The organism is Pseudomonas sp. PvP025 (genome assembly GCF_017832155.1).
Classification (GTDB): domain Bacteria; phylum Pseudomonadota; class Gammaproteobacteria; order Pseudomonadales; family Pseudomonadaceae; genus Aquipseudomonas.
Genome location: NZ_JAFIBJ010000001.1, coordinates 3568130 through 3624149, shown reverse-complemented (window position 1 = coordinate 3624149; position 56020 = coordinate 3568130). Strand labels below are relative to the sequence as shown.

The window sequence follows — 56020 nt, the reverse complement described above, 5'->3', positions numbered from 1 at the left end:
CGGCGGGCCAGGTGGCCGGTGCCGTGCAAGAGACCCAGGCCACCGCCATGCACCTGGCGCAGGCCTCGGAGCATCAGGCCCAGCAGATCGCCGAAGCCTCCACCGCCATCAGCCAGATGGCCCAGTCCATCGACCACGTCTCGGCCAACGCCGCCGAATCCTCGGCGGTGGCCGAGCGCTCGGTGGAGATCGCCAACAAGGGTAACGAGGTGGTGCACAACACCATCCACGGCATGGACAACATTCGCGAACAGATCCAGGACACCGCCAAACGCATCAAGCGCCTGGGCGAGTCGTCCCAGGAAATCGGCGATATCGTCAGCCTGATCGACGACATCGCCGACCAGACCAACATCCTCGCCCTGAACGCCGCGATCCAGGCGAGCATGGCCGGTGACGCCGGGCGCGGGTTCGCCGTGGTGGCCGATGAAGTGCAGCGCCTGGCCGAGCGCTCATCGGCGGCCACCCGGCAGATTGAAACCCTGGTGCGGGCGATCCAGGCCGACACCAACGAAGCCGTGATTTCCATGGAGCAGACCACCACCGAAGTGGTGCGTGGTGCGCGATTGGCCCAGGACGCCGGCGTGGCGCTGGAGGAGATCGAAGGGGTGTCCAAGACCCTGGCGGCGCTGATCCAGAGTATTTCCAATGCGGCGCAGCAACAGACGTCGTCGGCGGGGCAGATCTCCCTGACCATGAACGTGATTCAGCAGATCACCACCCAGACCTCCTCGGGCTCGACGGCGACCGCCGAGAGCATCGGCAACCTGGCAAAAATGGCCAGCCAGTTGCGGCGTTCGGTGTCGGGATTCACTCTTCCGCCGCCCAAACCGGTCGACGATTGAAATGCGATTCAAAGGTGAGAGGGGGCTTGCTCCCGATAGCGGTACATCAGTCAATGAATCAGGTGCCTGACCCTCCGCCATCGGGAGCAAGCCCCCTGCCACCTGGGATCTCCTTTACTGTCGAGATCTTGGCAACACCAGCAACCCACGAATTCTAAGCGGAGCAGTTATGGTTGATCGGCACGACTACGTGGCCCTCGAATGGGTCAAGGGCGACATTGCCGAAACCCTGAAGCAGGCCCGTTCGGCGCTGGACGCGTTTGTCGAAACCCGCGACGCCGACGCCCTGGGCGAGTGCCTGGCGTGCATCCATCAAGTGCATGGCGCGCTGCAAATGGTCGAGTTCTACGGCGCGGCGCTGCTCGCCGAAGAGATCGAGGAACTGGCCCTGGCGCTGCAGGCCGAGCGCGTCAGCCAGCGCGACGAAAGCCTCCGCCTGCTGCAACAGGCCCTCGGCCAGCTGCCGCTGTACCTGGACCGCGTGCACAGCGCCCGCCGCGATTTGCCGCTGGTGGTGCTGCCGTTGCTCAACGACCTGCGCAGCGCCCGTGGCGAAAGCCTGCTGTCGGAAACCAGCCTGTTCAGCCCGCAGTTGCTGTCGATTGCGCCGCTGCCCGACGACGCCCTGGCCCAGCGCGATCAGCCCGAGCTTCACGAGCAATTGCGCCAGTGGCAGCAATGGTTGCAGCAGGCGCTGGCCGGGTTGCTGCGCGAGGATCACGGCCCGAGCAACCTGGAAGACATGGCGCGGGTGTTCGCGCGCCTCGAAGCGCTGTGCCAGGGCGCGCCGCTGTTGCCCTTGTGGCAAGTCACCTCGGCGCTGGTCGAGGGCATGCTCACCGGCGTGATCGCCAACAGCCCGGCGTTGCGCAGCCTGCTCAAGGCCAGTGGCAAACAACTCAAGCGCCTGCTCGCCCAGGGCATTGGCGGCATCAACCAGCCCGCACCGGATGGCTTGCTCAAGAGCCTGTTGTTTTATGTGGCCAAGGTCACCCGGCCAACCCCGCGCATGCAGAGTTTGAAGGAACGCTACGGCCTGGATGACGCCTTGCCCGACAGCGCGCTGGTGGATGCCGAGCGTGCGCGCCTGGCCGGACCGGACCGCAATGCCATGGGCTCGGTGCTCGGTGCGTTGTGTGAAGAGCTGGTGCGGGTCAAGGAGCGGCTGGACCTGTTCGTGCGCAGCGACCGCCAGCACATCGGCGATCTCGACGCGCTGCTGGCGCCGCTGCGCCAGATCGCCGACACCCTTGCGGTACTGGGCTTCGGTCAGCCGCGCAAAGTGATCATCGATCAGTTGGCCGTGGTGCAGAGCCTGGCCCAGGGTCAGCGCGAGCCCAATGATCCGGTGCTGATGGACGTGGCGGGCGCGTTGCTCTACGTCGAAGCCACGCTGGCGGGCATGGTCGGCACCGTGGAGGCGCAGGGCCGCGAGGAGAGCCGCCTGCCCACCACCGACCTGACCCAGATTCACCAGTTGGTGATCCGCGAATCCTGCCAGTGCCTCAAGCAGGCCAGAGAGCTGGTGATCGATTGCCTCGAAGCCGATTGGGACCGCCAGCACCTGGAGTCGCTGCCGGAGCTGCTGAGCCAGGTGCGTGGCGCGCTGGCCATGATCCCTTTGCCCCGCGCGGCGAGCCTGATGCGCGGCTGCGCCGACTACGTGAATGAACAGCTGATGGTCAACGATGGCGCACCGTCCGAGGTGCAGCTGGAGCATTTCGCCGAGGTGATCAGCGGCCTGGAGTACTACCTCGAACGCATGCTCCAGGACCCCGACGCCGACGGCGAACGGGTGCTGGAGATGGCCACCCAGGGCCTGACCGCGCTGGGTTACCTGCCTGCGGCCAAACCCTGGCGCCAGGCGCTGGTGGCGCCGGAGGGTGCGCTTTCGAGCGATGAGGCGCCGAGCCAGTCGCAGTTCGACGCCCTGGCCAGCCCCACCTCACGCCTGAACCCGCCGGCCCGACAACGCCCCGGCAGCCTGTTGCCGCCGCCGGCCGACGAAGCCCCCATCGACGACGAACTGCGCGAAGTCTTCCTCGAAGAAACCGACGAAGTCCTCGAGGTGCTGCACCGTGACCTGCCCAACAGTGCCGACAAAACCGCCCAGGCCGAAATGCGCCGCGCCTTTCACACCCTCAAGGGCAGCGGCCGCATGGTGCGCGCGCTGGTACTGGCCGAGCTGGCCTGGGCGGTGGAAAACCTGCTCAACCGCGTGCTGGAGCGCAGCGTGGTCCTCGGCGCCGACGTGCAAGAGGTGCTGGATGAAACCGTGGCCCTGCTGCCGGAACTGATCGCCGATTTTGCCAGCGGCGACCAGCGCCAGCGCGATGAAGTCGACGCCCTGGCTGCGCGTGCCCACGCCTTGGCCAGCGGCACGCCGACCCACGCGGTCGAACCCCACGACCCGATGCTGCTGGAGATTTTCCGCAACGAAGCCCAGAGCCACCTCGAGAGCCTCAATCACTTTCTGCACCAGGCCGCCGAGCACGTTCCGCTGCACGTCAGCGACGCTCTGCAACGCGCGCTGCACACCCTCAAGGGCAGCGCCTACATGGCCGGTGTGTTGCCCATCGCCGAACTGGCGCGTCCGCTCGATCACCTGACCCGTGAATACAAGGCCCACCGCCTGCCGCTGGACCTGGACGAAGTGGAATTGCTGCTGGAAGCCGAAGGCCTGTTCCAGCAAGGCCTGCGCCAGTTGCACCGCGACCCGCTGGCGCCGATCAAAGGCGCGACAGCGCTGATCAACCGCACCCAGGCGCTGCTCGACCAGCAGCTTCAAGCCTTGCTCGACGCCCCCGGCACGGGCCTGCGCATCAAGCGCGACCCGCAGTTGATCAGCAACTTCCTGGCCCAGGGCATGGACATTTTGCTGGATGCCGAAAGCCTGCTGCGCCGCTGGCAGCAGCACCCCGGCGAGCGCCAGGAGCTGAGCGCGCTGCTGGACGAATTGACCACCCTGGGGGAGGGCGCGCACCTCGCTGACCTGCACCCCATCGATGCCCTGTGTGAAGCCTTGCTCGACCTGTATGGCGCGGTGGAAGAAAGCAGCCTGGCGGTCAGCGCGCGGTTTTTTCATGAGGCCGAACAGGCCCACGAAGCATTGATCAACATGCTCGACCAGTTGGCCGCCGGCCAGGAAATCAGCCCGGCACCGGCCCGTTTGCAGGCCCTGCGCGAGCTGCTTGACGATGCACTCGACCCGTCCGCCACCGGGCTGATCACCCGCGACGGCCACAACGCTCCGAACATCGCCGAACTGGGCGCTGCCACGGCGCAGTTGGAGCAGGCAACGGCGATGGACGACGAGATCGTCGAGATCTTCCTCGAAGAGGCGGTGGACATTCTCGACAGCGCCGGCCAGTCGCTTAAACGCTGGCTGCTGGACCCGGAAAACGCCGCGCCGCTGTCCTCCCTGCAACGCGACCTGCACACCCTCAAGGGTGGCGCGCGCATGGCCGAAATCGAGCCGGTGGGCGACCTCGCCCAGGAACTTGAGTGCTTGTACGAAGGCCTGGTGGACCGCCGCTACAGCTACTCGGCCGAACTGTCGCGCCTGCTGATGGCCAGTCACGAGCAGTTGGCCTTGCAACTGGAGGAGCTGCACGACCATCAGCCGTTGAGCGACAGCCGCGAACTGATCGACACGCTGCGTGCGTTTCGCCAGGGCAGTACGCCGGCTGCACCGGTTGCCGCACCGCAGGCCGCCAGTGCCGACCCCGAGCTGCTGGATATCTTCCTCGAAGAAGCGGCCGATATCCTCGACAGTTCCGGCGCCGCGCTGCTGCGCTGGCAGGCCGAGCCGGGCGGTCGCCAGGAAGTGGAAACCCTGCTGCGCGACCTGCACACCCTCAAGGGCGGCGCGCGCATGGTCGAGATCGCGCCGATTGGCGACCTGGCCCATGAGCTGGAATTTCTCTACGAAGGGCTGTCCGCCGGGTTGCTTGCGCCGTCGGCCGAGCTGTTCGCTTTGCTGCAAGGCTGCCACGACCGCCTGGCGCAGATGATCGACGCGGTCGCCGATGGCCTGCCGGTGGGCTCGGTGGACAAACTGATCACGCGCATCAGAAGCCTGGTGCAGCCCAGCGCGGAACCGCTGGGGCCGGTGGCGTTGCCGGCGGGCAAGACCGAAACGGCCGTCGACCCCAACGCCGACATGGTGAAGATCTCCGCCGACCTGCTCGACGATCTGGTCAATTTGGCCGGTGAAACCTCGATCTTCCGGGGCCGCATCGAACAGCAGGTCAACGACGCGCGCGCCGCGTTGAGCGAGGTGGAAACCACCATCGAGCGCATGCGCGACCAACTGCGCCGGCTCGACAGCGAAACCCAGGGCCGCCTGCTCAGCCGCCAGCAGGCCGAGGCCGAGCGCCTGGGCTATGAAGAATTCGATCCGCTGGAAATGGACCGCCATTCACAGTTGCAGCAGTTGTCCCGCGCGCTGTCCGAGTCTGCCAGCGACCTGCTGGATCTCAAGGAAACCCTTGAGCGCCGCAACCAGGATGCCCATGACCTGTTGCAGCAACAGGCGCGCATCAACACCGCCTTGCAGGAAGGCCTGATGCGCACCCGCATGGTGCCGTTCGAACGCATGCTGCCACGCCTCAAGCGCATCGTGCGCCAGGTGGCGCAAGAGTTGGGCAAGGACGTGGAGTTCGTGGTCGGCAATGCCGAGGGCGAGATGGACCGCAACGTGCTGGAGCGCATGGTTGCGCCGCTCGAGCATATGCTGCGCAACGCCGTCGACCACGGCCTGGAATCGCGCGAGGCGCGCCTGTTGGCGGGCAAGCCCGAGACGGGCCGCATCACCCTGGACCTGACCCACGAAGGCGGCGACATCGTGTTCGACATGCGCGACGACGGCGCCGGCGTGCCCCTCGACGCGGTGCGGCGCAAGGCGATCAAGCGCGGGCTGCTCAAGCCCGATCAGGAGATGAGCGACCGCGACGTGTTGCAGTTCATCCTGCAGCCGGGGTTTTCTACCGCCGAGAAAATCACGCAGATTTCCGGGCGTGGCGTGGGCATGGACGTGGTGCATGAAGAGGTGCGCCAGCTGGGCGGCTCGATGGTGATCGATTCGACCTCGGGAGCGGGCGTGCACTTTCGCATTCGCCTGCCGTTCACCGTGTCGGTCAACCGGGCGTTGATGGTGCAGTGCGCGGACGATCAATACGCGATCCCGCTCAACACCATTGAAGGCCTGGTGCGCGTGCCCCCCCATGAACTGGCCGGGCATTATCAGCAGGACCCGCCGTGTTACGAATACGCCGGCCAGCGCTATGAGCTGTTCTACCTGGGCGACCTGTTGCACACCGTCGGCCGCCCGAAACTGCTGGGCGAGTACCAACCGGTACCGGTGTTGCTGGTGCACTGCAATGAGCGCCGCGTGGCGGTGCATGTGGATGCCATGGCGGGCACACGCGAGATTGTGGTCAAGGGCTTGGGGCCGCAGTTTGCCGGGGTGCAGGGGCTGTCCGGCGCAACGATCCTGGGCGATGGTCGCGTGGTGTTGATCATCGACCTGCTGGCGCATATCCGCGTGCGGCAACCGGCCTTGCCGGCGCAGGCGCTGGACGTGCCGCTGGTGCTCAACGACCCGCTGAAAAAGCGTCCGCTGCTGGTGCTGGTGGTGGACGATTCGGTCACCGTGCGCAAAGTCACCAGCCGCCTGCTGGAGCGCAACGGCATGAACGTGCTCACCGCCAAGGACGGCATCGACGCCCTGGCCGTGCTTGAGGAGCACACCCCGGACCTGATGCTGCTCGACATCGAAATGCCGCGCATGGACGGTTTCGAAGTGGCGATCCAGGTGCGCAACGACCCACGGCTGATGCGCCTGCCGATCATCATGATCACCTCGCGCACCGGCCAGAAACACCGCGACCGCGCCATGGCCATCGGCGTCAACGACTACCTGGGCAAGCCGTACCAGGAGTCGGTGCTGCTGGAAAGCATCGCCTATTGGAGCAAGTCCCATGCTTGACCACCGCGCCAGCCAACTTACCGGCCTGCTGCTGCCCCTGGCTGATCGGCACCTGGTGTTGCCTAACGTCGCCATTGCCGAGTTGATCGACTTTCAGCGTGGAGAGCCGGCCAGTGATGCGCCGCCGTGGTATCTGCGGCAAGTGACCTGGCGTGATCGGCAGATTCCGTTGATCAGCTTTGAAGCGGTGTGCGGCGAAGCCAGCCTGACCGGCGAGCGTTCGCGCATCGTGGTGCTGAACGCCCTCGGCGGGCGGCCAACGCTGAAGTTCATTGCGCTGGTGATCCAGGGCATTCCCCGCTCGTACAAACTCGACAGCGAATTGAGCTACGTCGACGTGCCGCTGTGCCCCCTGGAGCTGGCGGCGGTGCAGGTGGGCGAGCATGTGGCGAGAGTGCCGGATTTGATGGGGCTTGAAGCGCTGCTGGTCGAGTCCGGCCTCGCCTGATGACCCACCTGTTCATATTCCTGTGAAGACCCAAATGTGGGAGCTGGCTTGCCTGTGAAGGCGCCGGGTCAGTCACTGAAACATGGCTGATATACCGCATTCGCGAGCAAACCCGCTCTTATCAAACATAAGATAACTTTTTGATTTAAAGCCTGAAATTTCAGGCAGCCACTTTCCTGTGGCGAGCGGGCTTGCCCTAATGCCGTTCAGTTAAGCGCAGCTCCCCTGTGGCGAGCAGGCTTGTCCTGCGTTGGGCTGCGCAGCAGCCCCAAAGCCAGGCGCTGAGCCGTATCAGGTACACCGCGTTTTTGCTCGATTGGGGGCGCTTCGCACCCCAACGCGGGGCAAGCCCGCTCGCCACAGAAGCTCCAGTTTGCTGCGCGAAAGGGGCCTGCGACACTCAATCGCGCTCGAATACGGCTCTCGGAATTTTCCTGCAGGATTTTGGGCTGTGCATGAACTTGTTGAGCACGGCCCGCGCGCCTAGTCTTCGTCCCGTCATCGCGAAAAACGGTGACACGGACGTGCAAGTCCGACGAAACTGTTTAGGCGTATAAACGCCCAGCCTCGGGCGTTTTTTGTGCTCGCTGCTTTATGGCGGCCGCGCGCAGGAGGTCCTCGGACCTGCTGGGTGTCCTAAACAGGCCCGGTCTTGCACACCTGCGCACGGTCGCCACCCTCATTCGCGTGCAAGCGAACGGTGGCGCTCCTTACTAACTGTTTAGGAGTTTCATCATGGTCAAACCCACCCCGAGTTCACCCCTCTTCACCGTAACCCCCCAGCAAACCACCGAAACCCTGCTGATCAACGCCAGCGAAACCCTGTCCTCCCTCAACGCACTCACTTGCACGCTGGCCTTCGACCTGGACGCTTCCCAGCGCGCGATCATGCTCGGCATTCAACAGCTGGTCGACAGAGCACTGGAGCAAGTCAGTCCTTCGCCTATCTAAACCACGCCACCGAGCAAATGAGGGAGGTGGCTTGCTCCCGATAGCGATGGGTCAGTTGCCTGTTCATCAACTGACCGCCTGCTATCGGGAGCAAGCCCCCTCCCACAGTGAATCGCGCTCGGCTTCAGGCCTCAATCGATCCGCGCAAACCGCTCAATCACTGGTTGCTCACGGTGCTCTGCCTGCCACAGGTCGTAGGCGCTTTGCATCGACAACCATAGCTGTGCGGTACTCACACCGGCGCGCTCCAACCTGACGGCAAGGTCCGGGCTGATTGGGGCATGGCCATGCAAGATCCTGGAAAACGTCTCACGGGCGAAGCCCAGGCGCCTTGCCATTTCAGTGATGGTGATGCCTACGGCAGGGATCACATCCTCAAGCAAGATTTCGCCTGGGTGAGGTGGGTTGTGCATGCCCATATAGATACCTCTACTCAGTGGTAATCAAGATAATCAATCAGTTCGACCTGATCATCGAGCATCCGAAAAATAATGCGCCAGTTACCACTGATACTGACGGACCAGTAGTCGATCAGATCGCCCTTCAATCGATGAAAGCGCCATCCGGGCAGATTCAAAGCTTCTGGGTGTTCGGCCTTATCCAGAATGAACAGAACGCGGCGCAGGCGCTTTGCATGATTGGCGTTGATACCTTTGGTTGAACCGTTCTCATAAAAGGCTCTGAGCCCCTTATGTTTCCAGCTGACGATCATGGTGTGATTGTGATGTGATGCATCACGCTCTGCAAGGGCCTTGTACCGGGGTTTTTGGTCGGGTTCATGGTGTCTGCCCGTGGCACGATTCGAGCTGAAAGGCTAAAGAGGCGGGTTCCGACCAACAACCTGAAAAGCCTGTCGGAGCATTCCTTACCGTCTGTCGGGAGAACGCGCTCGAATACGGCTCTCGGAATTTTCCTGCAGGATTTTGGGCTGAGCATGAACTTGTTGAACACGGCCCGCGCGCCTAGTCTTCGTCCCGTCATCGCAAAAAACGGTGACACGGACGTGCAAGTCCGGTTACATGTCGGCGCATAAACGCCCATAGCCATTCAGCGGGCGTTTTTTATGCCTGCTGTACTTGTTATGGCAGCTGCGCGCGGGAGATCTTTCGAGGTCTGCCGGGGTCCGATATGCCCGGTCTTGCACACCTGCGCACAGCTGCCACCCTTATTCGCGTGCAAGCGGAAAGGGCGCAGCCTCCATCACATATCGGAGCTGTAAATCATGGTAAAACCCACCCCGAGTCCACTCCTCTTTACCGTAACCCCCCAGCTAACCACCGAAACCCTGCTGGTCAATGCCAGCGAAACCCTGTCCTCCCTCAACGCACTCACTTGCACGCTGGCCTTCGACCTGGACGCTTCCCAGCGCGCGATCATGCTCGGCATTCAACAGCTGGCCGAGCTCGGCCAATTGCTGGTCGACAGAGCACTGGAGCAAGTCAGTCCTTCGCCTATCTAAACCACGCCACCGAGCAAATGTGGGAGGCTTGCTCCCGATAGCAGTGGGTCAGTTGCCTGTTCATCAACTGACCGCCTGCTATCGGGAGCAGACTCCCTCGCACATTTTGTGCTTGATCGTTCCCATAAAGGGACCTATCGTTCCCTTATTGGGACTCTCCGGCCTTCACCATGCAAACCTTATCGCTCAGTTCCGCGCTTTTCACCGTCACCCAGCAGAAAGTGCTTGGCCTGCTGTTCGGCAAGCCCGAGAAAAGTTTCTTCACCAATGAAATCGCGCGCTGGGCCCAGGTGGGTAAGGGTAGTCTCACCCGCGAGCTGACGCGTTTGCAGCTGGCCGGCATCCTGAGCGTAACGCGCCAGGGCAACCAGACCCATTACCAGGCCAACCCTCTGTGCCCGATCTACTCGGAGATGCTGGCTATCGTGCGCAAGACGCTTGGCCTGGATGAGCCATTGCGCAACGCACTGGCACCGTTCGCCGCGCAGATCACCTGGGCGTTTGTTTACGGCTCCATCGCCAAGGGCGAGGCGCACTCATCCAGTGACATAGATCTCATGCTGATCGGCAAAAGCCTCAACTACAGTGAAGTCATGGAACAGCTCATACCGCTGGAAGAGCAACTGGGCCGCACCATCAACCCGACGCTTTACACCCCTCAAGACTGGATCGGCAAATGGAATGCCGGCAACAGCTTTGTGCAACGGGTCGTACAGCAGGACAAGATCAATCTGATTGGGGGAAATCCCCTGGAATCCATGGATGGACAGCAAGGCAAACCTGGAGAATCTGCAACGTAGGGGTGGCTTGAAAGCCGAGCCGCCGGATCGCAAGGAATGTGATGGGCTGATGCGCTCGGCCCGTGACCGGTTGAAAGACGCCGCAACCGCGCCGCTATCGTTCGCCAGTCGTTTCGACCTGGCCTACAACGCCGCTCATGCCATGGCGCTTACAGCCTTGCGTCTGCAAGGGTATCGCTCCGACAAACGCTATCTGGTCTTTCAATGTCTGGTACACACCACCGAAGCGAACAAAGTGGAGGTGAGGTTATTGGTGCTGTGCCATGAGCGCCGAAATCTGGCGGAATATGAGGGCTACATGGATGAAGACGAGGCGCTGCTAAGTCAATTGATGAGCGCCGCAATGGCGCTGTTGAAGAAAGTGGAAGAGCTTCTTGCTGGTCATAAATGGGGATAACGCGCCTTTCCTGCGACCGCTATCCACTGAACACCACCGAGCAAATGTGGGAGGGGGCTTGCTCCCGATAGCGGTGGGTCAGTTGCCTGTTTATCAACTGAGGCACCGCTATCGGGAGCAAGCCCCCTCTCACATGTTTCTCCTTTACTCAGCCCAACTCAGCATTTGCTCATACTCCATTACTCCAGCCGTAACGATCCGCCGCCCAGCTTGATTGATAGCCCTCCCATTCACTCCTAAGGTAAGCCCACGACAGCAAACCCGTGGAGCAACCATGACAATAACAAGCACCCCGAACGCGCGCTGGACGCGGCGTCGCGACGAGAAACAGCGGCGGCTCGGGCTGGTTTCGCACTACGCAGACGGGGCTGTGTTGCCCGGCGACAGGATCGTCGAAGCACTCGAAGCACTGATCCTGCCCGGCGACCGCGTGGTGCTGGAGGGCAATAACCAGAAGCAAGCCGATTTCCTCTCCCGCTCGCTGGCCAAGGCCGACCCCGCCAAGCTCCACGATTTGCACATGATCATGCCCAGTGTCGGCCGTTCCGAGCACCTGGACCTCTTCGAAAAAGGCATCGCCCGCACGTTGGACTTCTCCTTCGCCGGCACCCAGTCCCTGCGCATCAGCCAGTTGCTCGAAGACGGTCTGCTGGAAATCGGCGCGATCCACACCTACATCGAACTCTACGCGCGCCTGGTGGTGGACCTGATCCCCAACGTGGTGCTCTCGGCCGGGTTCATGGCCGACCGCGCCGGCAACATCTACACCGGCGCCAGCACCGAAGACACCCCGGCGCTGATCGAGCCCGCCGCGTTCAGCGATGGCATCGTCATCGTGCAGGTCAATCAGTTGGTAGATGACGTCACCGATCTGCCCCGTGTCGACATCCCCGCCAGTTGGGTGGATTTCGTGGTGGTGGCCGACAAACCGTTCTACATCGAACCGCTGTTCACCCGCGACCCGCGCCACATCAAGCCGGTGCATGTGCTGATGGCGATGATGGCGATCCGTGGCATTTACGAAAAACACAACGTGCAGTCGCTCAACCACGGCATCGGTTTCAACACCGCCGCTATTGAGTTGATCCTGCCCACCTACGGTGAATCCCTGGGCCTGAAGGGCAAAATCTGCCGCAACTGGACCCTCAACCCGCACCCCACGCTGATCCCCGCCATCGAAAGCGGCTGGGTGGAAAGTGTGCACTGCTTCGGCACCGAGCTGGGCATGGAAAACTACATCGCCGCCCGCCCGGATGTGTTCTTCACCGGCCGCGACGGCTCGATGCGCTCCAACCGGATGTTCAGCCAGCTTGCCGGCCAATACGCGGTGGACCTGTTCATCGGCGCCACCCTGCAAGTGGACGGCGACGGCCATTCCAGCACCGTCACCCGTGGCCGCCTCGCCGGTTTCGGTGGTGCGCCGAACATGGGCCACGACCCGCGCGGTCGTCGCCACGGCACTCCGGCGTGGCTGGACATGCGCCACGGCGACGCGCCCGAAGCGTTGCTGGAACGCGGCAAAAAACTCGTGGTGCAAATGGTCGAGACCTTTCAGGAAGGCGGCAAACCCACCTTCGTCGACACCCTCGATGCGGTGGACGTGGCGCGCAAAAGCGGCATGCCCCTGGCGCCGATCATGATCTACGGCGATGACGTCACCCACTTGCTCACCGAAGAAGGCATCGCCTACCTGTACAAGGCGCGCTCCCTCGAAGAGCGCCAGGCGATGATCGCTGCCGTTGCCGGGGTCACCGCCATCGGCCTGCGCCATAACCCCAAAGACACCGCGCGCATGCGCCGCGAAGGCTTGATCGCGTTGCCCGAAGACCTCGGTATCCGCCGCACCGACGCCACCCGCGAGCTGTTGGCCGCCAAGAGCGTGGCCGACCTGGTGGACTGGTCCGGTGGCCTGTACAACCCGCCCGCCAAATTCAGGAGCTGGTAAATGCGCGCCCTCAAACTGCATGAACTGAGCCTGGCCGATCGTCTGGCCGATCTGGCCGTCGATGCGCTGATCGATGAAGCCGACCTGTCGCCCAAACCCGCACTGGTGGACCGTCGTGGCAACGGTGCTCACAGCGATCTGCACCTGGGCCTGATGCATGCTTCGGCGTTGTCGCTGTGGCCGATGTTCAAGGCCATGGCTGAAGCGGCGCTGGAATGCGGCGAGGTCGGCGTGCCCCTGCGCGAAGCCCTCGGCCGTATCGGCCGCGAAGGCGAGCAGGCGATGCTCGTCACCACCGACGGCGTGAACACCCATCGCGGGGCGATCTGGGCGCTCGGCCTGCTCACCGCTGCCGCCGCGCTGGAGCCACGCGCCCTCACGCTGAACGCCGCCCGACTGGCCCTGCTCAACGACCGCTACGCGCCGCACACCGCAAGCCACGGCGCCTTGGTTGCCCAGCGCTACGGCGCACGCGGCGCCCGTGAAGAAGCCCAGCTCGGCTTCCCCTCGGTGATGCAGCGCGGCCTGCCGCAACTGCGCAAAAGCCGCCAGCAGAACACCGGCGAACAGAACGCGCGTCTGGATGCCTTGCTCGCGATCATGACGGACCTTGGCGACACCTGCGTGCTCTACCGCGCCGGCCTTGAAGGCCTGCAGGCGATGCAGCAGGGCGCCCAGGCCGTGCTCGACGCCGGCGGCAGCGCCAGCCTCGCCGGGCGCCGCCAGTTGCACGCACTCGACCAGCAACTGCTGGCGCTGAACGCCTCCCCCGGCGGCGCCGCCGACCTGCTGGCCGCCTGCCTGTTTATCGACCGCCTCGACGGAGCACTGTGATGGAAACCTTGTCCTTTGAATTCCCCGCCGGGCAGCCGCCCAAAGGCCGTGCACTGGTGGGCTGCGTCGGCTCGGGCGATCTGGAAGTGCTGCTGGAACCGGGCACGCCCGGCACGCTGAACATCCAGGTGCAGACCTCGGTGAACGGCGCGCAGCTGCGTTGGCAGCACCTGTTCGAACGCATCTTTCAGGAACACACGCCGCCGGCGTTGAACATCGATATCCACGATTTCGGCGCCACCCCGGGCGTGGTGCGCCTGCGCCTGGAGCAGGGCTTCGAGGAGATCGGCCATGACTGACCTGCTCAACAAGCACAGCTTCGTCGAACTCGGCGCCCGGCAGCGCGCCAGGGCGCTGCTCGACAGCGGCACGTTCCGAGAACTGATCGATCCGTTTCAGCGCGTCATGTCCCCGTGGCTCAGCCGGCAGGGCGTGGTGCCCCAGGCCGATGACGGCGTGGTGATCGCCAAGGGCCGCATCGCCGGTCTGCCGGTGGTGATCGCCGCCATTGAAGGCAATTTTCAGGGCGGCAGCCTCGGTGAAGTGGGCGGTGCCAAAATCGCCGGGGCGCTGGAGCTGGCGGCTGAAGACAACCGCATGGGCATCGAGACCCGTGCCGTATTACTGCTGGAAACCGGCGGCGTGCGTCTGCAGGAAGCCAACCTGGGCCTTGCCGCGATTGCCGATATTCACGCGGCGATTGTCGACCTGCGCCAGTACCAGCCGGTGATCGGCGTGGTGGCGGGCAGTGTCGGCTGTTTCGGCGGCATGTCCATCGCGGCCGGGTTGTGCAGCTACCTGGTGGTCACCCGCGAAGCACGCCTGGGCCTGAATGGCCCGCAAGTGATCGAACAGGAAGCGGGCCTGGAGGAATACGATTCCCGCGACCGCCCGTTTATCTGGAGCCTGACCGGCGGCGAGCAGCGTTTCAACAGCGGCCTGGCCGACCGTTATGTGGCCGACGATGTGGCGCAGATCCAGCAGACCGTCACCGCGCTGTTGCAGCAAGGCGTGCCCGCGCAACAACGCAGCCGACAGGCCGAGCATTACCTGGCGCGCTTGAACGCGCTGGACACCACCCCGCAAATCGAGCCGGCGACGGTTCGCGCGCTGTATCAGGGAGAGCGCTCATGAGAGGGTTGCAATGGTTTAACGCACTGAGCACGGGCGCAACAGTGGTCGAAGGCTTGCCGGCCTCGCTGAAAGTCGCTGACGGCGTGTTGGGTGGACAGCCGGTGCGCTTTATTGCCGTGGTCACCGACCCGGATAACCGCTTCCCCCGTGCACGCAATGGCGAGGTCGGCCTGCTGGAAGGCTGGGGCCTGGCCAAGGCGGTGGACGATGCCATCGCCCGTGGTGACCAGCGCCCGATCATCGCCATCGTCGATGTGCCGAGCCAAGCCTATGGCCGCCGCGAAGAAGCCCTCGGCATTCACCAGGCCCTGGCCGCCGCCGCCGACAGTTATGCCCGCGCACGCCTGGCCGGGCACCCGGTGATCGGGCTGCTGGTGGGCAACGCCATGTCCGGCGCGTTTCTCGCCCACGGCTACCAGGCCAACCGGCTGATTGCCCTGCGCGATCCGGGCGTGATGGTGCATGCGATGGGCAAGGCCTCGGCCGCGCGAGTGACGTTGCGCAGCGTCGAAGAACTCGAAGCCCTGGCCGCCAGTGTGCCGCCCATGGCTTACGACATCGACAGCTTCGCCAGCCTTGGCTTGCTGTGGGAGACCCTGTCGGTCAGCCAGATCGAACAGCCCACGGCGGACGATGTGGCGCGGGTCGGCGACTGCCTGCTCAAGGCCATCAGGGATGTCGACGGCCGTGACTTGAGCGGTCGTCTGGGCGCCAGCAATCGCGCCGCTTCCAGCCATGTGCGCCAGTTGCTGCGGGAGCAATGGTGAACGCCCACGACCTGCTCTGGGGCATGACCCCGGCGCAGTTGCCCGCGGACGCCCCGGCCTGGGCGGTGGAGGCCATCAGTGCCGGCCATCCGGTGGTGGTGCGCCGCGCGCTCGTCGCGCCGGGCCATGTGGCGGTCGGGGTGCGCGGGCGTTTGCGTGAGCAGCGTTTTGCCACGGTGATGCCCCTTGCGCAGGTGACCCGGCGGGTGGTGCCGGAAGCGCTCGGCGCCGTGGTTTCGCCGCGGGATCTCCCCGCGCTGCGTGCGCTCGAGCACCTGCGCCCACTGTTGGGTCAGCACGCGTGGGGCGTCGCCGGCAGCGCCGGGTTTGAATTGGCGACCGGCATTGAAGCGCTGCATGCCCACAGCGATCTGGATTTGATTCTGCGCAGCCCCGAGCGGCTTGAACGCGGCGATGCGCAGGGCCTGCTGGCCGTCCTCGACACGGCGGTATGTGCCGTGGACCTGCAACTGCAAACCCCGTTCGGCGCGGTGGCCCTGCGCGAATGGGCCGGCGGATCGCGCCGCGTGCTGCTCAAAACCAGTGGCGGTGCGCAGCTGGTTACAGACCCCTGGCAGGCCGTGGCATGAGCAGCCTGCTGGTGTTTCCGGGGCAGGGCGCGCAACGGCCACGCATGCTTGAGCAACTGCCCGCCGCTGTGCTGGACGAGGCCAGCGCCGCCCTGGGTGAAGAAGTGCGCCAACTCGATTCGGCGCAAGCCCTGGCATCGACCCGTGCCGTTCAGCTGTGTCTGTTGATCGCAGGCGTCGCCCACGCACGGCGGTTGCAGCACACGCCGGATTACGTGGCGGGCCTGTCCATTGGCGCCTACCCGGCAGCGGTGATCGCCGGGGCGCTGGACTTTGCCGATGCGCTCAGGCTGGTGGCCCTGCGCGGCGAACTGATGCAGAACGCTTATCCACAGGGCTACGGCATGACCGCGCTGATCGGCCCCGAGTTATCCACCGTCGAAACCCTGCTGGCCGAGATTCACAGCGCCGAAACACCGGTGTACCTGGCCAATATCAATGCCGATAACCAGACCGTCATCGCCGGCAGTGACGAGGCCATGCAGCGCGTCGCCCAGCGCATCAAGGGCAACGGCGTGGCCAGGCGCCTGGCCGTCAGTGTGCCGTCCCACTGCGCGCTGCTTGAACAACCGGCCCAGGCGTTGGCGCAGGCGTTCGTGCCACTGAACAGACCGCGCATCACCTACCTGAGCAGCACCCGCGCGCGGCCGATCCACAACCCCGAGCAGTTGCGCGACGACCTGGCTTTCAACATGTGCCGCATCGTCGACTGGCGCGGCACCGTGCAAAGCGCCTACGAGCGCGGCGTGCGCCTGCAGATCGAACTGCCCCCCGGCGCCGTGCTCACCGGCCTGTCACGCCGCGTGTTTGACCAGGGCACGGTGATCGCCTGCGAAGGCGCGCGCCTGGACACCCTGCAGGCCCTGCTGCAAGAGGAGGAACGCCGCCACCGATAAAGCACTACCCAAGGCTTTCGAAGCACAACAACAAAAACTTTCGAACGAGCACTTTGAGGACAACAACAATGATTATCTACGGTGTGGCATTGCTGGCGATCTGCACGCTGGCGGGCGTGATCATGGGCGACATGCTGGGCGTGTTGCTGGGCGTCAAATCCAATGTGGGCGGAGTGGGGATCGCGATGATCCTGCTGATCTGCGCGCGTTTGTGGATGCAAAAGCGCGGCGGCATGACCAAGGATTGCGAGATGGGCGTGGGTTTCTGGGGCGCCATGTACATCCCCGTGGTGGTGGCGATGGCAGCGCAGCAGAACGTGGTCACCGCCCTGCATGGCGGGCCGGTGGCGGTGCTCGCGGCCATCGGTTCCGTGGTGGTGTGCGGATGCACCATCGCCCTGATCAGCCGCACGCACAAGGGCGAGCCGTTGCCGCCCGAAGAGCCGTTGATCCTCGCTGCGGGAGGTCGCTGACATGTGGGACCTCATCGAGAAAGGCCTGGAACACAACGGTCTGATTACCGCGTTTGCCTTCGTCGGCGTGGTCATGTGGATTTCCGTGGTGCTGTCCAAACGCCTCACGTTCGGGCGCATTCATGGTTCGGCGATTGCTATCGTCATCGGCCTGGTGCTGGCCTGGGTGGGCGGCACGTTGACCGGCGGGCAGAAGGGCCTGGCGGACCTGGCGTTGTTCTCCGGCATCGGCCTGATGGGCGGCGCGATGCTGCGCGATTTCGCCATCGTCGCCACCGCGTTTGAGGTGCAGGCCACCGAAGCGCGCAAGGCCGGGATGATCGGTGTGATCGCGCTGCTGCTGGGCACGATCCTGCCGTTTATCGTCGGTGCGAGCATGGCCTGGGTGTTCGGCTATCGCGATGCGGTCAGCATGACCACCATTGGCGCGGGCGCCGTGACTTACATCGTCGGCCCGGTCACCGGCGCGGCGATTGGCGCGACCTCGGATGTGATGGCGCTGTCGATTGCCACCGGGTTGATCAAGGCGATTCTAGTGATGGTGGGTACGCCGGTGGCGGCGCGCTGGATGGGGCTGGACAACCCGCGGTCGGCGATGGTGTTTGGTGGGCTGGCCGGCACGGTCAGCGGGGTGACGGCGGGGCTGGCGGCGACGGATCGGCGGTTGGTGCCGTATGGGGCGTTGACCGCGACGTTCCATACCGGGCTTGGGTGTTTGCTGGGGCCGTCGTTGTTGTACTTCATTGTGCGGGGGTTGGTGGGCTGAATTCGAGGTGGGTGGTGGCTGGTCTGGCGCTATCGGGAGCAAGCCCCCTCCCACACTTGACTGCATTCCAGCACGAGTACGCGGTCAACCTGTGGGAGGGGGCTTGCTCCCGATAGCGGTGTCTCAGGCTGGCAGCTGCCGATTGGCATACATCCGACACTCCGCCAGCAGGGCGAGCAAGTTCGGATCGCGCTCCTTGGCCTTCAAGAACACCACCCCAATCTGCTGCTGCAACCGGTACCTGGGTTGCAGCGGTATCAGCTTCACGCGGTTCTCGTACACCGCCGCAATCCGCCCGGGCAGCAGGGCATAACCCACGCCGGAACTGACCATGCTCAGCAAGGTGAAGATGTCGTTGACCTGCATCGCCACCTTCGGCTCGAACCCCGCCTGCTTGAACACCCGGTTGCCATCCTGGTGGGTGGCGAAGCCCTGGGTGAGGGTGATGAAAGTGGCGTCGCGCACATCGGCCAGGTCGATCTCCTGCTCGCGGTCGAAGGGTGAATCCGCGGGCGTGGCGAGGAAAATGTCGTCGGAAAACAGCGCGATCTGCTCGCAGTCGGGGTCGTTGGCGTGTTCGTCGAGGGAGATGAGGATCGCGTCCACCTCCATGTTCTTGAGCTTGTAGAGCAGGTCGAAGTTGGAGCCCAGAATCAGGTCGATGTTGAGTTCGCTGCGGCGGATCTTCAGGCCCATGATCAGTTGCGGCACGGTCTTTACGGTCAGCGAGTAGAGCGAGCCCAGCTTGAAACGCTCGGCGGAGAAACCGGCGGCTTCGCGAGTCAGGCGCACGCTGTCGACCACGTCGGCCACCAGTTTTTGTGCGCGCTCTTCGAGTACGTAGGCGCTTTCCAGCGGCGTAAGGTTGCGCCCCTCGTGCTTGAACAGCGGGCAGCGCAGGGCGTTTTCCAGGGAGTGAATGGCGCGGTGCACGCTGACGTTGCTGGTGTGCAGCTCGGCGGCGGCGCGGGCCAGGTTGCCGGTGCGCATGAACGCCAGGAAGATTTCCAGCTTCTTGAGGGTGAATTCTTCGTCGATCAGCATGGCCGTGGCTCGGGTTCGAATGCCCTCGATTGTGCCTGCAAAAGCGCAGCGCTCCCAGCCAGGAACAACACACAGCACTTGCACTCTGATGCGCAAGGCTGGACGCTTGCCAGCCTGTTCTTTTGGCTGACGGGAGGTTTACGACAGATGTACCACGGAGAACGATTCAACGCCTGGAGCCATTTGCTTGGTGCGGTCGCGGCGTGTATTGGCGCTGTGTGGATGCTGGTGGTGGCGAGCCTGGACGGCAGCCCCTGGAAGATCGTCAGCGTGGCGATTTATGGCTTTACGTTGATGGTGCTGTACAGCGCCTCGGCGGTGTACCACAGCGTGCAGGGCCGGCGAAAAGAGATCATGCAAAAGGTTGATCACTTTTCGATCTATTTATTGATCGCCGGCAGCTACACGCCGTTTTGCCTGGTGACGCTGCGCGGGCCGTGGGGCTGGACGCTGTTCGGGATTGTGTGGGGGCTGGCGGTGATCGGCATCCTGCAGGAGATCAAGCCGCGCTCTGAAGCACGGATCCTGTCGATTGTGATCTATGCCGTGATGGGCTGGATCGTGCTGGTGGCGGTCAAGCCGCTGCTCGCCGCGCTGGGCACGGCGGGGTTTGCATGGCTGGCGTCGGGCGGGCTGCTGTACACCGTGGGCATTATCTTTTTTGCCCTGGAGGACCGGCTGCGGCATTCCCATGGGATCTGGCACCTGTTCGTGATCGGCGGGAGCCTGCTGCATTTCGTGGCGATCATGCATTACGTGCTCTGATCCATAGACGGCAGGAGCAAGCGCGCTTCTGCCGTTATAGCGTCGCCAACTGTTTTTGCGCCCATTGGCTGGCGATGCTCAGCAACTTCGCCAGCATATGCGGCGGCGGCTCGTCGGCCCGGGTCAGGGCGTAAAGGGTGATCGGCAGCGGCGGGGTGAGTGTGCGGATGCAGGTGGTGGCGGTGGATGCGCCAAGCGCGGTAAAGGGGTCGATAACGGTCAGGCCGGCACCGGACTCGACCATGGCGCGGGCCAGGGAGTAAGTCTGCACCGATATCGTCACGCGCGGCGGCGGGTCGACATTTTCCAGGTAACTGTCGAGCTTGGTCGCCAGTGGGTCGGCGCTGGAAAGGCCGATCAGCGGAGCGCCCGCCAGGTCGGCCAGAGGCAATGGCTGGTTCAGCTTGGCGTCGGGCCAATAACCCTTGGACGCCAGCGCCACCAGCACGCCGTTGGCGAGTACCTGGGTGGTAAGCCCCGGATGGCCGGAAAAATTCAGCGTCAGCGCCAGGTCAATCTCGCGCATCAACAGCTTCTGCACCAGCTCGCGGCTGTGGTCGCTGGACAGCTCGCAGGCGATGTCCGGGTAGTCGCGTCTCCATTCCAACACTGCCGGCGGCAACAACGACAACGCCAGTGCCGGGATCGCGCCGATACGCACGCTGTGTCCCGGCGCGCGGCGCAAACTCTTGGCCAGGCGCCGCACGCCTTGCAGGCTCGCGGTGACTTTCTCGACTTCGCTTTCCAGCGCCAGCGCCTCCGGTGTGGGTTGCAATTTGCCGCGAACCCGCAGGAACAGCGGAAAACCCAACTGCAACTCGGCGTGCTGCAAGACTTTGGTCACCGCCGGTTGCGAGACGTGCAGCAACTGTGCGGCGGCGCTGACGGAGCCGGTCTGGCGGATGGCCTGGAAGATTTCGATATGACGCAAGCGCATGGCAAGTCCATAACCTTTGTTTATAGGTGGACCATCTTTATTCATTGTCGTCAGCCTGTCACCTGCCCCTAGGCTTGAGCGCTCTTAATCAACGGCTGGGGGGGCGGTATGGCCAGGCAGGTTTGCATCATCGGAGGTGGGGTCATTGGCTTGGCGAGCGCGTATGCGCTGGTGCGTGCCGGCCATGAAGTGACCGTGATCGATGCACGCGACAGCCTGGGCAGCGAAACCAGCTTCGCCAATGGCGGGCAGTTGTCCTACCGCTATGTCGCACCCCTGGCTGATGCCGGGGTGCCGCTGCAGGCGATTGGCTGGTTATTGCGTGGTGACTCACCCCTGAAGCTGCGCCCCCGGCTTGATCCACAGCAATGGCGCTGGATGGCGGCTTTTATCGGCGCCTGCCGGGGCTCGGTGAACACGCGCAACGCCGCCCACTTGCTGCGCCTGGCGACCTTGAGCCAAGGCACCTTGCAGCAATGGCGCGAGGAGGATCGCCTGGGCGATTTCGACTGGCGGCGCAACGGCAAGCTGGTGACCTTTCGCAGCGCCGCGACCTTCGCGCATGCACGCAGCAGGGTCACGGATAGCCTGCAGCAGCAGGTGCTGTCCGCTACCGATTGCACGCGCCTGGAACCGGCGCTCGCGGGTGATGATTTTGTCGGCGGGATCTATACGCCCGACGAGGAAGTCGCGGATTGTCATGCCTTTTGCCAGCAATTGGCGTCGCGGCTTGAGGCATCGGGGCGTTGCACGTTTTTGTTGGGGCGCAGGGTCACCGGCATTCGTCACACCAACGGGACGGTGCACACCCTCGAGTTGGGTGATGAGGTGATGCCGACCGAGCAAGTGGTGCTGGCGGCAGGGCATCGCAGCGCGCAATTGGGCTTGCCGGGGTTATCACTGCCGTTGTATCCGCTCAAGGGTTACAGCCTGAGCGTGCCGATTGGCGCGCAGCACCAGGCGCCGAATGTGAGCATCACCGACTATGAGCGCAAGATCGTCTACGCGCGCATCGGTGAGCAACTGCGCATAGCTGCCATGGTGGATATCGTCGGTTTTGATACCAGCCTTGAGCCCAAACGGCTGGCCTTGATGAAACGCCAGGCTCTGGAGACGTTTCCGCTGGCCGGCGACTACGCCCACGCGGTCGAATGGGCCGGCATGCGTCCAGCCACCCCGACCGGCGTGCCGCTGATTGGTGCCAGTGTTTATCGTAATTTGTGGCTGAACCTCGGTCACGGCGCCCTCGGTTTTACCTTGGCCAGCGGCAGCGCCCAACTGTTGGCTGAACTGATCAACCAACAGGTTCCTTCCATTGACATGCAGGGCCTGACGCCCCGCGCCGCTTGAGGATGCCCCATGACCATCAACCGAATCAGCAGCAATGAGCGTCTCAGTGGCGCAGTCACTTTCAAGGACCTGGTGTTCCTCTCGGGCCAGGTGCCGGGGGAAGGGCAGGACGTGATGACGCAAACCCGCGAAGTGCTGGCCAAAATCGATGCGCTGTTGGCCGAGGCGGGCAGCGATAAGGATCACCTGCTGAACGCGACGATTTACCTGAAAGACATTGGCAGCGGTTTTGCGCCGATGAACGAGGTGTGGTCCGCATGGCTGTCGCCGGGGCTGGCGCCTACACGCACTACCCTGCAAGCGGAGCTGGCGCGGCCGACTGTGCTGGTGGAAATCAGCGTGATTGCCGTACGTAAATAACTCAAAGACCAACGGAGCATAACAATGAAAAGAATCCTGTTGACCGGCTGCACCCTGGGGCTTTTGTTTGGCGCGCAGGCCTATGCGACTCAAACCCCTTTGGACGGCACGCTAAGCAAGATCGCCAATGCCCGATCCATCACCCTGGGTTATCGCGATGCGTCGGTACCGTTTTCCTATGTGGGGGATAACAGCGGCAAGCCCATGGGCTATTCGGTAGACCTGGCAAGCAAGATCGTCGAGCGTATCCAGCAGAAAATCGGCGGGGCCGACCTTAAGGTGAAATACAACCTGGTGACCTCGCAAACACGTATTCCACTGGTGCAGAACGGCACTGTCGACCTGGAGTGCGGCTCCACGGGGGTGACCGCCGACCGGCAGAAACAGGTGGCGTTTTCCTACGGGTTTATCTACGTGAAAGGCCAGTTGCTGACGGCCAAAGACAGCGGAATCAAGGGGTTTTCTGACCTCGCTGGCAAGAACGTGGTCACCACCGCCGGCACCACCAACGAGCGCTTTCTCAAGAGTTACAACGCCGAGCACGAGGCCAATATGTTTGTCATCAGCGCCAAGGACCACGGCGAAGCGTTCAAGATGCTCGAGACAGGCCGCGCCGTGGCGTTCTATATGGACGATGCGTTGCTCTACGGCGAGCGTGCCAAGGCCAGGGACCCGCATAACTGGGTGGTGGTGGGCGAGGAGCAGTCGCGAGAGATCTACAGCTGCATGGTGCGCAAGGACGACCCGCAGTTTCTCGCGGTGGTCAACGAGGCGCTCGGCGACCTGTACCGCAGTGGCGAGATCAACGGGATATACCAGCGCTGGTTCGAACAGCCGATCCCGCCGAAGGGCCTGAACCTGGAATTCCCGATGACCCGCGAGTTGAAGGCGATTATTGCCAAACCGGTGAGTGACCCGGTGGAGTGATAACCCAATCCCAATGTGCGAGCGGGCTTGATTGAGTTTGCAAGGCCGGTTAGAAGTCGCCCCATAATTGCTGGGCAACGGCCAGCGCCACCACCGGTGCCGTTTCGGTGCGCAATACCCGCGGGCCGAGGCGGGCGGCGTGGAAGCCGGCGTCTTGCGCGGTTTCGACTTCTCCATCCGTCAGCCCACCCTCAGGTCCGATCAGGAAGGCCAGGCTCGCAGGCCTCGCATGGCTGACCATCGGCTCGGCCACCGGGTGCAGCACCAGCTTCAACTCGGCCTCTGTCTGTTTCAGCCAATCGGCCAGCAACAACGGCGGATGAATCACCGGCACCGTCGAACGCCCGCATTGCTCACACGCGCTGATCGCCACCTGCCGCCAGTGCAGCAGGCGTTTGTCGGCGCGCTCGTCTTTAAGGCGCACTTCGCAGCGCTCGCTGAAAATCGGCGTGATGGCGTTGACGCCCAGCTCGGTGGCTTTCTGGATTGCCCAGTCCATCCGCTCGCCACGCGAGAGCCCCTGGCCGAGGTGGATGTGCAGGGGCGATTCAGCCTGGCCAGCGACGCTTTCGGTGAGTTGCACAGTGACGCGCTTTTTACCCACTTCCAGCAGGCTGCCCAGGAACTCCTGGCCGGAGCCGTCGAACAATTGCACGGCGTCGCCTTCGCCCATGCGCAACACACGGCTGATGTAGTGCGCCTGGGCTTCGGGCAGTTCATGCTCGCCAAGGCTCAGCGGCGCGTCGGTGAAAAAGCGGGACAGTCTCATTTCTGTTCTCTGGAAAAGGTGTGAAGGCAATCAACCCGGATCGCGGAAGCCCGGGTGAAAATCGGTTGGCACCGCCACGCTGACTTTGCTGTTGGTCGCGATGTCGATGCCTTCGCTGGCCACTTCGGCCAGGAAGTCGATCTGCTCCGGTGTAATCACATACGGTGGCAGGAAATACACCACGCTGCCCAGCGGCCGCAACAACGCGCCGCGCTCCAGGGCGTGCTCGAAGACCTTGAGGCCACGGCGTTCCTGCCACGGGTAGGCGGTTTTGGTGGCTTTGTCCTGGACCATTTCGATGGCCAATACCATGCCGGTCTGGCGCACTTCCGAGACGTGGGGGTGGTCCACCAGGTGCGCGGTGGCCGTGGCCATCCGCTGGGCCAGGGCCTTGTTGTTTTCGATGACGTTGTCTTCTTCGAAAATATCCAGGGTTGCCAGGGCCGCAGCGCAGGCCAGCGGGTTGCCGGTGTAGCTGTGGGAATGCAGGAAGGCGCGCAGGGTCGGGTAGTCGTCGTAGAAGGCGTCGTAGACATCATCCGTGGTGACCACCGCCGCCAACGGCAGGTAGCCGCCGGTGAGGGCCTTGGACAGGCACAGGAAGTCCGGACGGATGCCGGCCTGCTCACAGGCGAACATGCTGCCGGTGCGGCCAAAGCCCACGGCGATTTCATCGTGGATCAGGTGCACGCCGTAGCGATCGCACGCTTCGCGCAGCAGCTTGAGGTAGACCGGGTGGTACATGCGCATGCCGCCGGCGCCCTGGATCAGCGGTTCGACGATCACGGCGGCGACGGTGTCATGGTGCTCGGCCAGGGTCTGTTCCATGGCCAGGAACATCGTGCGCGAGTGTTCTTCCCAGCTCACGCCCTCGGGGCGCAGGTAGCAGTCCGGGCTCGGCACTTTGAGGGTGTCGAGCAGCAGCGCCTTGTAGGTTTCGGTAAACAGCGGCACGTCGCCCACCGACATCGCCGCAATGGTTTCGCCGTGGTAGCTGTTGGTGAGGGTGACGAAGCGCTTTTTATTCGGCAGGCCGCGGTTGAGCCAGTAGTGAAAGCTCATCTTCAAGGCGACTTCGATGCATGACGAACCGTTGTCGGCGTAGAAGCAGCGGGTCAGGCCCTCGGGCGTCATCGCCACCAGGCGCTCGGACAGCTCGATCACCGGCTGGTGACTGAAGCCGGCGAGGATCACGTGTTCCAGCTGATCGACCTGGTCCTTGATGCGCTGGTTGATGCGCGGGTTGGCGTGACCGAACACGTTGACCCACCATGAACTGACGGCGTCGAGGTAGCGCTTGCCTTCGAAGTCTTCCAGCCACACGCCTTCGCCGCGCTTGATCGGGATCAACGGCAGTTGCTGGTGGTCTTTCATCTGGGTGCAGGGATGCCACAGCACCGCGAGGTCGCGCTGCATCCACTGGTTATTCAGGCCCATCGGTGATCTCCTCGAAGCGGTCCTGCGCCGGGCGCAGGCGAAACAGTCGCGCAAGCCTATGCAATGGGCGGCTGTGTCACAACCCATTACGGATGAATTGGCAGTAAACGCAGGACGGTGTGTCACGTTTATTCGGGATAGTCCTTAATCCGATGTTAATTTACTGTTCATACCCTCCAGATCGCATTTTTCGATATTTCAAAGCAAAATTTTCGGCTTTAATTCGATAGATAAATCGCTAGTCTTGGGCACAGCACTTACGGGATTAAGTACATGCAGTTACGCAATTCTCCGGCCCGTTACGGTTGGGTCAGCATGGTTCTGCACTGGGGCGTGGCCCTGGTGGTGTTCAGTCTGTTCGCGCTGGGACTGTGGATGGTCGGCCTGGACTATTACAGCGCGTGGCGCAAAGAGGCGCCGGACCTGCACAAGAGCATTGGCATCACGCTGTTCGCCATCATGCTGCTGCGCGTGGTGTGGCGCCTGCTCAGCCCGCCGCCGCCGGCGCTGGCCAGCTACAGCCGTATGACCCGTATCGGTGCCGCCTTCGGCCACGCATTTTTATACGTGGGCCTGTTTGCGGTGATGATTGCCGGTTACCTGATTTCCACCGCAGACGGTGTCGGTATCCCGGTGTTTGGCCTGTTTGAAATTCCTGCGCTGGTTTCCGGTCTACCGGACCAGGCAGACACCGCCGGCTGGGTGCACCTGTACCTGGCCTGGGTGTTGGTGGTCTTCGCCGGCTTGCATGGCGTGGCTGCGTTGAAACACCACTTTATCGATCGTGATGTGACCCTGCTGCGAATGCTGGGGCGCAAAGCCTGATGTTCAACCTCGACTCACAAGGAATAGAAAGCATGTTGAAAAAGACCCTCGCTGCTCTGGCAATCGGTACTGCGCTGTTGTCCGCAGGCCAGGTAATGGCCGCTGACTACAAGATCGACAAGGAAGGCCAGCACGCCTTCATCGACTGGAAAATCAGCCACCTGGGCTACAGCTACATCCACGGTACCTTCAAGGACTGGGATGGCTCCTTCAGCTGGGATGCCGCCAAGCCTGAAGCCAGCAAAATCGCCGTCGACGTGAAGACCGCGAGCCTGTGGTCCAACCACGCCGAGCGTGACAAGCACATCTCCAGCAAGGACTTCCTGGACGTCGCCAAGTTTGCCGATGCCAAGTTCGTGTCCACTGCCGTCAAATCCACCGGCGAGAAAACCGCTGACGTGACCGGCGACCTGACCTTCCACGGCGTGACCAAGCCCGTGGTATTCAAGGCCACCTTCAACGGTGAAGGCAAGGATCCATGGGGCGGCGAACGCGCCGGCTTCAACGCCACCACCACGCTTAACCTGACCGACTTCGGCATCAAGGGCCCAGGCCCGACGTCGCAGACTGTCGACCTGGACATCTCGCTGGAAGGCGTGAAGCAGAAGTAATTTTCTCGTCTGAATGCGTTCAGTGTGGGAGGGGGCAAGCCCCCTCCCACATTTTTGATCTGTATCACAGGCAAAAAAATGCCCCGTCTCCAAAGAGCCGGGGCATTTTTTATGGCTTTTTGAAACTTAGCGGTTGCGGGTCAGCAGCGCTGGTTTTTCACCACGAGGACGGCCTGGCAGTTGATCCAACTGCTCGGGGGTCGGAAAGCGGTCGGCTTTGGACTCCTTGTGGATAATCTTCGGCGCCGGGCCGCTGCGCGGGTTCTGCACGGCTGGCTCGGAGGAGCGTTGTGGCTCGTCACGGGCCGGGCGGCGGTTGTTGCTGCGCGAGTCTTCACGGCGCGCCTGGCCGTCACGCGGTGCGCCGTTGCGCGGGCCGCTGCGTTTGGCCGGCGGAGTGCCGGTGGTGCCGCCGCTGCTGTTGCGCGGGCCGTTCTGGCGAGCGCCCTGCGGCTGACCGCCACGGGGAGCAGAGGCGCCAGCGCCGGCGCCTTGTGCCGGCGCACCCGGACGACGGCCACGGCCCTGGGCCGGTTTGGCCTGGGGCACGTAGTCGACGCGGTTACCGAAGTTGTCCACGTCATCGTCCAGGAACTCGTCCGGGGCGCGGTCCGACGCGGCGCGTGGCGGCTGGCTCGGCTGACGCTGTTCGCGTGCCGGCGTGCCTTCACGAGGCTTCTGCTCACGGGCCGGGCGTTCGCCACGGGCATTGGCAGGCGCTTTGTCCTTGCCGCCCTTGTCCTTGCCCTTGTCGCGACGACCACCGCCGCCACCGCCACCGTTCGGGCCATCGCCCTTCGGACCGCGTGGGTTGCGTGGATTACGCACGTCCGGACGCTCGCGCACTTCTGGTTTTTCGGCCTCTACGGCGCTCGAGTCGAAGCCCATCAGGTCGCCGTCGGCGATTTTCTGCTTGGTCATGCGCTCGATGCTTTTCAGCAGTTTTTCTTCGTCCGGTGCAACCAGCGAGATGGCCTCGCCCGAACGACCGGCGCGGCCGGTACGGCCGATACGGTGCACATAGTCTTCGTCGACGTTTGGCAGCTCGAAGTTGACCACGTGCGGCAACTGGTCGATGTCCAGGCCGCGCGCGGCGATATCGGTGGCCACCAGGATGCGCACTTCACCGGCCTTGAAGTCGGCCAGGGCTTTGGTGCGCGCGTTCTGGCTCTTGTTGCCGTGGATGGCGACGGCGGTGAGGCCGTGCTTGTCCAGGTACTCGGCCAGGCGGTTGGCGCCATGCTTGGTGCGGGTGAACACCAGCACCTGTTCCCACGCGCCGTGGGTGATCAGGTGCGCCAGCAGCGAGCGCTTGTGGCTGGCGGCCAGGCGGAAGACGCGTTGCTCGATACGCTCGACCGTGGTGTTGGGCGGCGTGACTTCGATGCGTTCCGGGTTGTGCAGCAGCTTGCCGGCCAGGGCGGTGATGTCGTTGGAGAACGTCGCCGAGAACAGCAGGTTCTGACGTTTGGCCGGCAGGCGGGCGAGGACCTTTTTCACGTCATGGACAAAGCCCATGTCGAGCATGCGGTCGGCTTCGTCCAGCACGAGGATTTCCACGTGGGACAGGTCGACGCTGCCTTGGCCGCACAGGTCGAGCAAGCGACCCGGGCAGGCAACCAGCACGTCAACGCCACGGGACATGGCCTGAACCTGCGGGTTCATGCCGACGCCGCCGAAGATGCAGGCGCTGACGAACTTCAGGTCGCGGGCATACAGCTTGAAGCTGTCGTGCACCTGGGCGGCGAGTTCGCGGGTGGGGGTCAGGACCAGTACGCGCGGTTGGCGCGGGCCGTGACGCTGGGATTTGTCCGGGTGACCGTTGGGGAACAACCGCTCCAGAATCGGGAGGGCGAAACCGCCGGTTTTACCAGTACCTGTCTGCGCCGCAACCATCAGGTCGCGACCTTGCAACACGGCGGGAATGGCCCGCTGTTGCACCGGAGTAGGCTCGGTATAGCCCGCTGCCTCGATGGCGCGGACTAAAGCCTCGGAGAGACCGAGGGAAGCAAAGGACATGAGTAATCCTGTTTTAGTTAGGGCTTGGCCCAAAGGGATAATCTTGCCGGGCGTGAATGGCGCTTAGGGGAGCGTAATCCCGTCCGGTCCTGCTGCGTCTGGCGGGCACTCCACCGGCTCGCGCGGGCTGCAAAGCTGCGCTGTAGCGGGGTTGGGTGCCTTTTTCAAGACCTCAGCGGCCGGGCGTAAGCCTGGCGGGAAGGCCGGAGTATAACAGAGCAATCACTTTACGCCGCTTTCCTGCTGCTCAACGGTGCCTTGCGCTGCCGAAATAGCCTGAACTCCGGCATATTTGGCGCTCAGGGCGGCGTAGGCGGGCTCCTGTTTGAAGCGTTTGAGCTCGGCGGCGAAGCGCTGTACCAGCAGGTCCATGCCCGCGCCACGGCGCACGGCGAGAAACTGTGGCTGGCGGTTGACCACCAGCGGTGCCTGGCTGACCTTGTCCTGCAACGCAAGATTCTTGATCAGGTGTTGTCCTACGCGACGGTCGGTGATTGCCAGGTCGATGCGCCCGAGCAGCAGTTTGCCGAAGTTGGCTTCATGGCTCGCGGCGGGCTCGCGGTTGAACTGCGGGGCGTCGTTGAAGCTGTCCGCGTAGAGATAACCCGGCGACGTACCCACCGTCAGCCCCGCGAGATCATTCAGGGAGTTGGCCGGGTGCGGGCGGTCGTTGGCATAGAACAACACGAACTCCACGGTCGACAGCGGTTCGCTGGGGTAGAGCAGTTGGGCGTCGCGCTCATGATTGCGAAAAATATCCAGCACGCCGTCGGCGTGGCCCTGCTCGAGCATCGCCAGGCAGCGCTTCCACGGCAGGAATTGCCACTGCACTTCCACGCCCAGGCGCTCGAACACAATCACCGTGGTTTCGTAGTCGAGCCCGCGCATGGTGCCCTTGTCGTCGTACACATAGGGCGCCCAGGGCTCGGTGACAATGCGCAGTGTCTCGCCGTAAGCGGCCAGGCTCAGGCAAGTAAGAAGGGCAGCGCTCAACAGCTTGAAAAGGACAGGCATGGCCTGAGGTTACGATGCTCCAGCGCTAAAGAAAAGCGCTGGCACGGGCATTTGCGGCGAGGGCTATTTGCCGGGTGTCGTCATCAGATGTTGATAAATTGCCGAACGCCGCTCGCCCAGAATCAGGCGCACCACAGGGTTGGCGAACCAGTGTTCAAGCTGGTGGGCATCAATCGGGCGTTTCTGGCGCTCTTCCTGATTCTGCCGCGCCTTGTCCCACCAAACCGGGCCACACGCCTGGTCGAATTCATTCTCGTGTTCGTAGCAACCGTAGAGAATTTCGCGGATGAACTGTTGCTGATGCTTGGGCAGCGCCAGCGTGATCAACTTGTACATCAGGCGTTGCAGGCGTGGCGGGCGTGGCAGGTGGGCGGACACCTGGCGCGTGTCGGCCAGCGCCTGGGCACTGGTGGGCGCCGCTGCGTGCTTGGCAATCCACGCCTTGACCTTGGCCCGGAACAGTTGTTTGCGGCTCCAGTAATGGTGGATGAGGTCGGGGCACTCGCGCACATTCACGGTGCGGTAGGCGGCAATCGACAGGCAAAACTCTTCCAGGGTGTAGGCGCCCTGGGCGTGGGGGAACAGCTCGTCCATCAGTTCAATCGAGCGATCCAGCACCGCCGCGTCCTGCCGGGTCAGGCCCATGACCCCGGAGTTGAGGGTCATCATGTCATCGTCCGCCACGCCCATCTCCAGCAGACGCTGGTGCAGGGCGGTGTAGAGAATGCTTTCGTGGTTGTCGCCGTATCGGGTGTAGAAGGCGTTGCACAGCAGGGTGCCGGGCTGCACGCGTTCGAACAGGGCCAGGGGCGAATGGTGGAAGAAGGTGTCGGTGTCGATCAGCATCGCCACCGGCGACTCTTCGAGCACCTGGCGCAATGCCACGTGCTTGGTGCGAAAGTGGTAGCCGTGAGGCTCGCTCCAGCGTTTGCGCGTGGCGTCGTCCAGCGCACGCACGCGCACCGGCAGCAGGCGATAGGGCTCGGGGTTGTCGCTGAATACCTGGATATCCACGGCGTCCGGGGTGGCCTGCAGAAACGCCAGCGCGCTGGCGATGCTGAAGACGGCTTCCTGGTGGTAGGTCTCGGAGCCGAAGACCAGGTACACCAGTTGCGGGCGGGAAGACGGGGACGCTGTATTCATGGACGACGGGGTTCCGTGGGCAGGTAAAACGTCAAAGGCCCTCGTAAAGACGAGGGCCTTGGCACGGTCGGGCAACCTTCAGCGCGGCAGCTTGAGGTTGTTCCAGATGGCCAGGCTGGGCTCGGTCTGGTTCAGGGTATAGAAGTGCAACCCTGGCGCGCCACCTTGCAACAACTGTTCACACATCTGGGTGATGACCTGCTCGCCGAACGCCTGGATGCTCTTGACGTCGTCGCCGTAGGCTTCCAGTTGCTTGCGCACCCAGCGTGGGATCTCGGCCCCGCAGGCGTCGGAAAAACGCGCCAGCTTGCTGTAGTTGGTGATCGGCATGATGCCCGGGACGATCGGGATGTTCACGCCCATGGCTTGAACACGCTCGACAAAGTAGAAGTAGCTGTCGGCGTTGAAGAAGTACTGGGTGATCGCGCTGTCGGCGCCGGCGTTGGCCTTGCGCACGAAATTCTGCAGATCGTCTTCGAAGTTGCGCGCCTGGGGATGCATTTCCGGGTAAGCCGCCACTTCGATGTGGAAGTGATCGCCGCTTTCCTCGCGAATGAAGCTCACCAGCTCATTGGCGTAGCGCAGCTCGCCGCTGGCCATGCCCATGCCGGACGGCAGGTCGCCACGCAAGGCGACGATGCGCTTGATGCCGGCGGCTTTGTATTGGGTCAGCAGGCTGCGCAGGTCGGCCTTGCTGTCGCCCACGCACGACAAGTGCGGTGCGGCGGGAACCTTGATTTCACTTTCCAGCTGCAACACGGTGTTGATCGTGCGATCGCGGGTCGAACCGCCGGCGCCGTAGGTGCAGGAGAAGAAGTCGGGGTTGAAGCTGGCCAACTGCTTGGCAGTCGCCATCAATTTTTCATGCCCAGCATCGGTCTTCGTCGGGAAGAACTCGAAGCTGTAGCGACGGTCTTGGGACATGGGGGAGGGCTCCAGCTGCAAGTTGCAAGCTTCAAGTTGCAAGAGGGGCGGTGCGCCTGTTCTTGTCGCTTGAAGCTCACCGCTCATGGCTGCTTAAAGAGTAAGGAAGTAGCAAGCCCTCGCCGCAAGCGCCTTTACTTGCCGCTTGTAGCTAAAAGCTTGCTGCTGCTGTCAGTACCGGTAAGCGTGCGGCTTGAACGGGCCTTCAACCGTCACGCCGATGTAGTCGGCCTGGGTTTTGGTCAGTTGGGTCACCACGCCGCCGAAGCCGCGGACCATTTCCAGGGCCACTTCTTCGTCGAGTTTCTTCGGCAGTACTTCCACGGTCAGACGCTCGGCTTTCTGGGCGGGCGACAGGTCGGCGTACTTCTGTTCGAACAGGAAAATCTGCGCCAGTACCTGGTTGGCGAACGAGCCATCCATGATGCGGCTTGGGTGGCCAGTGGCGTTACCCAGGTTTACCAGACGGCCTTCGGCCAGCAAGATCAGGTAGTCGTCGTTCTGTGGATCGAAAGCGCCAGCGCCGGTGCGGTGAACCTTGTGCACCTGCGGCTTCACTTCTTCCCATGCCCAGTTCTTGCGCATGAAAGCGGTGTCGATCTCGTTGTCGAAGTGACCGATGTTGCACACCACGGCGCGCTTTTTCAGGGCCTTGAGCATGTTCGCGTCACACACATTCACGTTGCCGGTGGTGGTCACGATCAGGTCGATCTTGCCCAGCAGGGCCTTGTCGATGCTGGCTTCGGTGCCGTCATTGACGCCATCGATGAACGGCGAAACCACTTCGAAACCGTCCATGCAGGCTTGCATGGCGCAGATTGGATCGACTTCGGAAACCTTGACGATCATGCCTTCCTGACGCAGGGACTGGGACGAACCCTTGCCCACGTCACCGTAGCCGATCACCAGGGCCTGCTTGCCCGACAGCAGGTGGTCGGTGCCGCGCTTGATGGCATCGTTGAGGCTGTGACGGCAGCCGTACTTGTTATCGTTCTTGCTCTTGGTCACCGAGTCATTGACGTTGATGGCCGGGATTTTCAGCTCGCCCTTGGCCAGCATGTCCAGCAGGCGATGCACGCCGGTAGTGGTTTCTTCGGTCACGCCGTGGACGCGGTCGAGGATGGCCGGGTACTTCTTGTGCAGCAACTCGGTCAGGTCGCCGCCGTCGTCGAGGATCATGTTGGCATCCCATGGCGCGCCATCCTTGAGGATGGTCTGCTCCAGGCACCACTCGTACTCTTCTTCGGTCTCGCCTTTCCAGGCAAATACCGGGATGCCGGCGGCGGCGATGGCAGCGGCAGCCTGGTCCTGAGTCGAGAAAATGTTGCAGGATGACCAACGCACTTCGGCACCGAGGGCAACCAGGGTTTCGATCAGCACGGCGGTCTGGATGGTCATGTGGATGCAGCCGAGAATCTTCGCGCCCTTGAGCGGCTGCTCAGCGGCGTACTTGCGACGCAGGCCCATCAGGGCAGGCATTTCGGATTCGGCGATAAAGGTTTCGCGACGGCCCCAGGCGGCGAGGGACATGTCGGCGACTTTGTAGTCGTTGAATTCTGCAGGCGTGATTACAGCGCTCATAGAGAGCCTCCATTCGTAGTGTGCGAATGGGCGCCGTTGTGCGTTTAGTATCCAGCCGTGAAACCAGGCCGGGCAACGCCCCATCCGAGCCTGACAGGGTGAACCTGCTGCAGCGCCCCTCGGACAGGTGGCGGGAGAACGGTATCAAGGTGAGATGACCGTTTTGAATCGGTGGGGATTATAGCGGTGTACGTGGCACTTCCCAAGCCTTTCCGTCGGCGGCATGCAGATCGCTCATGGGCGCGATAGGCACTGGTGCATAGAGCTTGGACGCGGGCTCTGCCATGATGCTGCCCATCATTTGGCCAGACGCTTTGGAGTGACCATGAACTTCCACACCCGCAAATGGGTTAAACCCGAAGACCTCAACCCCAACGGCACCCTGTTCGGCGGCAGCCTGTTGCGCTGGATCGACGAAGAAGCGGCAATCTACGCGATTGTCCAACTGGGCAACCAGCGCGTCGTTACCAAATATATCTCCGAAATCAACTTCGTCAGCGCCTCGCGCCAGGGCGACATCATCGAGCTGGGCATCACCGCCACCGAGTTCGGCCGCACCTCCATCACGCTCACCTGTGAGGTGCGCAACAAGATCACCCGCAAGAGCATCCTGACCGTCGAGAAAATGGTCTTCGTGAACCTCGGTGAGGACGGTTTGCCCGCGCCCCACGGGCGTACCGAGATCAAGTACGTGAAGGACCAGTTCCAGGAAGACGGCCTCAGCGAATAATACTGCCGGGGCCAGTGAACGCTATTGATTGGCCATAGGTCGTACCTGAACATCGCCCCCCCGTTCAGGTATCACCATGGCCACGCAAGCAGACGGCAAGACTCCCAACCTGTCGCAGGAAGAGCAGCAGGACGTAGACGAGAACCAGCCGCCCCGCGCGGCGGTACTGCACGAGATCATCCGCACCCAGGGCGATCAGGAACTGGAGCGCAATGTCGCCGCACTCTGGTGGTCGGCACTGGCTGCCGGGTTGACCATGGGGCTGTCGCTGATGGCCATGGGGTTGCTCAACTCACGCCTGCCGGATGGTGAGGCCTTTAAGGTCATCGCCAGCTTCGGTTATTGCGCAGGCTTCCTGGCGGTGATCCTCGCGCGCCAGCAACTCTTTACCGAAAACACCCTGACCGCCGTGCTGCCAGTGATGAGCAAGCCGACGCTGGCCAATGTCGGTCGGCTGTTGCGCCTGTGGTCGGTGGTGCTGGTGGGCAACCTGTGCGGCACCTTGCTGGTGGCCTACGTGATGTTGCACCTGCCGATCTTCGACGCCAAGACCGACATGGCCTTCCTCGAAATTGGCCGCAAGATCATGGAAAACGACGCCGGCCAGATGTTTGCCAAGGGCATCGTCTCGGGCTGGATGATCGCCACCATGGTGTGGATGATCCCGTCGATGGAAAGCGCCAAGATGTGGATCATCATCCTCATCACCTACCTGATGGCGCTGGGTGACTTCACCCACATCGTCGTCGGCTCGGCGGAGGTGTCCTACCTGGTGTTCGCCGGTGAGCTGTCGTGGCACGACTTCTGGCTGGTGTTCGCCGGGCCGACGCTGGCCGGCAATATCATCGGCGGCAGTTTTATCTTTGCCTTGATCAGCCATGCGCAGATCCGCAGCGAAGGCAGCCTGCCCGGCAAACAGGCTGCGGACCCCAGGCATCCGCAGCAGGTCAAGAAGGATCAGTGAGCGTCGGGCGTGGCCTCGGGTTCGCCCCGGGTCACGCGCTTGACCAGTTTGCCGATGCTCAAACCCTGCAACAGGATCGACGACAGCACCACGATATAGGTGATGCTCAGCAGCAGGTCGCGCTCCGGGCCCAACGGCAACGCCAGGGCCAATGCCACCGAAACGCCGCCGCGCAGACCGCCCCAGGTGAGGATGCGAATGGTGCCGCGTGGCACCGTGCGCCAGCGCCGCAGCAGCAGAATTGCCGGCGCCACGGTGAGCAGGCGCGAGAGCAGGATGGCCACCGCCAGCAAACTGGCCGCAAATACGTGCAGCCAGTTGAACGGCAACAGCAGCAGCTCCATACCGATCAGCGCAAACAGCAGTGCGTTGAGCATGTCGTCGAGCAATTCCCAGAAGCCGTCCAGGTAGCGCCGGGTCATGTCGTTCATGGCCAGTTTGCGCCCCAGGTTGCCGATGATCAGGCCGGCCACCACCATCGCAATCGGCGCGCTGACGTGCAATTCGGACGCCATCGCCGAGCCACCGATCACCAGCGCCAGGGTCAGCATCACTTCGATCTGGTGCTGCTCGATGCTCTTGATCATCAGGTACACGAGGTAGCCGATCAGCCCGCCGAACACCACGCCGCCAATCGCCTCATGGGCGAACAGCATCGCGGTGGCGCCGACTGTTGGGGTTTCTCCCAACTGCGCGATGCCCAGCAGCACGGTAAACACCACCACCGCCGTGCCGTCGTTGAACAACGACTCGCCGACGATGGTGGTCTTCAGCGGTTTCGAGGCGTTGGCGGTACGCAGAACGCCCAACACCGCAATCGGGTCGGTGGGCGAAATCAACGCGCCGAAGAGCAGGCAGTACAGGAAGCTGACGTGCCAGCCGAACAGGGCAAAAATGTAATACGCCAGACTGCCGATCACCACGGTGGCGATCAGCACACCGAAGGTCGCCAGCAGGCCGATGGGCCAGCGGTAGCTGCGCAGGTCGTTGAGGTTGACGTGCAGGGCGCCGGCGAACAGCAGGAACGAGAGCATCCAGTTCATCAGCAGGTCGCCGAAGTCGATCTGGCCGATGAGCTGCTGGATGCGTTCCTCCAGGCCAGGAAAACCGAGAAAGCTCAGGCCTTGCAGAATCAGGGAAAACAGCAGCGCAGTGACCATCACGCCGATGGTGGGCGGCAGGCCGATAAACCGGTAGTTCACATAGGTGAGCAGGGTGGTGAGGCAAATGAAGGCGGCGACAAGTTCAAGCATCCGGGGTCCTTGGAAGACAGGCAAATTGATTGATGGGGCATGGACAGCAATATCAACATGATGTTGCAGGCCGTGGTGGCGAAAGCGCGATAGAACCTTTGTGTGTGCCATGGCACCTAAGCGGTTAGGTGCGATTGGGCGTTTTTAGTGCTAGAACTCTAATTGCTGCATAAAACGACAAAAGGAATTCAGTGATGACGGTAGCTTTCTGGTGTGTATTGATCGCAATTTTCCTGCCTTACCTGTGCACGGGGGTGGCCAAGTTCAGCGGCGGCAAGTTTGGCCCACGGCAGAACCACGACCCCCGCGCCTACCTGGAAACCCTCGATGGGTTTGCCAAGCGCGCCCACAGTGCGCAACTCAACAGCTTTGAAGTGACTCCGGCGTTCGCTGCGGCGGTGATCATCGCGCACCTGGCCGGCACGGCCGAACTGGTGACCATCAATGTGCTGGCGGTGCTGTTTATCACCAGTCGTCTGCTGTACATCATTTGCTACCTGGCGGACTGGGCGATGCTGCGTTCGCTGGTGTGGGTGGTGGGTATGGCGCTGATCGCGAGTTTCTTCTTCGTCTCGATCTGAAGCCTGATGCAAACCTGCCTGTGTTAGCGGGGCTGATCTGTGGCGAGCGGGCTTGCCCCGCGTTGGGGTGCGAAGCGCCCCCCAATCGAGCAAAACGCCGTGTACCTGATGCGGCTCAGCGCCTGGCTTTGGGGCTGCTGCGCAGCCCAGCGCAGGACAAGCCTGCTCGCCACAGGGAATCTGCGCTTAACTGAACGGCATTAGGGCTTGCCCCACAGACCCGCTCTCCACAAGCCTCAGTTTGCTGGGCGATAGCGTTGTCAGGTCCCGGTCGGCGCATCCGTTACATGCGGCAACGCTACGCCTTTGGGCCAGAGCATCCAGATTTGTCCCTGCTGCTTCATGTTTCCTGCCAGTTCACCCGCCGCCTCGCCGGTGCCCCAGAACAGGTCTGCACGCACTTCGCCGGTGATCGCGCCACCGGTGTCCTGCGCGGCCACCGGTCGGGCGATGGGTGAGCCGTCCGGTTTGGTGGTCGACAGCCACAGCAGACTGCCCAGCGGGATGACCTTGCGGTCCACCGCCACGCTGTAGCCGGCGGTCAGGGGCACATTGAGCGAGCCGCGTGGGCCTTCGTTGCTGTCGGGGCGGGCGCTGAAGAAGACGTAGCTGGGATTGCTCGCCAGCAGTTCGGGTATGCGTTGCGGGTTGGCCTTGGCCCAGGCGCTGATGGCGCCCATGGTCACGTCTTCTTTTTTCAGCTCGCCCTGCTCCACCAGCCAACGGCCAATGGGACGGTAGGGGTAGCCGTTCTGGTCACCATAGCCGACGCGCAGTTGGCGCCCATCGGCCAGTTGAATACGGCCGGAGCCCTGGATCTGCAGGAATTGCAGGTCCATGGGGTTGGTCAGCCAGGCAATCGGCTTGGCCGTGGAGCCCTGGCTGTTGACGGTGGCTGCATCGTCATAGGGCTTGAGCACGCGGCCTTCGAGGCGCCCACGCAGGCGTTTGCCCTTGAGTTCGGGGTAGATGCTCTCCAGATTGACGATGATCAGGTCGTCCGGCACGCCGTACACCGGCACGTGGGCGCTGGCGGTTTCGGTCAGGCTGCCGGGGTAGACCGGCTCGTAATAGCCGGTGATCAAGCCGTTCGCGCTGTCGTCCGCCGAGCGCAGGCCGAACACGTCCAGACGCTCCTTGAGAAAACCGCGTACTGCCACGGCATCGGTGGGCACGCTGGCCGCTGCGGCGCAGGTAGTGCCCCATACCGGGTCGGCCTTGAGGCGTTGGCAGGCGCTGCGCCAGGACTCGAACCCGGCCAGCAGGTCGCTGTCGGACACGGCCGGCAAGGCTTCCCACGGCGCGCCGACATACGTGGCGATGGCATGGGGCTTGGCAGGCTGCGGTTCAACGGCGACGTTGCCGGTGTCTTTGCCCATGTCGCAGCCGGCCAGCAGCGCGATCATCGGTAGGGCCCACGCCAGGCGGCGGCCCCAGGGTTTAACGGTGACATTCATGCATGCACTTCCTGAAAACAATTTTGCGATCACTGGCGGCCGTTATTGGTCGAGCTCTTCCACCGCGTCCTGCAACTCTTTGCGCGACTCGGCGAGCTTGTCCTTGCGCTTGTTGATCTTGTCGGCGTCACCCTTTTTCATCGCCTTGTCGAGGTCGGCCTGACGGCGGCTGACTTCGTGCTTGGCGTCGAGCACCTTGTTTTCACGCTCCTTTTTCAGGGATGCGTCGGTGCAGTTGGCGGTGACTTCACTCAAGGCTTTTTCCAGGCCAGCCTGTTGTGCGCCGTTACCCTGGGCCCTGGCCTGCTCGATCTGGGTGCTGATGGCCTGGCGCTTGGCGGCGCAGCCGGTGAGTGGGTCGGCTTCTTCAGCGGCCAGTAGCGGCATGGTCATGAAACTGGCGACGGTAAACAGCGCGAAAGGGGCTAGAAATTTCATGGGTTACTCCAGGGTCGCAATCGAAGGGGCCGGGCACGGTTCAAAACCCGTCTATACCGGCCACGCGTAGTGTTTCGGCCAGGCTCAGCACGTGCGGATCGCGAAAAAAAGCGCTCAGTTGCGCCGCGCGACCCGGGCCGATGCCATCGATGGCGAGCCAGGCCTGGTGGTCTCTGGCGACCAGCGTCTGCCAGTCGCCGTCCAGATTGTTGCGTGCCGCAGGCGGTACACCCAAGGCTTTGAGCCATTGTGCGAACGGCCGTTGCCGGGCGCTGCGCAGGCTGTCAATTACCCGCGCGCGGCTGCGATCACCGAAGCCGTCAATGTTAGCAAGCTCTGTCGCTTCCAGGGTCAACCAATCGAGCAGGCTTGCGATCAGGCCGGCCTCGATCAACAGGCTCCAGGTTTCGCGGCCCATATGCGGCAGTGCGAGCCCCTGGCTGCCACTCAGCCAGGTCAGGCGTGCGAGCAACTGCTCATCGCACCCCGGATCCAGTTTCCAGCAACTCAAGGCGTGATAGTGACGCGGGTCGGGTACGGCCAGGTCCTCCCTGTGGGTGCTGCGCAGGATGACCTGGTCCAGGTGCGGGATGATCTGCCCGGCCAGGGTGATCGACACCTGGTCGCCAGGGCGGATGTCCATGGCCTGCCAGCGCCTCAGCGAGCCGGCACTCACCCGACTGATCTGCCGGTCGTCCAGCCGCACCGGCTCCAGTTCCAGTATGGGTGTGATGCGCCCGGTGCGCCCGATCTTGAACTGGACGTCACGCACCAGCGCCAGGGCTTTGGCTGCCGGGTATTTCCAGGCGGCCGCCCAGTAGGGCGGGCGGGCTTTCCAGCGCTCGGCGGGTGCGCGCTGCGCCTGGTGCAGCACCACGCCGTCGCTGGCGAAGGGCAGGGGCTGGTTGTACCAATAGACGCGCCAGTATGCGGCGTCGGTGATGTTCCGGACGGGCTGGCTGTAGCGCCGGGTATCCCCGAAGCCCCACCGCTCAAGGCTGGCCAGGCGTTCGACGAAGGATGCCGGGCCTTCCGGCCAGGCCCAGACGAACAGGCCGATACCGGCGGCCTCGGCGTTGCTCAACTGGCGGCGGTTCATCAGGCCGGCCACCTTGCCGCGATTGTTGAGCCCGCCCTGCGCCGATTGCACGTGGTCGTCGAGACGCCAGTAGAGTTCGCCTTGCAGCAGCAGGTCGAGGGGCTCCGGCAGTTGCTGGACGACGCCGGGAATCCTGCGCGCAGACGCCGACCAGTCCTGGCCGAGCTGGCCGTCGCCGCGGCTGATCACCTGCGTCAGGCGGCCTTTGCGGTACCGCAGCGTGACGGCGACGCCGTCGACTTTGGGCTGGACCCACACGTCATGCCGGTTGCCCAGCCAGGCGGCGACGGCCGCTTCGTCGGCGAGCTTTTCCAGGCCGGTATGGGCGACCGGATGGCGCAACGTGCCCCGCGCGCTGGCCAATGGCTGGTCAGCCACCGCCGTGGTCCGGGGGAAACACTGGCGCCAGTTGGCCAAACGCTGGCGGGCCTGGTCATAGAGCTCATCGCTGACGGGCGACTGGCCGAGGCGGTGGTAGCTGTCGTCCCACAATCGGATCTGTTCGGCCAGGGTGCCAACCTGAGTTTGCGCTTGTGGGGGGCAGTCTTCGGCCCATGTTCGACAGGCCAGGGTACAAAGTAAGAGAACAATCACCAGACGCATCATGAGCATCCTTGCTCGAAAAGGGTCCTCAGCCTAAATGATTCCCGCGGGCACAAAAAAGCCCCGACAGGGCGGGGCTTTTTACCGGGTATTTCCGCTTGCCGAAGTTACAGGCCGGCGGCGGTGCGCAGGTCGTTGGCGCGGTCGGTTTTTTCCCAGGTGAAGGTAGTGAAGGTGTCGTCGCCGACGGTTTTCTGCGCAGGCGTACGACCGAAGTGCCCGTAGGCTGCGGTTTCCTGGTACATCGGGTGCAGCAGGTCGAGCATGGTGGTGATTGCGTACGGGCGCAGGTCAAAGATCTCACGCACCAGCTTGACGATCTTGTCGTCGCTGATCTTGCCGGTGCCGAAGGTATTCAGCGAGATCGACGTAGGCTGGGCCACGCCGATAGCGTAGGAAACCTGAATCTCGCAGCGCTCTGCAAGGCCGGCGGCCACGATGTTCTTGGCCACATAACGACCGGCGTAGGCCGCCGAACGGTCAACCTTGGACGGGTCTTTACCCGAGAACGCGCCGCCGCCGTGACGGGCCATGCCGCCGTAGCTGTCGACGATGATCTTGCGACCGGTGAGGCCGCAGTCACCCACCGGGCCACCGATGATGAACTGGCCTGTCGGGTTGATGTGGAACTGGGTGTCCTTGCTCAGCAACTCGGCCGGCAGCACGTGTTTGACGATCAGCTCCATCACGCCTTCGCGCAGGTCGGCGTAGGAAACGTCCGGATTGTGCTGGGTCGACAGTACAACGGCGTCGATACCCACGACTTTGCCGCCTTCGTAACGGCAGGTCACCTGGGACTTGGCGTCCGGACGCAGCCACGGCAGCAGGCCGGTTTTGCGGGCTTCGGCCTGACGCTGCACCAACTGGTGCGAGAAGGTGATCGGTGCCGGCATCAGCACGTCGGTTTCATTGCTGGCGTAGCCGAACATCAGGCCCTGGTCGCCGGCGCCCTGGTCTTCCGGCTTGGCGCGGTCCACACCCTGGTTGATGTCCGGGGACTGCTTGCCGATGATGTTCATCACGCCGCAGGTCGCGCCGTCGAAGCCGACGTCGGAGCTGTTGTAGCCAATGTCGGTGATCACGTCACGAACGATCTGCTCCAGATCGACCCAGGCGGTAGTGGTCACTTCACCGGCGATGATCGCTACACCGGTTTTCACCAGCGTCTCGCACGCCACACGGGCGAATTTGTCTTCAGCAATGATGGCGTCCAGCACCGCATCGGAAATCTGGTCGGCGATTTTGTCCGGATGCCCTTCAGACACGGACTCGGAGGTGAAAAGGGAGTATTCGCTCATCTCGATGATTTCCTGATATTTACCGATGGTGAGTGTCGCCAGCCGGTCGCTGAAAGTGGCGGACCTGGATCTGGAAACCATTACGTAAACCTACATAGAGGCTTTCCCCGGGAACGAGTCCCGCAGCGGTGGCCCAACGGGCCAGATCGTCCTGTTCAAAACCCAACCAGAGATCACCGCAGGCCTCCCTGGCCCAATTCTGGTTGTGGCTGCATAAATCCGTAACCAGCAGGCTACCGCCGGGGTGCAGCAACCCGGCCATTTGTTTGAGGGCGTCTGCCGGGGCGGCGAAATGGTGCAGGACCATGTTCAGCACCACGCAGTCGGCCTGCAAGGGCGTGTCGCTCAACGCATCAGCCAGTTGCAGGGTGACATTGCCCAGCGCCTCGCGCTCACACAACTGGCGGGCCAGCTCCAGCATCGCCGGGCTGTTGTCCAGCGCCGTAACCTGCACAAAACGCCGTGCCAGGTCCGGCAGGAAACCGCCGTCGCCGGGGCCTACTTCCAGTGCGGTGGCCTTGTTACTGAAGCTTAACTTGTCGAGCAGCGCCAATACGCTTTCGCGGTACTGAGGCAGGCCGGCAATCAAGTCCTGCTGGGCGCGAAACTTCTCGGCCACCCGTGAGAAAAAATCCTGGCTGGCGGCTGCGCGTTGCCCGTGCACCTCGCTGATGCGTGTCTGCACGTCGCCGGGCAGGCTCAGGTTGTCGACTTCTTCGAGCAGGGCGCCGTGCAGTTTGCCGCCGAGCAACTCGGTGTGGGGCAGGGCGCGCCGGTAAAAAATGGCGTTGCCTTCGCGGCGGGTGGCCACCAGGTCGGCCTGAGCCAGTACCTTCAGATGGTGGCTCATGCCGGACTGACCGATGGCGAAGATCCGCGACAGCTCCAATACGCCAAACGAATCGTTGGCCAGCGCGCGCAGTACGTTCAGGCGCAACGGGTCACCGGCGGCCTTGCACAGGGCGGCCAGCTCATCGCTATCGTCGGGACGCAGGGAAGGCACGGTCAGGTTCATAAGGCCAGCAGTCTAGTGACGGGGTGGAGTCATCGCAAGGCCAATATCAAAAAGTTTTGATATTGAACGATAAGTGGCGGTTATAAGCAGCCGCTCTATCTTCTGGACGAGCGGGTGGCGCGGTTCTACAGGGCATTGGCGCGCCAACCACAGGAAAAACGGCCTCATGTGAGTATCGGTCATTGCCCACAGGCGGTGGCTGAGGGAAAATGCCGGTCCTTTTTTGCGTTTCTTTTAATCACTCACTATTCAGAATCCTCAGGAGAACAGCGATGCCCAGCCGTCGTGAGCGTGCCAACGCCATTCGTGCCCTCAGCATGGATGCCGTGCAAAAAGCCAACAGCGGCCATCCCGGTGCCCCGATGGGCATGGCGGATATCGCCGAGGTCCTTTGGCGTGATTACCTGAAGCACAACCCGAGCAATCCCTCCTTCGCCGACCGTGACCGCTTCGTGCTGTCCAACGGCCACGGTTCGATGCTGATCTATTCGCTGCTGCACCTGACCGGCTACGACGTCACCATTGACGACCTCAAGAGCTTCCGCCAGCTGCACAGCCGCACCCCGGGTCACCCGGAATTCGGCTACACCCCGGGCGTCGAGACCACCACCGGTCCCCTGGGCCAGGGCCTGGCCAACGCCGTGGGTTTTGCGCTGGCTGAAAAAGTCCTGGGCGCGCAGTTCAACCGTCCCGGCCATGACATCGTCGACCACCACACCTATGTGTTCCTGGGTGATGGCTGCATGATGGAAGGCATTTCCCATGAAGTCGCCTCCCTGGCCGGCACCCTGGGCCTGGGCAAGCTGATTGCCTTCTACGATGACAACGGCATCTCCATCGACGGCGAAGTCGAAGGCTGGTTCACCGATGACACACCGAAGCGTTTCGAAGCCTACAACTGGCAGGTAATACGCAACGTCGACGGCCACGATCCGGAAGAGATCAAGACCGCCATCGACACCGCGCGCAAGAGCGTGCAACCGACCCTGATCTGCTGCAAAACCACCATTGGTTTCGGCTCGCCGAACAAGCAGGGCAAGGAAGACTGCCACGGTGCCCCGCTGGGTGACGCGGAAATCGCCCTGACCCGCGAAGCGCTGAAGTGGAACTACGGCCCGTTCGAAATTCCGGCCGATATCGCCGCCGAATGGGACGCCAGGGAAAAAGGCCTGGCAGCTGAAGCCGAGTGGGACCAGCGTTTTGCCGCCTACTCCGCCGAATTCCCGGAATTGGCCAACGAACTGGTACGTCGTCTGGCCGGTGACCTGCCGGCCGACTTCTCGGAAAAAGCCTCGGCCTACATCGCCGAAGTTGCGGCCAAGGGCGAGACCATCGCCAGCCGTAAAGCCAGCCAGAACACCCTGAACGCCTTTGGTCCGCTGCTGCCCGAGATCCTCGGCGGCTCGGCCGACCTGGCCGGTTCCAACCTGACCCTGTGGAAAGGCTGCAAAGGCGTGTCGGCCGAAGACGCCAGCGGCAACTACATGTACTACGGCGTGCGCGAGTTCGGCATGAGCGCCATCATGAACGGCGTGTCCCTGCACGGCGGGCTGGTGCCTTACGGCGCGACCTTCCTGATGTTCATGGAATACGCGCGTAACGCCGTGCGCATGGCCGCGCTGATGAAAAAACGCGTGATCCATGTGTACACCCACGACTCCATCGGTCTGGGCGAAGACGGCCCGACGCACCAGCCGGTCGAGCAGCTGACCAGCCTGCGGACCACGCCGAACCTGGATTGCTGGCGCCCGGCCGACGCGGTGGAATCCGCGGTGGCCTGGAAGCATGCCATCGAGCGCAAGGACGGCCCTTCGGCGCTGATCTTCTCGCGTCAGAACCTGCAGCATCAGGTGCGTACCGACGCACAGATCGCCGACATCAGCCGTGGCGGCTACGTGCTCAAGGACTGCATCGGTGAGCCAGAGCTGATCCTGATCTCCACCGGTTCCGAAGTGGGGCTGACTGTGCAGGCCTACGACAAGCTGACCGCGCAAGGCCGCAACGTACGTGTTGTGTCCATGCCGTGCACCAGCGTGTTCGAAGCCCAGGACGCTGGCTACAAGCAATCGGTATTGCCGTTGCAGGTCAGCGCGCGTATCGCCGTTGAAGCGGCACACGCCGACTACTGGTACAAGTACGTGGGCCTGGAAGGCCGCGTGATCGGCATGACCACCTACGGAGAGTCGGCGCCGGCGCCAGCGTTGTTCGAAGAGTTCGGTTTCACTCTGGAAAACATCCTGGGTCAGGCTGAAGAGCTGCTGGAAGACTAAGGCTGTAGATTGAGGTGGCTGTGCTGGCCTCTTCGCGAGCAAGCCCGCTCCCACACTTGAATGGGTTCACAGTTCCATTGTGTGAACCCGATCAAAATGTGGGAGCGGGCTTGCTCGCGAAGGCGGCGGCACATTCACCCCTTCACCCAAGTTGATCGAGAACCCCATGCCCCAACCGCGTCCCTACAAAGTTGCACTCAACGGCTACGGCCGCATTGGTCGTTGCGTCTTGCGTGCGCTGTTCGAGCGAGGGGCGGCAGCCGGGTTCGAGATTGTCGCGATCAACGATCTGGCCGACATGGCCAGCATCGAATACCTGACACGCTTTGACTCCACCCACGGCCGCTTTCCCGGCGAAGTGCGGGTTGAAGACGACTGTCTGCATATCAATGGCAACTGCGTGCAGGTATTGCGCAGTGCCACCCCCGAAGGCATCGACTGGAAGGCACTGGGTGTCGACCTGGTGCTGGAATGTTCCGGTGTCTATAACACCCGCGCCGACGGCCAGCGTTTTCTCGACGCCGGCGCGCCGCGTGTGCTGTTTTCCCAGCCGATGGCCAGCGAGGCGGATGTCGACGCCACCATCGTCTACGGCATTAACCAGGACTGCCTGACCGGCGCCGAGTTGCTGGTGTCCAACGCGTCCTGTACCACCAATTGCAGCGTGCCGCTGTTGCGCCTGCTGGACCGGTCGATTGGCATCGATTACGTGTCGATCACCACCATTCACTCGGCGATGAACGACCAGCCGGTGATCGATGCCTACCACCATGAAGACCTGCGTCGCACGCGCTCGGCGTTCCAGTCGGTGATCCCGGTGTCCACCGGCCTGGCCCGTGGCATCGAGCGATTGCTGCCGGAACTTGCCGGGCGAATCCAGGCCAAAGCCGTACGGGTGCCGACGGTAAACGTGTCTTGCCTGGACATCACCCTGCAGAGCATCAGCGACACCGATGCCGCGGAGGTCAATCGGATACTGCGCGACGCTGCCACCCGCGGCCCGCTCAAAGGCCTGCTGGCCTATACCGAGTTGCCCCACGCCAGTTGTGATTTCAACCACGACCCGCATTCGGCAATCGTCGACGCCAGCCAGACCCGCGTCTCCGGCCCTCGGCTGGTGAATATCCTGGCCTGGTTCGACAACGAATGGGGCTTTGCCAATCGCATGCTCGACGTTGCCCAGCACTACCTGCAAGTGGCCTCACCCCAACAACCTCAACAGTAATTCAGGAACTGCGACCCATGACCGTGTTGAAGATGACCGACCTCGATCTGCAAGGTAAGCGCGTACTGATTCGCGAAGACCTCAACGTCCCCGTAAAGGACGGTGTGGTCACCAGCGATGCGCGAATCCTGGCCTCGCTGCCGACCATCAAGCTGGCTCTGGAAAAAGGCGCGGCCGTGATGGTCTGCTCCCACCTGGGTCGTCCCACCGAAGGTGAATTCTCGGCTGAAAACAGCCTCAAGCCGGTGGCGCAATACCTGAGCAAGGCCCTGGGCCGTGACGTGCCGCTGGTGGCCGACTACCTGGACGGTGTCGACGTTAACGCCGGCGATATCGTGCTGTTCGAAAACGTACGCTTCAATAAGGGCGAGAAAAAGAACAGCGACGAACTGGCCCGGCAATATGCGGCGCTGTGTGATGTGTTTGTGATGGACGCCTTCGGCACCGCTCACCGCGCAGAAGGGTCGACCCACGGCGTGGCCAAGTTCGCCAAGGTTGCCGCGGCTGGCCCGTTGCTGGCCGCTGAGCTGGACGCACTGGGCAAGGCCCTGGGCGCTCCGGCACAACCGATGGCCGCCATCGTCGCCGGCTCCAAAGTGTCCACCAAGCTGGACGTACTCAACAGCCTGAGCCAGATCTGCAACCAGTTGATCGTCGGCGGCGGCATTGCCAACACCTTCCTCGCCGCCGCTGGCCACCCGGTGGGCAAGTCGCTGTACGAACCGGACCTGCTGGATACCGCCCGCGCCATCGCCGCCAAAGTCAGCGTGCCGCTGCCAGTGGACGTGGTGGTGGCCAAGGAATTCGCTGAAAGCGCCGAAGCCACCGTCAAGCTCATCGCTGACGTGGCCGATGACGACATGATTCTGGATATCGGCCCGCAAACCGCGGCCAACTTCGCTGAACTGCTGAAGGCGTCCCGGACCATTCTGTGGAATGGCCCGGTCGGCGTGTTCGAGTTCGACCAGTTCGGCAACGGCACCAAAGTGCTGGCCAAGGCGATTGCCGAAAGCTCGGCATTCTCCATCGCCGGCGGTGGCGACACCCTGGCCGCCATCGATAAATATGGCGTTGCTGATCAGATCTCCTACATTTCTACCGGTGGCGGCGCGTTCCTCGAGTTCGTCGAGGGCAAAGTCCTGCCGGCCGTTGAAGTGCTGGAAACCCGGGCCAAGGGCTGAGGCCTGCCATGATCCGGAAAAGGAGCATTCCCATGATCAAGTCGTTGGCATGGGTGATCGCAGCGGGCCTGTTGGCCGGCTGCGGCAGCACGCCCAGCGTTGCGCCCGAGGCAGAAAAGCCTGGGGCTGCGCCGAAAAAAAGCTGCTACCAGGCCGACTGGCAAGCCGAAACCATGCCGGTGATCAACAAGCGCATCGGCAATGAACGGCTGGAACAATACGACGCCGCGCCCAACGGTCAGGAACAGGGTTGCCCATGACGGGTCTGATCAACTAAACGACAGCAGTGGCGGCCCTTGGGCCGTCGTTCGAGGAGTGGTAATGAAAGGCGTATTCGCCCTGGCAGCCCTGGCCTTGTTGGCCGGTTGCAGCAGCATGAACATGTTCAACAAGGCGCCAGAGCCGGCAGACAAATGGACCACCTGGACCTGCGACAGCAAAGCCGAGGTCAACTGGCGCTTTGCCAGCCCGGCCCGTTCCGAAGTGGATGTACGCCTCGGCGGTTCGGACCAGGTTTATCGCCTCAAGCAAGAGGTTGCCGCCTCGGGTGTTCTGTATAGCGACGGCCAATTGGCGTTTCATACCAAGGGTGAGGAAGGCCTGGTTTACTGGGTCGCCACCGATGATTTGATCGGAAGGGGCTGCAAAGCCAACTGAATCCAACAGCTATAACGATTCAGCAGGCCAGGCTTAACCCCTTGATCTGCAATAACTTGAATAGCAGCCGCCGCTACGGCAGGCTTGCACGATTAACGACCCTCTACCGGGAGAGACAACACAATGGCACTTATCAGCATGCGTCAAATGCTGGACCACGCAGCCGAGTTCGGCTACGGCGTCCCAGCCTTTAACGTCAACAACCTTGAGCAGATGCGCGCCATCATGGAAGCCGCTGACAAGACCGACTCCCCCGTGATCGTCCAGGCTTCGGCCGGTGCCCGCAAATACGCCGGTGCGCCTTTCCTGCGTCACCTGATCCTCGCCGCCATCGAAGAATTCCCGCACATCCCGGTGTGCATGCACCAGGACCACGGCACCAGCCCTGACGTGTGCCAGCGCTCCATCCAACTGGGCTTCAGCTCGGTCATGATGGACGGCTCCCTCGGCGAAGACGGCAAGACCCCCACTGACTACGAGTACAACGTACGCGTCACCCAGCAAACCGTGGCCATGGCTCACGCCTGCGGTGTTTCGGTGGAAGGCGAGCTGGGTTGCCTGGGTTCGCTTGAAACCGGCATGGCCGGCGAAGAAGACGGCATCGGCGCCGAAGGCGTACTGGATCACAGCCAGATGCTGACCGACCCGGAAGAAGCCGCTGATTTCGTGAAAAAGACCCAGGTCGACGCCCTGGCCATCGCCATCGGCACCAGCCACGGCGCCTACAAGTTCACCAAGCCGCCGACCGGCGACGTATTGGCCATCGACCGCATCAAGGAAATCCACAAGCGCATCCCCAACACCCACCTGGTGATGCACGGTTCTTCCTCCGTGCCGCAGGAGTGGCTGGCGATCATCAACCAGTACGGCGGCGACATTAAAGAAACCTACGGCGTGCCGGTTGAAGAAATTGTCGAAGGCATCAAGCACGGCGTGCGCAAGGTCAACATCGACACCGACCTGCGCCTGGCCTCCACCGGCGCAATGCGTCGCCTGATGGCCACCAACCCGAGCGAGTTCGACCCGCGCAAGTTCTTCGGCGCCACCGTGACCGCGATGCGCGATGTATGTATCGCTCGCTATGAAGCCTTTGGTACGGCGGGTAACGCTTCGAAGATCAAACCGATTTCGTTGGAAGCCATGTATCAGCGGTATTTGAAGGGTGAGTTGAACGCCAAGGTGAACTAGGCCTTAGGTATCAAAAAAAGCCCGCATGATGCGGGCTTTTTTTATGCATACGGACACTCATGAAAAATGAGTGTCCGCCGTACGGGGTGTAACCAGATTAGTTTTTGAGTAGCCTAACTGCGATGGCATCAGGCGAGTATTGGCGAGCTGCTTAAGTAACTTTTTTGCTGCGCCAGTATTAGCTTAAATTAATAGTCATACTGGGTCCCCAGGACGATGCACTGTTTGCGAGTCTACATTGTGCGGTAATGGCTATGGTTTCAGGGCCCTGAAATCTTAATGTGGCAGAAAAGTGACCGTTTTCGTCACAGAAAACACTGGCCAATTCGTATCCGTGATTCGCAATAAAAATACTCACGTTAGGCATGGAAAGATGCCTGAACATTAAATATTTTGTAGGGTGAATCCCGTCAGGCATTGATTATTTTCTATTTTTTATGTGCGCCATCCAAGGTGTGATTTTATTCATCTCGAATAGTTTAAGTTCGTGTTTTGAACGCGCATTGAATCTATTTGATGATGGAGAGTTAGTGATGGGATATATCAAAAAAGCCGCTGTCATGATGGCGTTGTTGACAATAGGCACGGCAGCCTTTGCGAAGGAGCGGGTATTCACCGCGTCTGTTGATGCAAAGGGCGTAATAACCGCCCAATCGCCTCTGTGGATAAAGGACGTTAAGTTAACCGCTCAGCCTGATTACTTTTCAGACTACAAGGTCAGATTTGTTCCCGGGACGTTTAAGGAGGTTCCGCGTTTCTGTACGGTCTCGGTCACCGATGTCAGCTCCAATGATCACATTTTCTACGGACACGCCAAGTTGGGCAGCGTTCCGGCGATTAATTACGTTAACGTCTTGACGCTCAAGGTGGGCGACAACAAGCCGGCCGGTGATTCGTCAATGGGCTTCATGTTGATGTGCGTTGAATAATGTGATCTGACTGAGAAGCCCCGCTATTCACGGGGCTGCTTCCTGGCGTCACTCGTGATCTATATCCAACTTCGCAAACTTCACCCGCGCGCCTTCCTTGCTGTCGCCGCTGTTGTCCTGCACGTACACCCCCGCCTTGAAGTACAAAGGCTTTGCGCCCCATGCCGCGCCGATGCGCTCGTTCCATTGCCCGTCGGCAGCCTCCACGCTGAGTAGCCCTGCCTTGTTGAGGTTGATCACGTAGGTAAAGCTCTTGTCCAGCGGCACGTTGGTGGCGACGGTGATCACGCGGCTTTCGTCGTCGTCCGGGCGCATGCGCACTTTGGCGACAATGTTGCCGCTCTGGGTTTTTTCCTTGAACTGGTATTCCAGCTTGATCAGCGGTTTCTGGCTGTCGTAGGCATGGATCTGGCCGATCACGACCTTGCCGCTGGAGGGCACCTGGTTCACTTCCAGAGTGGCGCGCAGGAAGTTGTCGGCATCGGGATAGTTCCAGTTGCGCAGGCGGCCGTCGGCGTAGGTTTCGCGCAGTTCGCTGCGGGGGTAGATGGCATTGTCGGTGCGCGTGCCGGTTACGGGTGTCCAGAATTGCACGTTGCTGCCTTCAGCCTGAAAGTACTGGTCCTTGAAGCCGTTCATCAGCTTGGGGGTGTCGATGGTCGAGGGGGGCGAGCCTACCGGAATGCTCAGGTTCCAGGTGGAAAGGTCGATCATGGTGTTGGCCTTTTAAGGAAAGAGAAGGCTTTAGCCCGAGGGCTCCAGAGTTTATTTATAGGCGGAACTCACCAGGTTGTTAATTATTTTGTGGCAAATTTCTGGCGTCAAAGGAATACCAAAAAGCCATGTTCCCGTACCCCGTGGGGTGTAGCGCTCGACCGTTAGTCGGCTTCCCCGGCTTTGGCGCAATGATGGCACCTGCGTCACTTCTGATTTGCAGGTTCCAAGGCTAGAGTGAGGCCTCAGTATTTGTCCGGGTTTTCTGTCGGAAGTGACCGGGTCAGTTCCTAAGGAAGAGACGTAGCATGGAATGCGCTCCACACCACCGCGATGGCAGTTCGGTTCTTCTGGTGGTCGATGATTACCCGGAAAACCTCATCAGCATGCGCGCGCTGTTGCAGCATGACGATTGGCAGGTGATAACCGCCGATTCCGGTGTGCAAGCGCTGGGACTGTTGCTGGAGCACGACGTCGATCTGGTCTTGCTGGACGTGAAGATGCCCGGCATGGACGGCTTCGAAGTCGCTCGCCTGATGCGCGGCAGCCAGCGCACCTGCATGACGCCGATCATCTTCCTGAGTGCCAACGCGCAGTCGCCGGCCTCCGTGCTGGAGGGCTACGCCAGCGGTGCCATCGACTACCTGTTCAAGCCCTTCGATCCGCTTATCCTCAAGCCCAAAGTCCAGGCGTTGCTCGACCACCAGCGCAACCGCCGGGCCTTGCAGCGTTTGAGCCATGATCTGGAGCTGGCCCGCGCGTTCAACGCCTCGGTGCTCGACAACGCCGCCGAGGGCATTCTGGTGGTCGGCGAGGACGGCGTGATTCAGTACGCCAACCCGGCGATCTCACGTCTGCTCAACGCCACCACCGATGAGCTGCAGGGCCAGGAGTTTCTGCGCTTCCTGCAAAAACCCCATGTGCCGGCCTGGTTCGATTCGCAGATGTACGCCGGTTACCGCAGCGGCGAAACCTGGCGCCTGCACGATGCGATCCTGCGTACCAGCCGAGGCCAGCAGGTGCCGGTGGCGTTGTCCTGCGCGCGCCTGCCCGCCGAGCAGAAGGCCATGGTGGTGACGGTGCTGGACATGTCCGAAGTGCGTCACCTGCATCAGCAACTGGAGTTCCAGGCCGTGACCGACCCGTTGACCGGGCTGTTGAACCGTCGTGGTTTTCAACAGGCGGTGGACAGCATTCTGCTGCGCGGCGAACGCAGTGAGGCGTCGCTGGTGCTGCTCTACCTGGACCTCGATGGGTTCAAGCGGGTCAACGATTCGTTGGGCCATGATGCCGGTGACCGGGTGCTGCGCTGGGTGTCCGAGCAGATCAAGGCATGCCTGGGTTCGTGCGACCTTCTCGGGCGCATGGGGGGGGATGAGTTCACCGCGTTGCTGGAGCTGGAGTTCCCGGAGCAGGCGGCAAAGATCTCAGAGAAGCTGATCGAACGAGTGTCTGTTTGTCATCAGGTTGATGGTTTGGATGTGATGCTTGGGGTCAGCATCGGCATTGCTACGTTTCCCGATTGTGGCTCGGACCTGAACGGCCTGCTGCGCGCGGCCGACATTGCCATGTACGAAGCCAAGCGCGCGGGACGTCAGCAATATCGCTATTACGACCAGGAAATGAACGGTCGCGCACGTTCGCGCCTGATGCTGGAAGACAGCGTGCGCACGGCAATCCACAACAAGGAATTCACCCTGGTATACCAGCCCCAGGTGTCCCTCGACGCCGGTCGTTTGCGCGGCGTCGAAGCGCTGTTGCGCTGGCAGCATCCCAGCGTCGGCGACGTACCGCCGGGGCTGTTTCTGCCGCTGCTGGAAGAAGCGCGGCTGATCAGCCAGTTGAGCGCCTGGATTTACCAGCAAGTCGCCGCGCAACGCCAGGCCTGGCAGACCTGTTTCGACGGTGAACTGGTGCTGAGCGTGAGCCTGAGCGCAAGTCAGTTCAATATGCCCAACCTGGCGACCCAGTTGCAGCAGGTGCTTGACCGACATGGGTTGCAGGGCCGTCAGATGGAGGTGGAAATCAGCGAAGACAGCCTGATGAGCAACCTCGAAGAATCCATCAAACAGCTCAAGCTGTTGCGCCGCATCGGTGTACGGATTGCCTTGGACGACTTCGGTTTGGGCAACTGCTCACTCGCCCATCTGCGCGACCTGGCGTTCGACACCCTCAAGCTGGACCCGCAATTGGTCGCCCGGCTGCCGGATTCGGCGCGGGATGCAGCGATGGCCCGCAGCATTATCGAGCTGTGCACGCATTTCGACGTGCTGGTGGTAGCCGAGGGCGTGGATACCCAGGCGCAGGCCGATTGGCTCAAGGCCAATGGCTGCCGGTTCATTCAGGGCGCATGGGCATCAAAGCCCTTGATGGCCGACGAGGTCGTTGACTGGGCACGCGCTCGGCAACGTTGAATTCGCTACACTGGCGCCCATCCCAAGCCTGTTGCAGACCTCAATGACCACCCTGAAATACCTCCAGGCCTACCCAGCGGCCCTCCAGGAACACGTTCGCCAATTGATCGCCAGGGACCAATTGAGCGCCTACCTCGAGCAACGCTACCCCGAGCGCCACGCCGTGCAGAGCGACAAGGCGCTGTATGCGTACGCCCTGGCCTTGAAGCAGGAGCACCTGCGCAATGCGCCGGCCATCGACAAGGTGCTGTTCGACAACCGCCTGGATCTCACGCACCGCGCTCTGGGCCTGCACACCACGATTTCCCGGGTGCAGGGAGGCAACCTCAAATCCAAGAAAGAGATTCGCATCGCCGCGCTGTTCAAGGAAGCGGCGCCGGAATTTCTGCGCATGATCGTGGTGCACGAGCTGGCGCACTTCAAGGAATCGGACCACAACAAAGCGTTTTACAAACTCTGCGAGTACATGATGCCGGGCTACCATCAGGTGGAATTCGACCTGCGGGTGTACCTCACCTGGCGCGATTTGCAGGGCAAGACTTAAGCACAAGGCGAACGACCATGGACGTGAGCAAGACCAAGAGCAGTTTCTACCGCCGCTTGTATGTGGCCTACCTGATCGACAGCGGGCAGGCCAGCAGCGTGCCGGCGTTGACCGAACTGACGGGCATGCCGCGCCGCACCGCCCAGGACACGATTGCGGCGTTGGCGGATCTGGATATTGTGTGTGAGTTCGAGCAGGAAGACGGCGCCCGCAACCATGCGGGGTGCTATCGGGTGCGCAGTTGGGGGGCGATAGACCGTCAGTGGATCGAGGCAAATCTGGCGTCGATCAAGCGGGTGTTGGGGTATCCCTGAAGCTGGCGGTGGTTGGGCTGACGCCATCGGGAGCAAGCCCCCTCCCACATGTTGACGTGTGAACACCTTTAAATATGGGAGGGGGCTTGCTCCCGATAGCGCCCTCAGGCACGCCGCATACCCCTATGTGGAATCCCATCCTCCAGATACTGCTCCCCCTCTGCCACAAACCCATACCGCCCGTAATACCCCTGCAGATGCGCCTGGGCCGATAGATAAATCGGCGTATCCGGCCAGATAGGCTCAATCTGCCTGAGTGTTTCCTCCATCATCTGGTGTCCCAACCCCGTACCGCGCGCCGAGGGCGCCACGATCACCCGGCCGATGACCACATCGCCGCCTTGCAGTGCTGGGTCAAGCAGGCGCAGGTAAGCCACCAGTTCATCGCCTTCCCAGGCCATCAGATGATGGGTGTCACCGTCCAGGTCCTGCCCGTCGATGTCCTGATAAACGCACTGCTGCTCAACGACGAACACCTCGCAACGCAGCCGCAGGATGGCGTACAGCTGCTCCTTGCCCAGGTCGGTGTGATGCTTGCAGAGCCAATCCACTGTCATGATAGATGTCCGATAAGTGCCTGGCGCCGATAGTAAGCGGGACGAGCGTTCGTGTCTAAATCAGCTATTTTTGTGAATGGCCTCAATTTGCCATCATTGTCTGGGTGCGCCGCCGGTCAGTTTGTGTAATCTGAGCTACTGTTACAGCCTCAGGATTGCCCTGCGCCAGGGCCAAAGCCTGCCTGCCAAGGATTTTGAGCATGCCGCGATTCTCTCGTGCCGTTGCTTTATTTGGAGTGTTGTTGCTGGCCCAGCCCCTGTACGCGCAGCGCTTGCGCCTGACTGCAGATGCGTGGCCGCCGTTTACCGATGCCACGCTGGTCAATGGCGGCCTGGCCACCGATATCGTCACGACTGCTCTGGCCCGCGCCGGCTACGCCAGTGACTTCGAGCAGGTGCCCTGGGCCCGTGCACTCAAGGGCGTGGGCGATGGGCGTTATGACGTGCTGATCAACGCCTGGTATGACGAGGCGCGCACGCAGTTGGGGCAGTTTTCCGCCGAGTACCTGCTCAATCGCGTGCGATTCATCAAGCGCCGCGAAGACCCGATCGAGTTCGAGAACCTGGCGCAACTGCACGAGGCACCCAT

At 62.4% G+C, this 56020-nt stretch carries 55 protein-coding genes and 1 riboswitch (2 of these 56 cut by a window edge); of the genes, 36 read left to right on the top strand and 19 right to left on the bottom strand.

The annotated features are described in order from the left end of the window. The 4 genes from JOE32_RS15605 to JOE32_RS15590 all read left to right on the top strand — a co-directional run. A protein-coding gene (locus JOE32_RS15605) for a methyl-accepting chemotaxis protein (protein WP_209985908.1) crosses the window boundary here: on the top strand, positions 1-845 show its 3' portion. 1207 nt of this gene lie to the left of the window's left edge; 845 of the gene's 2052 nt are visible here — the last part of the coding sequence; its start codon lies off the left edge, out of view; it ends in the stop codon at positions 843-845. Positions 846-1014: 169 nt separating this feature from the next. After that, positions 1015-6834: an Hpt domain-containing protein gene (locus JOE32_RS15600; protein ID WP_209985906.1), complete on the top strand. Its 5820-nt coding sequence runs from the start codon at positions 1015-1017 to the stop codon at positions 6832-6834. Further along, positions 6827-7282, top strand: a complete 456-nt coding sequence (locus tag JOE32_RS15595; protein WP_209985903.1) for a chemotaxis protein CheW — start codon at positions 6827-6829, stop codon at positions 7280-7282. The genes JOE32_RS15600 and JOE32_RS15595 overlap by 8 nt, the downstream gene beginning before the upstream one ends. Positions 7283-8017: 735 nt before the next feature. Beyond that, positions 8018-8233, top strand: a complete 216-nt coding sequence (locus JOE32_RS15590; protein ID WP_209985901.1) for a DUF6124 family protein — start codon at positions 8018-8020, stop codon at positions 8231-8233. A gap of 131 nt (positions 8234-8364) precedes the next feature. Here the strand turns inward: JOE32_RS15590 and JOE32_RS15585 are convergent, their stop codons facing one another. Then, entirely contained in the window at positions 8365-8652 is a 288-nt protein-coding gene (locus tag JOE32_RS15585; RefSeq protein WP_209985899.1) for a HigA family addiction module antitoxin, read from the bottom strand. A gap of 14 nt (positions 8653-8666) precedes the next feature. After that, on the bottom strand, positions 8667-8945 hold the full coding sequence (locus JOE32_RS15580) for a type II toxin-antitoxin system RelE/ParE family toxin (RefSeq protein WP_122459228.1): 279 nt from the start codon (positions 8943-8945) through the stop codon (positions 8667-8669). 510 nt (positions 8946-9455) lie between these two features. Between JOE32_RS15580 and JOE32_RS15575 the strand changes: the two genes are divergently transcribed. From JOE32_RS15575 to madM, 12 genes are all read left to right on the top strand, one after another. Further along, positions 9456-9692, top strand: coding sequence for a DUF6124 family protein (locus JOE32_RS15575; RefSeq protein ID WP_209985896.1), 237 nt, complete (start codon positions 9456-9458; stop codon positions 9690-9692). Positions 9693-9862: 170 nt separating this feature from the next. Then, positions 9863-10492, top strand: coding sequence for a nucleotidyltransferase domain-containing protein (locus JOE32_RS15570; RefSeq protein ID WP_057006536.1), 630 nt, complete (start codon positions 9863-9865; stop codon positions 10490-10492). Beyond that, positions 10455-10889: a hypothetical protein gene (locus tag JOE32_RS15565; RefSeq protein ID WP_209985893.1), complete on the top strand. Its 435-nt coding sequence runs from the start codon at positions 10455-10457 to the stop codon at positions 10887-10889. The genes JOE32_RS15570 and JOE32_RS15565 overlap by 38 nt, the downstream gene beginning before the upstream one ends. A 274-nt stretch (positions 10890-11163) precedes the next feature. Then, positions 11164-12834: a malonate decarboxylase subunit alpha gene (mdcA, locus tag JOE32_RS15560; RefSeq protein WP_209985889.1), complete on the top strand. Its 1671-nt coding sequence runs from the start codon at positions 11164-11166 to the stop codon at positions 12832-12834. Continuing rightward, on the top strand, positions 12835-13668 hold the full coding sequence (locus tag JOE32_RS15555; protein WP_209985886.1) for a triphosphoribosyl-dephospho-CoA synthase: 834 nt from the start codon (positions 12835-12837) through the stop codon (positions 13666-13668). Beyond that, positions 13668-13967 carry a malonate decarboxylase subunit delta gene (locus tag JOE32_RS15550; protein WP_057006540.1) on the top strand — a complete coding sequence of 100 codons (300 nt, stop codon included), beginning with the start codon at positions 13668-13670 and terminating at the stop codon, positions 13965-13967. The genes JOE32_RS15555 and JOE32_RS15550 overlap by 1 nt, the downstream gene beginning before the upstream one ends. Beyond that, positions 13960-14802, top strand: coding sequence for a biotin-independent malonate decarboxylase subunit beta (locus JOE32_RS15545; RefSeq protein WP_209985883.1), 843 nt, complete (start codon positions 13960-13962; stop codon positions 14800-14802). The genes JOE32_RS15550 and JOE32_RS15545 overlap by 8 nt, the downstream gene beginning before the upstream one ends. Continuing rightward, positions 14799-15569, top strand: a complete 771-nt coding sequence (mdcE, locus tag JOE32_RS15540) for a biotin-independent malonate decarboxylase subunit gamma (protein ID WP_209985879.1) — start codon at positions 14799-14801, stop codon at positions 15567-15569. The genes JOE32_RS15545 and mdcE overlap by 4 nt, the downstream gene beginning before the upstream one ends. Next, positions 15563-16159 carry a malonate decarboxylase holo-ACP synthase gene (locus tag JOE32_RS15535; RefSeq protein WP_209985877.1) on the top strand — a complete coding sequence of 199 codons (597 nt, stop codon included), beginning with the start codon at positions 15563-15565 and terminating at the stop codon, positions 16157-16159. The genes mdcE and JOE32_RS15535 overlap by 7 nt, the downstream gene beginning before the upstream one ends. Next, a complete protein-coding gene (mdcH, locus tag JOE32_RS15530; RefSeq protein WP_209985874.1) occupies positions 16156-17055 on the top strand; it encodes a malonate decarboxylase subunit epsilon in 900 nt (299 codons plus the stop codon). The genes JOE32_RS15535 and mdcH overlap by 4 nt, the downstream gene beginning before the upstream one ends. Before the next feature lie 68 nt (positions 17056-17123). Next, positions 17124-17528 carry a malonate transporter subunit MadL gene (gene madL, locus JOE32_RS15525; RefSeq protein WP_124425307.1) on the top strand — a complete coding sequence of 135 codons (405 nt, stop codon included), beginning with the start codon at positions 17124-17126 and terminating at the stop codon, positions 17526-17528. 1 nt (position 17529) lies between these two features. Beyond that, positions 17530-18294, top strand: coding sequence for a malonate transporter subunit MadM (gene madM / locus JOE32_RS15520; protein WP_057006546.1), 765 nt, complete (start codon positions 17530-17532; stop codon positions 18292-18294). A gap of 123 nt (positions 18295-18417) precedes the next feature. On the opposite strand, the gene JOE32_RS15515 is transcribed toward madM, so the two are convergent. Further along, positions 18418-19338, bottom strand: a complete 921-nt coding sequence (locus JOE32_RS15515; protein ID WP_057006547.1) for a LysR substrate-binding domain-containing protein — start codon at positions 19336-19338, stop codon at positions 18418-18420. Positions 19339-19485: 147 nt separating this feature from the next. On the opposite strand from JOE32_RS15515, the gene JOE32_RS15510 reads away from it, so the two are divergent. Then, the gene (locus JOE32_RS15510) at positions 19486-20103 is read left to right on the top strand and encodes a hemolysin III family protein (protein ID WP_209985871.1); all 618 of its coding nucleotides are present in this window, start codon (positions 19486-19488) and stop codon (positions 20101-20103) included. A 34-nt stretch (positions 20104-20137) separates the two neighbouring features. Here the strand turns inward: JOE32_RS15510 and JOE32_RS15505 are convergent, their stop codons facing one another. Beyond that, the gene (locus tag JOE32_RS15505) at positions 20138-21040 is read right to left on the bottom strand and encodes a LysR substrate-binding domain-containing protein (protein ID WP_209985868.1); all 903 of its coding nucleotides are present in this window, start codon (positions 21038-21040) and stop codon (positions 20138-20140) included. A gap of 108 nt (positions 21041-21148) precedes the next feature. On the opposite strand from JOE32_RS15505, the gene JOE32_RS15500 reads away from it, so the two are divergent. From JOE32_RS15500 to JOE32_RS15490, 3 genes are read left to right on the top strand one after another with little or no spacing between them, the layout of a single operon-like run. After that, on the top strand, positions 21149-22390 hold the full coding sequence (locus tag JOE32_RS15500) for a D-amino acid dehydrogenase (protein ID WP_209985865.1): 1242 nt from the start codon (positions 21149-21151) through the stop codon (positions 22388-22390). A gap of 9 nt (positions 22391-22399) precedes the next feature. Further along, positions 22400-22750, top strand: coding sequence for a RidA family protein (locus JOE32_RS15495; protein WP_209985862.1), 351 nt, complete (start codon positions 22400-22402; stop codon positions 22748-22750). A 24-nt stretch (positions 22751-22774) separates the two neighbouring features. Beyond that, the gene (locus JOE32_RS15490; protein ID WP_209985860.1) at positions 22775-23677 is read left to right on the top strand and encodes a transporter substrate-binding domain-containing protein; all 903 of its coding nucleotides are present in this window, start codon (positions 22775-22777) and stop codon (positions 23675-23677) included. A 49-nt stretch (positions 23678-23726) separates the two neighbouring features. Here the strand turns inward: JOE32_RS15490 and JOE32_RS15485 are convergent, their stop codons facing one another. After that, positions 23727-24446 carry a 16S rRNA (uracil(1498)-N(3))-methyltransferase gene (locus JOE32_RS15485; RefSeq protein ID WP_209985857.1) on the bottom strand — a complete coding sequence of 240 codons (720 nt, stop codon included), beginning with the start codon at positions 24444-24446 and terminating at the stop codon, positions 23727-23729. 30 nt (positions 24447-24476) lie between these two features. After that, the gene (locus tag JOE32_RS15480) at positions 24477-25883 is read right to left on the bottom strand and encodes an adenosylmethionine--8-amino-7-oxononanoate transaminase (protein WP_209985854.1); all 1407 of its coding nucleotides are present in this window, start codon (positions 25881-25883) and stop codon (positions 24477-24479) included. A gap of 273 nt (positions 25884-26156) precedes the next feature. On the opposite strand from JOE32_RS15480, the gene JOE32_RS15475 reads away from it, so the two are divergent. Next, on the top strand, positions 26157-26708 hold the full coding sequence (locus tag JOE32_RS15475) for a cytochrome b (RefSeq protein WP_209985849.1): 552 nt from the start codon (positions 26157-26159) through the stop codon (positions 26706-26708). Between the two features lie 32 nt (positions 26709-26740). Next, positions 26741-27319 (top strand): YceI family protein, encoded by a 579-nt coding sequence (locus JOE32_RS15470; RefSeq protein ID WP_209985844.1) that lies wholly within the window; start codon positions 26741-26743, stop codon positions 27317-27319. A 126-nt stretch (positions 27320-27445) separates the two neighbouring features. On the opposite strand, the gene JOE32_RS15465 is transcribed toward JOE32_RS15470, so the two are convergent. From JOE32_RS15465 to ahcY, 5 genes are all read right to left on the bottom strand, one after another. Then, on the bottom strand, positions 27446-29338 hold the full coding sequence (locus JOE32_RS15465) for a DEAD/DEAH box helicase (RefSeq protein WP_209985840.1): 1893 nt from the start codon (positions 29336-29338) through the stop codon (positions 27446-27448). Between the two features lie 222 nt (positions 29339-29560). Continuing rightward, positions 29561-30352 carry a transporter substrate-binding domain-containing protein gene (locus tag JOE32_RS15460; RefSeq protein WP_209985836.1) on the bottom strand — a complete coding sequence of 264 codons (792 nt, stop codon included), beginning with the start codon at positions 30350-30352 and terminating at the stop codon, positions 29561-29563. A gap of 63 nt (positions 30353-30415) precedes the next feature. Continuing rightward, the gene (locus tag JOE32_RS15455; protein WP_209985832.1) at positions 30416-31495 is read right to left on the bottom strand and encodes a hypothetical protein; all 1080 of its coding nucleotides are present in this window, start codon (positions 31493-31495) and stop codon (positions 30416-30418) included. A gap of 78 nt (positions 31496-31573) precedes the next feature. Then, positions 31574-32419: a methylenetetrahydrofolate reductase [NAD(P)H] gene (gene metF, locus JOE32_RS15450; protein WP_209985829.1), complete on the bottom strand. Its 846-nt coding sequence runs from the start codon at positions 32417-32419 to the stop codon at positions 31574-31576. 171 nt (positions 32420-32590) lie between these two features. Continuing rightward, positions 32591-34000, bottom strand: coding sequence for an adenosylhomocysteinase (ahcY, locus tag JOE32_RS15445; RefSeq protein WP_209985826.1), 1410 nt, complete (start codon positions 33998-34000; stop codon positions 32591-32593). Positions 34001-34021: 21 nt separating this feature from the next. Continuing rightward, positions 34022-34127, bottom strand: a riboswitch (S-adenosyl-L-homocysteine riboswitch). A 198-nt stretch (positions 34128-34325) separates the two neighbouring features. Here ahcY and JOE32_RS15440 point away from each other — a divergent pair. Both JOE32_RS15440 and JOE32_RS15435 read left to right on the top strand, forming a co-directional pair. Further along, the gene (locus JOE32_RS15440; protein WP_034128915.1) at positions 34326-34730 is read left to right on the top strand and encodes a hotdog domain-containing protein; all 405 of its coding nucleotides are present in this window, start codon (positions 34326-34328) and stop codon (positions 34728-34730) included. Between the two features lie 76 nt (positions 34731-34806). Continuing rightward, entirely contained in the window at positions 34807-35694 is an 888-nt protein-coding gene (locus tag JOE32_RS15435) for a formate/nitrite transporter family protein (protein ID WP_209985822.1), read from the top strand. Here the strand turns inward: JOE32_RS15435 and JOE32_RS15430 are convergent. Further along, entirely contained in the window at positions 35688-36947 is a 1260-nt protein-coding gene (locus JOE32_RS15430) for a sodium:proton antiporter (RefSeq protein ID WP_057006562.1), read from the bottom strand. The two genes, JOE32_RS15435 and JOE32_RS15430, sit on opposite strands and share 7 nt — an antisense overlap. 194 nt (positions 36948-37141) lie before the next feature. Here JOE32_RS15430 and JOE32_RS15425 point away from each other — a divergent pair, with 194 nt between their 5' ends. Continuing rightward, positions 37142-37528 (top strand): MAPEG family protein, encoded by a 387-nt coding sequence (locus JOE32_RS15425; RefSeq protein ID WP_057006563.1) that lies wholly within the window; start codon positions 37142-37144, stop codon positions 37526-37528. A gap of 260 nt (positions 37529-37788) precedes the next feature. Here JOE32_RS15425 and JOE32_RS15420 read toward each other — a convergent pair whose 3' ends face one another. The 5 genes from JOE32_RS15420 to JOE32_RS15400 all read right to left on the bottom strand — a co-directional run bounded on the left by JOE32_RS15420 (position 37789) and on the right by JOE32_RS15400 (position 43438). Then, a complete protein-coding gene (locus JOE32_RS15420; protein ID WP_209985818.1) occupies positions 37789-38985 on the bottom strand; it encodes an MltA domain-containing protein in 1197 nt (398 codons plus the stop codon). 42 nt (positions 38986-39027) lie between these two features. Further along, positions 39028-39423, bottom strand: a complete 396-nt coding sequence (locus JOE32_RS15415; RefSeq protein WP_209985816.1) for a DUF1090 domain-containing protein — start codon at positions 39421-39423, stop codon at positions 39028-39030. Between the two features lie 40 nt (positions 39424-39463). Further along, on the bottom strand, positions 39464-41128 hold the full coding sequence (ligB, locus tag JOE32_RS15410) for an NAD-dependent DNA ligase LigB (protein ID WP_209985813.1): 1665 nt from the start codon (positions 41126-41128) through the stop codon (positions 39464-39466). Positions 41129-41232: 104 nt separating this feature from the next. Further along, the gene (gene metK / locus JOE32_RS15405; protein ID WP_122542141.1) at positions 41233-42423 is read right to left on the bottom strand and encodes a methionine adenosyltransferase; all 1191 of its coding nucleotides are present in this window, start codon (positions 42421-42423) and stop codon (positions 41233-41235) included. Positions 42424-42442: 19 nt separating this feature from the next. Continuing rightward, positions 42443-43438 (bottom strand): metalloregulator ArsR/SmtB family transcription factor, encoded by a 996-nt coding sequence (locus tag JOE32_RS15400; RefSeq protein ID WP_209985811.1) that lies wholly within the window; start codon positions 43436-43438, stop codon positions 42443-42445. 272 nt (positions 43439-43710) lie between these two features. Here JOE32_RS15400 and tkt point away from each other — a divergent pair, with 272 nt between their 5' ends. From tkt to JOE32_RS15365, 7 genes are all read left to right on the top strand, one after another. Next, positions 43711-45708 (top strand): transketolase, encoded by a 1998-nt coding sequence (tkt, locus tag JOE32_RS15395; RefSeq protein WP_209985808.1) that lies wholly within the window; start codon positions 43711-43713, stop codon positions 45706-45708. A 166-nt stretch (positions 45709-45874) separates the two neighbouring features. Continuing rightward, positions 45875-46933: an erythrose-4-phosphate dehydrogenase gene (gene epd, locus JOE32_RS15390; protein WP_209985805.1), complete on the top strand. Its 1059-nt coding sequence runs from the start codon at positions 45875-45877 to the stop codon at positions 46931-46933. A 17-nt stretch (positions 46934-46950) separates the two neighbouring features. Then, positions 46951-48114: a phosphoglycerate kinase gene (locus JOE32_RS15385; RefSeq protein WP_209985802.1), complete on the top strand. Its 1164-nt coding sequence runs from the start codon at positions 46951-46953 to the stop codon at positions 48112-48114. Positions 48115-48146: 32 nt separating this feature from the next. Further along, on the top strand, positions 48147-48374 hold the full coding sequence (locus JOE32_RS15380) for a hypothetical protein (RefSeq protein ID WP_209985799.1): 228 nt from the start codon (positions 48147-48149) through the stop codon (positions 48372-48374). A gap of 61 nt (positions 48375-48435) precedes the next feature. Then, positions 48436-48771, top strand: a complete 336-nt coding sequence (locus tag JOE32_RS15375; RefSeq protein ID WP_209985796.1) for an MliC family protein — start codon at positions 48436-48438, stop codon at positions 48769-48771. Positions 48772-48894: 123 nt separating this feature from the next. Then, positions 48895-49959 carry a class II fructose-bisphosphate aldolase gene (fba, locus tag JOE32_RS15370; protein WP_003234513.1) on the top strand — a complete coding sequence of 355 codons (1065 nt, stop codon included), beginning with the start codon at positions 48895-48897 and terminating at the stop codon, positions 49957-49959. A 533-nt stretch (positions 49960-50492) separates the two neighbouring features. Then, positions 50493-50888 carry a hypothetical protein gene (locus JOE32_RS15365; protein WP_209985794.1) on the top strand — a complete coding sequence of 132 codons (396 nt, stop codon included), beginning with the start codon at positions 50493-50495 and terminating at the stop codon, positions 50886-50888. Positions 50889-50936: 48 nt separating this feature from the next. Here the strand turns inward: JOE32_RS15365 and JOE32_RS15360 are convergent, their stop codons facing one another. Continuing rightward, positions 50937-51602 carry a polysaccharide lyase family 7 protein gene (locus JOE32_RS15360; RefSeq protein ID WP_209985789.1) on the bottom strand — a complete coding sequence of 222 codons (666 nt, stop codon included), beginning with the start codon at positions 51600-51602 and terminating at the stop codon, positions 50937-50939. Positions 51603-51910: 308 nt separating this feature from the next. On the opposite strand from JOE32_RS15360, the gene JOE32_RS15355 reads away from it, so the two are divergent. The 3 genes from JOE32_RS15355 to JOE32_RS15345 are packed head-to-tail and all read left to right on the top strand — an operon-like array spanning position 51911 to position 54874. Further along, entirely contained in the window at positions 51911-54016 is a 2106-nt protein-coding gene (locus JOE32_RS15355) for an EAL domain-containing protein (protein WP_209985787.1), read from the top strand. A gap of 43 nt (positions 54017-54059) precedes the next feature. After that, positions 54060-54560: a M48 family metallopeptidase gene (locus JOE32_RS15350; RefSeq protein WP_209985783.1), complete on the top strand. Its 501-nt coding sequence runs from the start codon at positions 54060-54062 to the stop codon at positions 54558-54560. Between the two features lie 17 nt (positions 54561-54577). Further along, positions 54578-54874 carry a winged helix-turn-helix domain-containing protein gene (locus tag JOE32_RS15345; protein ID WP_209985779.1) on the top strand — a complete coding sequence of 99 codons (297 nt, stop codon included), beginning with the start codon at positions 54578-54580 and terminating at the stop codon, positions 54872-54874. Positions 54875-54978: 104 nt separating this feature from the next. On the opposite strand, the gene JOE32_RS15340 is transcribed toward JOE32_RS15345, so the two are convergent. Next, positions 54979-55431 carry a GNAT family N-acetyltransferase gene (locus JOE32_RS15340; protein WP_209985776.1) on the bottom strand — a complete coding sequence of 151 codons (453 nt, stop codon included), beginning with the start codon at positions 55429-55431 and terminating at the stop codon, positions 54979-54981. A 200-nt stretch (positions 55432-55631) separates the two neighbouring features. On the opposite strand from JOE32_RS15340, the gene JOE32_RS15335 reads away from it, so the two are divergent. Continuing rightward, positions 55632-56020, top strand: the 5' portion of a protein-coding gene (locus JOE32_RS15335) for a transporter substrate-binding domain-containing protein (RefSeq protein WP_209985772.1). It continues 349 nt past the right edge of the window; the window shows 389 of its 738 coding nt (coding positions 1-389); it begins with the start codon at positions 55632-55634; the stop codon falls past the right edge of the window.

Coding starts and splice junctions, on each gene's coding strand:
- ligB (WP_209985813.1), bottom strand. CDS start 41,128: ATGATGCGTCTGGTGATTGTTCTCTTACTTTGTACCCTGGCCTGTCGA.
- metF (WP_209985829.1), bottom strand. CDS start 32,419: ATGTCCCAAGACCGTCGCTACAGCTTCGAGTTCTTCCCGACGAAGACC.
- metK (WP_122542141.1), bottom strand. CDS start 42,423: ATGAGCGAATACTCCCTTTTCACCTCCGAGTCCGTGTCTGAAGGGCAT.
- JOE32_RS15495 (WP_209985862.1), top strand. CDS start 22,400: ATGACCATCAACCGAATCAGCAGCAATGAGCGTCTCAGTGGCGCAGTC.
- JOE32_RS15515 (WP_057006547.1), bottom strand. CDS start 19,338: ATGCTGATCGACGAAGAATTCACCCTCAAGAAGCTGGAAATCTTCCTG.
- JOE32_RS15575 (WP_209985896.1), top strand. CDS start 9,456: ATGGTAAAACCCACCCCGAGTCCACTCCTCTTTACCGTAACCCCCCAG.
- JOE32_RS15425 (WP_057006563.1), top strand. CDS start 37,142: ATGACGGTAGCTTTCTGGTGTGTATTGATCGCAATTTTCCTGCCTTAC.
- JOE32_RS15510 (WP_209985871.1), top strand. CDS start 19,486: ATGTACCACGGAGAACGATTCAACGCCTGGAGCCATTTGCTTGGTGCG.
- JOE32_RS15440 (WP_034128915.1), top strand. CDS start 34,326: ATGAACTTCCACACCCGCAAATGGGTTAAACCCGAAGACCTCAACCCC.
- madL (WP_124425307.1), top strand. CDS start 17,124: ATGATTATCTACGGTGTGGCATTGCTGGCGATCTGCACGCTGGCGGGC.
- JOE32_RS15340 (WP_209985776.1), bottom strand. CDS start 55,431: ATGACAGTGGATTGGCTCTGCAAGCATCACACCGACCTGGGCAAGGAG.
- JOE32_RS15500 (WP_209985865.1), top strand. CDS start 21,149: ATGGCCAGGCAGGTTTGCATCATCGGAGGTGGGGTCATTGGCTTGGCG.
- mdcH (WP_209985874.1), top strand. CDS start 16,156: ATGAGCAGCCTGCTGGTGTTTCCGGGGCAGGGCGCGCAACGGCCACGC.
- JOE32_RS15415 (WP_209985816.1), bottom strand. CDS start 39,423: ATGAAATTTCTAGCCCCTTTCGCGCTGTTTACCGTCGCCAGTTTCATG.
- JOE32_RS15420 (WP_209985818.1), bottom strand. CDS start 38,985: ATGAATGTCACCGTTAAACCCTGGGGCCGCCGCCTGGCGTGGGCCCTA.
- JOE32_RS15480 (WP_209985854.1), bottom strand. CDS start 25,883: ATGGGCCTGAATAACCAGTGGATGCAGCGCGACCTCGCGGTGCTGTGG.
- JOE32_RS15430 (WP_057006562.1), bottom strand. CDS start 36,947: ATGCTTGAACTTGTCGCCGCCTTCATTTGCCTCACCACCCTGCTCACC.
- mdcA (WP_209985889.1), top strand. CDS start 11,164: ATGACAATAACAAGCACCCCGAACGCGCGCTGGACGCGGCGTCGCGAC.
- JOE32_RS15485 (WP_209985857.1), bottom strand. CDS start 24,446: ATGAGACTGTCCCGCTTTTTCACCGACGCGCCGCTGAGCCTTGGCGAG.
- JOE32_RS15585 (WP_209985899.1), bottom strand. CDS start 8,652: ATGGGCATGCACAACCCACCTCACCCAGGCGAAATCTTGCTTGAGGAT.
- JOE32_RS15435 (WP_209985822.1), top strand. CDS start 34,807: ATGGCCACGCAAGCAGACGGCAAGACTCCCAACCTGTCGCAGGAAGAG.
- JOE32_RS15385 (WP_209985802.1), top strand. CDS start 46,951: ATGACCGTGTTGAAGATGACCGACCTCGATCTGCAAGGTAAGCGCGTA.
- JOE32_RS15345 (WP_209985779.1), top strand. CDS start 54,578: ATGGACGTGAGCAAGACCAAGAGCAGTTTCTACCGCCGCTTGTATGTG.
- JOE32_RS15375 (WP_209985796.1), top strand. CDS start 48,436: ATGAAAGGCGTATTCGCCCTGGCAGCCCTGGCCTTGTTGGCCGGTTGC.
- JOE32_RS15475 (WP_209985849.1), top strand. CDS start 26,157: ATGCAGTTACGCAATTCTCCGGCCCGTTACGGTTGGGTCAGCATGGTT.
- fba (WP_003234513.1), top strand. CDS start 48,895: ATGGCACTTATCAGCATGCGTCAAATGCTGGACCACGCAGCCGAGTTC.
- JOE32_RS15590 (WP_209985901.1), top strand. CDS start 8,018: ATGGTCAAACCCACCCCGAGTTCACCCCTCTTCACCGTAACCCCCCAG.
- JOE32_RS15555 (WP_209985886.1), top strand. CDS start 12,835: ATGCGCGCCCTCAAACTGCATGAACTGAGCCTGGCCGATCGTCTGGCC.
- JOE32_RS15550 (WP_057006540.1), top strand. CDS start 13,668: ATGGAAACCTTGTCCTTTGAATTCCCCGCCGGGCAGCCGCCCAAAGGC.
- JOE32_RS15580 (WP_122459228.1), bottom strand. CDS start 8,945: ATGATCGTCAGCTGGAAACATAAGGGGCTCAGAGCCTTTTATGAGAAC.
- JOE32_RS15360 (WP_209985789.1), bottom strand. CDS start 51,602: ATGATCGACCTTTCCACCTGGAACCTGAGCATTCCGGTAGGCTCGCCC.
- JOE32_RS15460 (WP_209985836.1), bottom strand. CDS start 30,352: ATGCCTGTCCTTTTCAAGCTGTTGAGCGCTGCCCTTCTTACTTGCCTG.
- epd (WP_209985805.1), top strand. CDS start 45,875: ATGCCCCAACCGCGTCCCTACAAAGTTGCACTCAACGGCTACGGCCGC.
- mdcE (WP_209985879.1), top strand. CDS start 14,799: ATGAGAGGGTTGCAATGGTTTAACGCACTGAGCACGGGCGCAACAGTG.
- JOE32_RS15380 (WP_209985799.1), top strand. CDS start 48,147: ATGATCAAGTCGTTGGCATGGGTGATCGCAGCGGGCCTGTTGGCCGGC.
- JOE32_RS15455 (WP_209985832.1), bottom strand. CDS start 31,495: ATGAATACAGCGTCCCCGTCTTCCCGCCCGCAACTGGTGTACCTGGTC.
- madM (WP_057006546.1), top strand. CDS start 17,530: ATGTGGGACCTCATCGAGAAAGGCCTGGAACACAACGGTCTGATTACC.
- JOE32_RS15465 (WP_209985840.1), bottom strand. CDS start 29,338: ATGTCCTTTGCTTCCCTCGGTCTCTCCGAGGCTTTAGTCCGCGCCATC.
- JOE32_RS15400 (WP_209985811.1), bottom strand. CDS start 43,438: ATGAACCTGACCGTGCCTTCCCTGCGTCCCGACGATAGCGATGAGCTG.
- JOE32_RS15545 (WP_209985883.1), top strand. CDS start 13,960: ATGACTGACCTGCTCAACAAGCACAGCTTCGTCGAACTCGGCGCCCGG.
- JOE32_RS15570 (WP_057006536.1), top strand. CDS start 9,863: ATGCAAACCTTATCGCTCAGTTCCGCGCTTTTCACCGTCACCCAGCAG.
- JOE32_RS15365 (WP_209985794.1), top strand. CDS start 50,493: ATGGGATATATCAAAAAAGCCGCTGTCATGATGGCGTTGTTGACAATA.
- JOE32_RS15505 (WP_209985868.1), bottom strand. CDS start 21,040: ATGCGCTTGCGTCATATCGAAATCTTCCAGGCCATCCGCCAGACCGGC.
- ahcY (WP_209985826.1), bottom strand. CDS start 34,000: ATGAGCGCTGTAATCACGCCTGCAGAATTCAACGACTACAAAGTCGCC.
- JOE32_RS15470 (WP_209985844.1), top strand. CDS start 26,741: ATGTTGAAAAAGACCCTCGCTGCTCTGGCAATCGGTACTGCGCTGTTG.
- JOE32_RS15600 (WP_209985906.1), top strand. CDS start 1,015: ATGGTTGATCGGCACGACTACGTGGCCCTCGAATGGGTCAAGGGCGAC.
- tkt (WP_209985808.1), top strand. CDS start 43,711: ATGCCCAGCCGTCGTGAGCGTGCCAACGCCATTCGTGCCCTCAGCATG.
- JOE32_RS15595 (WP_209985903.1), top strand. CDS start 6,827: ATGCTTGACCACCGCGCCAGCCAACTTACCGGCCTGCTGCTGCCCCTG.
- JOE32_RS15535 (WP_209985877.1), top strand. CDS start 15,563: ATGGTGAACGCCCACGACCTGCTCTGGGGCATGACCCCGGCGCAGTTG.
- JOE32_RS15355 (WP_209985787.1), top strand. CDS start 51,911: ATGGAATGCGCTCCACACCACCGCGATGGCAGTTCGGTTCTTCTGGTG.
- JOE32_RS15565 (WP_209985893.1), top strand. CDS start 10,455: ATGGACAGCAAGGCAAACCTGGAGAATCTGCAACGTAGGGGTGGCTTG.
- JOE32_RS15490 (WP_209985860.1), top strand. CDS start 22,775: ATGAAAAGAATCCTGTTGACCGGCTGCACCCTGGGGCTTTTGTTTGGC.
- JOE32_RS15350 (WP_209985783.1), top strand. CDS start 54,060: ATGACCACCCTGAAATACCTCCAGGCCTACCCAGCGGCCCTCCAGGAA.